We start from the raw sequence: 57,077 nt of genomic DNA, 5'->3' as shown, positions 1-57,077 counted from the left end.
CAGCAGCGAGGGCCCGGCGAGCGCCGTGAAGACCAGGCCGACGCCGGTGAGGGCGAGGAGGTGCGTCGACGCGGAGAGACTGCCGGCCACCAGCCCGCCGAGTCCCGCGCCCGCCATGCCGCCCAGGCTGAACGCGGCGTGGAAGCTCGACATCACGGGACGGCGCATCGCGGCGACGAGATCGACGGCCGCGCTGTTCATCGAGACGTTGAGCGAGCCGTACGCGGCGCCAAAAGCGAGCAGCACCAGGCCCAGCGTCAGCGCCGAGTGCGTCTGCGCGGGAAGCGCGATGCTCAGCGCCAGCAGCAGCGAGCTGACCACGGTCACCGGGTGACTGCCGAACCTCCTGCACATCCGCCCCGTGAACATCATCGTCACCACGGCACCGGCGGAGACCCCGAGGAGGGCCAGACCGAGGTCGCTCGCCGACGCGCCGGTCTGCTCCTTGATGGCGGGGATACGGACGACCCAGCCGGCGAAGAGGAAGCCGTCCAGGGCGAAGAACAAGGTCAGAGTGGTACGGAGGCGTGTGAGCCCGGCCCGTGAGGGGTCGGTGGCGGGATCTCCGCGACGACCTCCCGACAGGACCGTACGGAGTTTGTTTAGAATCGGCACAAAAGAAGGATAGGGGCTCCGGACCGATCCGTACAAGGCGACGGTTCACGGGCGGGATCATGGGAGACTCACCCATATGAACGGCAAGGCAACGACGACCCGCACACGACTGGAGAGAGGCCGCGGCGCGCTGGGCCCCGCACTCGAACTGGTGCACACAGGCCGCGCGCCCACCCGGGCCGTGCTCACGTCGGAACTGGGCGTCACCCGCGCGACGGCCGGCGCCGTCGCCGCCGAACTGGAAGCGCTCGGGCTGATCCGGGTCGACTCCCGCCCCGGCGCGGCGGCCGGCTCCCAGGGCCGCCCCTCGCACCGCCTCGCCGTCGACGACACCGGCCCCGTCGTCCTCGCGGCCCAGGTCCACGCCGACGGCTTCCGCGCCGCCCTGGTCGCACTCGGCGGCCGTACCGTCGCCACGGCACCCGGCTGTGTCACGGTCTCGTCCGACCCCGCCCAGGTGCTCGGCGAGGTCGTCGCCGAGGGCGCCGCGCTGCTGCGCGAGAGCGGCCGGCGCTGTGTCGGCGCCGGACTCGCAGTCCCCTCGGCCGTCGCCGAACCGGAGGGCACCGCGCTCAACCCGCTCCATATCGCCTGGCCGGCGGGCGCCCCCGTACGGGACCTCTTCGTCGAGCAGGTACGCGCCGCCGGCATCGAGGGCCCCGCCTTCACTGGCAACGACGTCAACCTGGCGGCCCTCGCCGAACACCGGCACGGCGCGGGGCGCGGGGCCACCCAACTCCTCTGCGTCGCCACCGGACATCGCGGCGTCGGCGGCGCGCTCGTCGTGGACGGCCGGCTGCACACGGGCAGTTCGGGACTGGCTCTCGAAGTCGGCCATCTGACCGTGAACCCCGAGGGCAGGCCCTGCCACTGCGGCAGCCGGGGCTGTCTCGACGTCGAGACCGACCCGCTGGCGTTCCTCGACGCGGCCGGCCGGGACCCCGGCCCCGAGGTGTCGCTGCTGGAGCAGTCGCGGGACCTGCTCCGTACGGAGTACGCCGACCGCTCCGTACGGGCGGCGGCCGAGGAACTGATCGACCGGCTCGGACTCGGTCTCGCCGGACTCGTCAACATCCTCAACCCGGACCGCGTCATCCTCGGCGGTCTGCACCGTGAACTGCTCGACGCCGACCCCGCCCGGCTGCGCGCCGTCGTCGCCGACCGCAGTCTGTGGGGGCGCAGCGGAAGCGTCCCGATCCTCGCGTGCGCGCTCGACCACAACAGCCTGGTCGGCGCCGCCGAACTGGCCTGGCAGCCGGTCCTGGACGACCCTCTGGCCGCACTGACCTGACCCGGGGCCCGCCTGCCCCGACCGCGCCCCCGGCTCCGGCCCGGCGACGACCCGGCGCACCCGCCACCCGTCCGGCCGCACCACCGACGGTTCACCACCCCATCGCGGGTAGGTCACCACCCATGACCGAGAAGCCGTCCGGTGCGGAAAGCCCTCCGCCGCCCCCGCCGCGCTGGTTCCGGCGCCTCGACCGGTGGCTGCGGGCCTCGCCGCTCGGGCTCGCCTGGAGCCGTGGGCGCGACATGGAGCTGATGCACCGGTCCATGGGTTTCGCGGCGCTCGGCTTCCTCACGCTCGTCCCGGTGCTGGTCCTCGTCGCTGCGGCCGAACCCGCCAGCGGCCAGGGCTTCGCGCGCTGGCTCGGCCAGGCGATCGGTGTCAGCCAGGAGTCGCAGACGCAGGTCGAGCGGCTGTTCGGGGTACCGGACACGGCGCTCCAGCGCACCACCGCGTTCGGTCTCGCCGCGCTCGCCGTCTTCGGTCTGACCTTCGGCTCAGCCGTACAGACCGGCTACGAGAAGGTCTGGGACCTGCCCACCGCGCGCTGGCACACCTTGTGGCGCCATGTCATCTTCCTCGCCCTGCTGGTCCTCGCACTGCTCGGCTTCACCAACACCCCCAGCCCCGACGAGCCCGTCATCGGACCCCTCGTGGTCATCGTGCTGGACGTCATCGGCACGTTCCTGTTCTTCTGGATCTCCCAGCGCCTGCTGCTGGGCGGGCGCGTCCGCTGGATCGCGCTGCTGCCCGGCGCCGCGGCCACCGCGATCGGCATGCTCGGCCTGCGGGGCTTCTCGCAGATCGTCTTCTCGCCGCTGATCGCCTCCAGCGCCGTCACGTACGGCCCTTTCGGTACCGTCCTGGTCCTCCAGTCCTGGCTCGTCGGCGTCGGAGTCGTCGTCTACGGAGGCGCGCTCGTCGGCCGCCTCGCCCACGAGGGCCGGGTCTTCCGCCGGCTGAAGGACCTCGACGAGGACTGAACGCGCCAGGGCCGGACCTGGGCCCGGCCGCCCCGTCGGCAGCGCCCTCGGGAGCAGCGCCGCCGGGCCCGCGTACTCCCCGGGAGGTACCCGTACTGCCGCTGGCCGTACGACGACCCGGACCCCCTCCCGGCACGACTCTCGGAAGCGACACAGAAGTCGTGGGATCACGAGATCCACGAATTTCACGAGAGTCGCGAACCGAGGAGTCGATCAGGATGAACCCCCTTGCGCACAGTGGCGGACCCGGCCCCTGGATCCTGCTGTTCCCGCTCGTCTGGGCAGCCGTGATCGTCGGCGGCGTCACCCTCCTGCGCCGCACCACCCGGCAGGGGCGCCGGGGCGGACCCCCGTGGCGGTCCGGCGACTTCGGCCGGGACGCACGGGACGCACGGGACACACGAGACCCCCGCGATCCGTCCGACCCGCAGTCGCCGATCGCGATGCTGGGCCGGCGGTTCGCCTCCGGTGAGATCGAGGAGGACGAGTACTGGCGTCGGCTCTCCGTCCTGGACGAGCAGTTCGGCCGTACGGGCAATGGCGGTGCGGCGTGACCACCACGACCACGGCGGCCACCACCACCGCCAACGCCGCCCGCGTCGTCGACGCCGTGAAGGTCTACGGCAGGGGCGACACGGAGGTGAGGGCCCTGGACGGGGTGAGCGTCGATTTCCCGGTCGGCCGCTTCGTCGCGATCATGGGGCCCTCGGGCTCCGGCAAGTCCACGCTCATGCACTGCGCCGCCGGACTCGACACCCTCACCTCCGGCTCCGCGCTCATCGGCGACACCGACCTGAGCACGCTCGACGACCGCCGGCTCACCCTGCTGCGCCGCGAGCGCGTGGGCTTCGTCTTCCAGGCCTTCAACCTCATACCGACCCTCACCGTCGCCGAGAACATCACCCTCCCGACGGACCTCGCGGGAGCCGCGCGGGACGAGGAGTGGTACGACGCCCTCGTCGACGTCGTCGGTCTGCGTGACCGCCTGCACCACCGGCCCGGCGAGCTCTCCGGCGGCCAGCAGCAGCGCGTCGCGGTGGCCCGCGCCTTCGCGGGCAGCCCCGACGTCGTCTTCGCGGACGAGCCCACCGGCAATCTCGACTCCCGCTCGGGCGAGGAGGTCCTGCGGCTGCTGGGCGGCACGGTGCGCCGTACGCGTCGCACCGTCGTGATGGTCACGCACGACCCGGTCGCCGCCGCCCACGCGGACGAGGTCGTCTTCCTGGCGGACGGACGCCTGGTGGACCGGATGCCGGACCCGACGGCCGAGCGGGTGCTCGACCGGCTGAAGGACTTCGACAGCAGGACGTTCGGCGCGCCCGCAGGAGGTACGTCCACGGTCGGCGCGTCCTCGGGCGGTACGTCCGCGAGCGGCGCTTCCCCGGGCGGTACGTCCGCAGGAGGTACGTCCGCGAGTGGCGGCCCGAGTGGCGGCGCCGGCGGTACGGCGGCCGGCCCGGTGGTGCGCTCATGAGCGGGACCCGCGCCTCGTTGCGTATCAGCGTCTCCTCCCTCCGCGCGCACAAGCGCCGCTTCGCCGGCACCTTCACCGCCGTCCTGCTCGGCGTCGCCTTCCTGACGGGCACCCTCGTCATGGGCGACACCCTGCGCGGCAGCTTCGACACCATGTTCGGCGAGGCGGCGGGCGGCACCGACGCCGTCGTCCGCGGCGCGAACGTCGTGACCGTGCCCGGCGACTCGCTCGGCACCCGTGAGCCGGTCGACACCGCCCTGATCGAGAGGATCGAGCGGGTCCCCGGTGTCGCGGCCGTCGCACCCAAGATCGAAGGTGCCGGACAGCTCGTCGGCTCCGACGGCGAGCCCGTCGGCGGCCAGGGCCCGCCCACCGTCGCCGGCAACTGGATCGACGACGACCAGCTCAACCCGTACCGGCTCGCCGACGGCCGGCTGCCCGCGAGGACCGGCGAGGTCGTGCTCAACCGCGGTGCCGCCGAGGCCGGCAAGCTGAGGATCGGCGACACCACCGTGCTGCGCACGCCCGATCCCGTACGGGTGACGATCGTCGGCCTCGCGACCTTCGGCGGCGAGGACGGCATGGCGCAGGTCACCTACACGGGCATGACCAGGGCCGACGCGGAGAAGTACCTCACCCCGAAACCGGGCGAGGCGGCGAGCATCCAGGTGCGCGCCGGCCCCGGCACCGGCCAGGAGGAACTGGTGGAGTCCCTCGGCGCGGTCCTGCCGTCCGGCGTGGAGGCGATCACCGGACAGGAGTCCGCCGACGAGAACCAGGAGATGATCTCCGGTCAGTTCCTGAGCCTGTTCACCACGCTGCTCCTCGTCTTCTCCGGCATCGTGCTGCTCGTCGCCGTCTTCTCCATCCACAACACCTTCGCCATCGTGGTGGCCCAGCGCACCCGTGAGAACGCCCTGCTGCGGGCCCTCGGCGCCTCCCGCCGCCAGGTCGTGGGCGCCACGCTCGCCGAGGCGAGCGTCGTCGCGCTGGTCGCGTCGGCCGCGGGCCTGCTCGGCGGCATCGGTATCGCCGCCGGGCTCGGTGCCCTCTTCCCGGTCATCGGATTCCCCTTCCCGGAGGGGCCGTTGGTGATCAGCGCGCTCTCCATGCTGCTGCCGCTCGCCGTCGGCGTGGTCGTCTGTCTCGGCTCGGCCCTCCTGCCCGCCGTACGCGCCGGGCGCACGGCACCGCTGGCGGCGCTGCGCGAGACGGCCGTGGACGACTCGGGCGCCTCCAGGACCAGGGCCGTCGTCGGTACGGTGCTGGGCCTGGCCGGCCTCGGCACCATCCTGGTCGGCGTCCTCGCCGCCCCCTCCGTCCTCCTCGCGGGAGCGGGAGCCGTCCTCGCCCTCGCCGCGTTCGTGGTGCTCGGGCCGGTGGCCGCCTCGGCCGCCGTACGGCTCCTGGGCGGGCCCCTGGACCGGCTGCGCGGCATCTCGGGCGCCCTGGCCAAGCGCAACGCCCTGCGCAGCCCCAAGCGCACGGCGGCGACCGCCACCGCGCTGATGATCGGTGTCGCCGTGGTGTCCCTCTTCACCGTCTTCGGCGCCTCGCTGAAGGCGACGATGGACCAGACGGTGTCACGTTCCTTCGCGGGAGACCTCGCCATCAGCGTGCCCGCGTTCGGCGGCGGAGGCAGCGGGCTGAGCCCCAGGCTCACGCCCGCCCTGGCCGAACTCCCCGAAGTGGGCTCGGCCGTGGGGCTCGGCAGGGGAGTGGCCGAGGTCGACGGGGACGGCCGTCAGCTGACCGTCACCGATCCGGCCGCGCTCGCCAAGGGCTTCGATCTCGGGCCGGTGGACGGCTCGTTCGACGGATTCGGCAGCAAGGACATCGCCGTGTCGCGGGCGGGGGCCGACGACCGGAAGCTGCGCACGGGCGGTACGACCCAACTCACCTTCACCGACGGCCGGAAGGAGACTTTCACGGTCAAGACGGTCTACGAGCGGTCCGAACTCGCGGGCGACTACGTCATCACCCGCGCGGCCTGGGCCCCGCACCGTACCCAGGACGCCGACACGCTCGTCTCCGTCACCTTCGCGGACGGCGTGCCCACCGCCGACGCGACGGCCGCCGTGGAGAAGGCGGCGGCGCCGTTCGGGAATCCGGAGGTGCAGACGCGCGACGAGTACGCGGAGACCTCCGCGGGAGCCATCGACATGATGCTCACGCTGATCTACGCGCTGCTCGCCCTCGCCGTCGTCATCGCGCTCCTGGGCATCGCCAACACCCTCACCCTCGCCGTCCACGAACGCACGCGGGAACTGGGCCTGTTGCGCGCGGTCGGCCAGACCAGGGCGCAACTGCGGGCCATGGTCCGCTGGGAGTCCGTACTGGTGGCCGCCTTCGGTACGGCGGGCGGACTGGCGCTCGGCGGGCTGCTCGGCTGGGTCGTCGTCAAGGCGTCGGAGGGCGCGGGAGACACCGCGTTCGCCTTCGCCGTGCCGCCGGCGCAGCTGGTGCTCGTCGGGGTGGTCGGGCTGACGGCCGGCGCGATCGCCGGCTGGCGGCCCGCGCGCAGGGCGGCACGGCTGGACGTACTGCGCGCCATCGCCACCGAGTGACACGGTCCCCCGGGCCGTGGCGGACCCCCGCCCGGTCAGCCGACGACGGCTGACCGGGCGGCGGTGTGGTCGCGCTTCCCGGCCACGGTCCGGATGCCGGCGAAGGGGCTGTCCGCGAAGGAGGACCCCAGGAAGGAAGCGCCGGGGAACGGCCCGTCGGTCGTCGCGCCGTACAGCGGGTTCCGGGGCGGAGCGTCGCCCGCCGGGGCGGGCAGGGTGAACCAGATGACCTTCCCCGCGTCACCCTCCGCGCGCACACCCCAGCTCTCGCTGACCGCCTCGATCAGGGCGAGCCCGCGCCCGCACACATCGAGCGGATCGGCCTCCTTGATGGTCGGCAGGCGTGGGTCGTGGTCGTGGACCGCGACCGTCAGCCGGTCGAGCAGCAGTCGGATGTCGACGGTGCACATCTTGTCCGGCTGTGCGTGCCGGTGGACGTTGGTCAGCAGCTCGGTCACGCCGAGCGCGGCTTGGTCGATGAGTGGGTCGAGCTGCCAGTAGCGCAGTTGCGCAGAAACGATTCTGCGGACCTGGCGGATCCGCGACGGCAGGGCCTGGAGCTCCACCGTGCACTGCCTGTTCGGCTGGCTGATCACGGCTGCGACTCCCCGATTGAGGTCCGGAGGAAGGCATGGGATCACATCCAGCAGCTCACTCGCGAGGCTCGCTGCTGTCGTGCCCGGTGGGGCTGGATCGCAGCGTCACCACCGGTTCACCCTGAGTGATGTACACCAGAGTGAACCATGTGGTACGGGACCGCAACTCGCGGCTCCCGGCGTCAGGTCTTCGCCGCGCCCGCCCTCCGCACGGCCTCCAGGAACCGCCCGGCCAGCAGCCGTCCCTCCGGCCTGCGGCCGGCCCTGCCCATGGTCAGCCGGTAGCGGGTGCCGTTCACCGTCGCCACCGTGCTGTCGTCGCCGCGGAACCACGGCTTCTCCGCCTGTACCGCCCGTAGCGGCGCGCTGTCGATGACCCGCCCGTAACTGGTCAGAAGCGCCAGTCTGCCGTCCTGGATGAGGACCCGGCCCGCTTTGGTGAGCGAGCGCGGCCAGCGCTCTATCTCGACGCCGCTGGCACTGAACTCCGGTTCCGCCATGGCTGATCCGCCCCCTTCGTGCTACTCCCTGTAGGAAGTCTGCACAACTCGTCGCGTGGACGCCAGAGCGACTTCCCCGGAGATCTCCGAAGACGCGTCGACAGCCCGTCCGCGGCGCGTCCGGGGTGCCTCCGAAACCGCGCCCGGCCCCCGCCCGGCCCTTGCCCCAAGGCGTGGCTATGGATACCCAAAGGCATGGTTTGCGCAGGTCGAGGGCTTATCGTGGCGCGGGACCGGAGCGGGCGGGCGTACGCGGACCCGGCCAGAGGCGGGACGAAGGGCGGCGCGCATGACGGAGCGGCAGCAGACCATCGACGTAGACCGCGGGGACCCCGCGTACCGCGCCTGGCTCAAGGAGGCCGTACGCAAGGTACAGGCCGATGCCAACCGCTCGGCCGACACCCACCTCCTGCTCTTCCCGCTGCCCGAGCGGTGGGGCATCGACCTGTACATGAAGGACGAGTCCACCCACCCGACCGGGAGCCTCAAGCACCGCCTCGCCCGCTCGCTGTTCCTGTACGGGCTCTGCAACGGCTGGATCCGCCCCGGTAAGCCCGTCATCGAGGCGTCCAGCGGGTCGACCGCGGTGTCGGAGGCGTACTTCGCGAAGCTGATCGGCGTCCCGTTCATCGCCGTCATGCCGCGCACCACCAGTCCCGAGAAGTGCCGGCTCATCGAATTCCACGGCGGGCGCTGCCACTTCGTGGACGACTCGCGCAGGATGTACGAGGAGTCGGCCGGCCTCGCCGCGGAGACCGGCGGGCACTACATGGACCAGTTCACCTACGCGGAGCGGGCCACCGACTGGCGGGGCAACAACAACATCGCCGAATCGATGTACCAGCAGCTGCGGTTGGAGCGCTACCCGGAACCCGCGTGGATCGTGGCGACCGCCGGCACCGGCGGTACGTCGGCGACCATCGCCCGCTATGTGCGCTACATGCAGTACGACACCATGATCTGCGTCCCGGACCCGGAGAACTCCTGTTTCTTCGACGGCTGGACCCGCCAGGATCCCCAGGCGTCCGGTGACCGCGGTTCCCGGATCGAGGGCATCGGCAGACCCCGGATGGAACCGAGCTTCGTGACCGGCGCCATCGACCGGATGATGAAGGTCCCGGACGCGGCGAGCATCGCCGCCGTACGCGTGCTGGAGCACAACATCGGCCGGAAGGCGGGCGGTTCGACCGGCACCGGGCTGTGGAGCGCGCTGAAGATCGTCTCCGAGATGGTCGCCGAGGGCCGCAGGGGCAGTGTGGTGACCCTGATCTGCGACCCGGGCGAGCGCTATCTCGACAAGTACTACTCCGACGACTGGCTGGCCGCGCAGGGCATCGACATCGCGCCCTACACCGGAACGATCGAGCGCTTCCTGCGGAGCGGGGACTGGCAGAGCTGACGAGCGTCGTCCCCGCCCCCGGCTCGGATCAGCGGGCCGACGGCGCGGCCAGCCGACGGTCCAGCCGGCGCATGGACACGGTGAACGTGCGCGCCAGTCCCGGGCGGGACGCCTTGAGCAGGAGCAGGAAGGGCCTGCTGCCGTCCGCCGCGAACGTCCAGCTCACGCGGGTGCCGCCGCCGGCCGGCGTCAGCCGCCAGTCCTCGACCCCGGCCAGCGGCCCGGGCGTGGTCGAGGTGTCGACGCGGTAGGTGTAGCGGGTGTCCGGCTCGGCGCGGAGGATCGTCTCGGTGAACCTCCCGCCCATCCGCAGACGGACCTCACGACCGCCGGGCGTCGGCCGTGCCGCGCTCACGGCGGTGAACCAACGGGGCCAGGCCTCGGTCTCGTCGGCCAGCGCCCGGTAGACGGCCCCGGGCGGCGCGGCCAGCTCGCCGCTGAACACCAGGCGCACGGGCGCGGACTCGGCGAACCCGGCGTCGACGGGACGCAGCTGACGGACGGTCATGAACATCACGTCCCAAGGAGGCTGACGGAGAGTCGTAACGGCGGAGCATACTCGCCGACCGAATCGGCGCTGCCTCCGGCCCCGGGTCGGCGCACTCACGACGCGAGCGGTGCCTCCGGCCCGGAGTCAGCTCTCCCGGACGCGCAGAAGCCCGTCCACCACCCGGCCGAAGACGACACGTCCCGCCCGTGCGACCACACCGTCGAGGAAGCGGGGGAGGAAGGCGACACGCAGCTCCTCCGACCAGCGGACCAGCGTCCGATCGCCGTCCTCAGGGCCCGTCCGCGCCACCTCGATCTCGGCCCAGCCCGTGATCACCCTGCCGCGCTTCTCCAGCCGGCAGTGGCCGGGGCGCCCCTCCGCGGGCGGCTCCCAGCGCACGACCTCCATCGGGTCGTCGAACCGCAGCCGCCCCACGCCCGTTCGCGCCACGAACACCGTCCCCGTCCCGGTCGGACCCGGCGTCTCCACCAGTATCCGCGTCAACGGGACCCGGCGGCCGTGCGCCGGCCAGTCGGTGACCCGTCGCCAGGCCTCCTCGGGCGGCAGCGGCGTACGGCGGGCGAGGGAGAAGACGGTCACCGGTCACCCGATTCCCCGGCGACCACCAGACCGGGAAGGTGTTCGATGATCTCCTCGCGCACCTCGGGCGACAGCCCCGCGTCCGTGACCAGGGTGTCGACCTGGTCCAGCGTCGCGAACGAACTCAGGCCCACCGTCCCCCACTTGGTGTGGTCCGCCACGACCACCACCCGGCGCGCCGACCGCACGAAACGGCGGTTGGTCTCCGCCTCGGCCAGATTCGGAGTGGAGAGACCGGCCTCGGCGGAGATCCCGTGCACCCCGAGGAACAGCACGTCGAAGTGGAGCGAGCGGATCGCCTGGTCGGCGACCGGGCCGACCAGCGAGTCCGACGGTGTACGGACACCGCCCGTGAGCACGACGGTGGCGGCGCCCGCGCGCTGACCGCCCGACGTACCGGCGGGCTGCGCGGCGTGGAACACGTCGGCGACCCGCACCGAGTTCGTCACCACCGTCAGATCGGGCACGTCCAGCAGATGGTGCGCCAGCGCGTACGTGGTCGTCCCGCCCGACAGGGCGATCGCCCGGCCGGGCACCGCCATGGCCGCCGCGGTCCGCGCGATGTCCTCCTTGGCGCTCAGCTCCAGCTCCGACTTGGCCTCGAAGCCCGGTTCGTGGGTGCTCGCCTCGACCACGGGGACGGCGCCGCCGTGCACCTTCTCGATGACGCCGAGCCGGGCGAGCGCGTCGAGGTCCCTGCGGACCGTCATGTCGGAGACGTTGAGCTTGCGCGTCAGTTCGTTGACGCGGATACCGCCGCGCCGGCGTACCTCGTCGAGGATCAGGGCTCGGCGCTGTTCCGCGAGGAGGTTCTGGTTGTCGCTCACCACCGGGGCCTGTCCTTCCACGTCGGCGTCGTGCGCGGCCGCCGTACACAGCTGATCATCAGGGTTCCTCATCCTCCCACGCTGTTGGGCCCCGTACGCAGGTGTCGGCCCGCCCCGGCCCGGGGAGAGTCGCTGGGGGCGGACACCGCCCGACGGCGTGTGCCGGGCGCGACCACCCCACACGCCCTGGACGCCGGCTGAGAGCGAGTCATCGACGTGTCCCCTGAGCCCACCGCCGACCGCGGCGGAGGCGCCGCGCTCGAACTGCTGGTCCACGGAGTGGGCGGCGCCACCCCGCAGGCGATGCTGGCCGATCCGTACACCGTCCGGATCACCGGCGACGAGACGGCGGCCATCCACCGGCGTCCCGACGACGTGGACGCCGAGGCACACCCCGAGCGGTACGAGGACGGGCCGGTGCCCGAGGCGTACTGCTGGTCCAACCTCACCTCCGGCAACGCAGGCCGGGCCCTGTGGCTGCTGCTGCTTCCCTTCATGGTCGTCAACCTCGCGCACTGGATGCGCCCGGCGACCAACGGACTCGCCCGGACCCAGCGGCTCTACGGGCTGCTCGTGCGGCTGCTCGCCCTCACGCTCACGGTGCTGCTGACCGCCGCCGTCTGCGAGGTCGCCCTCGATCTGGTGGCCTGGCAGTGCGCGGGCTCCGCCGGCTGCGCGGACGACCGGTCCTGGCTGGGCTTCCTGTCGGCCACGGGCGACGGCTGGTGGACCCAGCCCGGCCGTAGGCTCGCGCTCGCCGCACTCGTACCGGCCGCGCTGGTGGGCCTCCTGTGGTATCTCTCCAACCGGACCTGGAGCGCCTACGAGGCCCAGCGCCCGCCGACCGACGGCGCCCCGGGCGGTCTCCGCCCCGAGCCCGGCGCCGACGCCCCGACGGCCACCAGTGCGGACGCCGCCCCCGCGACGGACCCCTACCGCCCCGCACTCGCCAGGCCCGGCTTCTGGTACGGCCGCAGGCTCGTCGCGCGCCTGCGCGCCGCGCACACCGCCGCCGGATTCCTCACCGTCGCGGCCGCCGTCACCGGCGCCGCCGCCCGCTACGACCGGGGCGCCCCGAGCGCCACCCGGGAGATCGTCGGCTGGCTGCTCCAGGCAACTCTGGCCACCGGCGCGCTCGTTGTGATCTGGGTGGTGTGCAGCAGAGGGCGCAGCGAACGCAAGAGCGACGGCACGCTCGACAGGGCGCTCATCACCCGGCTGCCGTCCGTCTCGCTGGCCCTGGTCGGGGTCTCGGTGGTGTACGCCGCCTGGTCCCGCCCCGACTGGGTCTCCTCCGGCACCCTGCCCGGCTCCGTCACCTTCCCCGTGCTGGTGATAGCCCAGGCCGTTCTCGTCGTCGCTCTCGCGGCGGCGGCGTTCGCCCTGCACCGCCGCGCCCCGCACGAGCGGATCGTGCTCCAGGGCCTCGGCGGCCCCGCCGTCGCCATGCTGGCCTGCGCCCTCGGCGGCGTGATGACCGGTGGCGTGGCCCAGCGTGTCGCCGACTGGCTCGACGGACCCGGCACGCCGGGCATGGGGGAGGGGGTCATCGCCGGACCGCCGGTGCTGCTGAGCTGGCAGGCCGCCGTCATCCCCGTCCTGCTGGTGCTGCTGGTGATCCCCGTCGTCGTCCTGGCCGTCCGCACCGTGCGCACCGGCCGCCGTCTGGCGCCCCTCGTGGAGGCGGAGTACGCGCCCCGGGGGTCGAAGGTCACCCCGGACCCCGCCCGCAGCCGGCAGATCGCCGGGGCCCGCGCCCGCGCCCGGCTCACCGACGCGGTGCCCTGGCTGGTCGGACTCGTCTCCGGCGCCACACTCGTGCTCGGCGCAGGCGCCGTCGTCGGCGCCTGGCTGAGCGGGGACGTGCCCGGCCGGGCCGCCGAGGGCGGACCCGCGCCGATCCAGTCGATCGCCGACACCGCGCAGGCGCTCGGCTCCTGGCTGATCGGCTTCGGCTTCATACTCTTCGTCACCTGGGGCCGGCGCGCCTACCGCGACGCCTCCGCCCGGCGCACCATCGGCATCCTCTGGGACGTCGGCACCTTCTGGCCACGCGCCTCGCACCCCTTCGCGCCGCCCTGCTACGCGGAACGCGCCGTACCGGACCTCACCTGGCGCATGGCCTCCTGGACCGCCCGCACCGGCGGACGCCTCGTCATCTCCGGCCATTCGCAGGGCAGCGTGCTGGCCGCCGCCGCGGTCTGGCAGCTGCCCGAGAGCACCCGCCACCAAGTGGCGCTGCTGACCTACGGATCACCGCTGGAGCGGCTGTACGGCCGCTGGTTCCCCGCCTACTTCGGCGCCGCGCCGCTCCGTGACCTGGACAGGGAGGTGCACTGCTGGCGCAATCTGTGGCGCGCCACCGACCCGATCGGCGGCCCGGTGCGGCTCGACGCCGGAGACGGACCGGCCGTGGACCAGGAGCCCCTCAAGGACCCGCTCGCCTACGGCCGTACGGCGCGCCATCCGCTGCCCGAAGCGATCCTCGGCCACTCCAAGTACCAGGACGATCCCGTCTTCGCCGAGGAACGCGCCGCACTGCTCGACCGGTTGCCGCCCGCACTGCCGGCGCAGCGCCACGGCGGCACCTCGGACGGGATGGGCGGGCCGCGCGGAGAGGCGGCGGATCAGGGGAGTTCGGGCAGATCGTCCGCGTAGAGCAGCGTCAGGTCGTCCGTGCTGGTCTCCGGCAGCTGGGCGACCCTGCTCGCGTGCTGTTCCACCATCGACTCGAACGTCTGACGCGCGGTACGGCCGTTGCCGAACGCCGGCCCCTTGGGCAGCACGGCGAAGTACTTGAGCAGGGCCTCGGCCGTGCCCGCGCCCAGCCGGTACTCGTGCTCCTCGGCCTGCTGCTCCACGATCCGCAGCAGCTCGTCCGCCTCGTAGTCGTCGAAGGTGATGGTGCGTGAGAAACGGGACGCCACACCGGGGTTGACGGCCAGGAACCGCTCCATCTCCACCGTGTACCCGGCGACGATCACCACCACCGCCTCCCGGTGGTCCTCCATCAGCTTCACCAGCGTGTCGATGGCCTCACGGCCGAAGTCGCGCCCCGAGTCCTCGGGCGACAGCGCGTACGCCTCGTCGATGAACAGCACACCGCCGCGCGCCCGGTCGAAGGCCTCCTGCGTACGGATCGCGGTGGAGCCGATGTGCTCGCCCACCAGATCCACCCGGGAGACCTCCACGAGATGACCGCGCTCCAGCACCCCGAGCGAGGCCAGGATCTCGCCGTAGAGCCTGGCCACCGTCGTCTTGCCGGTGCCGGGGGAGCCGGTGAAGACCAGATGGCGGCGGGCGGAGGCGGCCTTGAGCCCGGCCTGCTGCCTGCGCCTGCCGACCTCGATCATGTTGGTGAGGGCCCGGACCTCGCGCTTGACGCTCTCCAGCCCGACCAGCGCGTCCAGTTCACCGAGGACCTTGCCCGGCTCCCGTACCGGCTTGGCCGGCGGCGCCTCCGGCACGGCCGTGGCGCCCTGGGCCGGGACCGCGCCCAGCAGCCCGGTCGTCTGGGTGGCGGTCAGCGCGGCCGTCGGCTGCGGGGGCGCGACCAGCACACCGCTCTCGTCGCTGGTGCAGTCCTCCACGGTCGGCCCGGGGCCTTCGGCGCCCGACGTGCCGCCCTCGGGGAACTCGTACCCCCCGCGCGCGCAACGCTCGGTGCGGCAGCGCGTCAGTGTCGTACGGCAGCCGTCCATCACATGGAAGCCGTAACCGCCGCTGCCCGTCACCCGGCAGTCGTGGAAGGTGCCCCGGCCCTCGGCGGAGACGTAGAAACCGGCCTCGGCGGGCGAGGTGATCGTGCAGCGCTCGATGGTGGGGTCGGCGCCCTTGGTGACGATGACACCGGTCTGCACACCGTCGATGGTGCAGGAGTTGAGCGTGCCGCCGCTCCCGTGGTCCCGGAACCAGGCGCCGGTCGCGGCCTCCCGGATACGGCAGTCGTCGAGCTGCGCGGTGGCGCCGTCGCTCACCGACACGGCGGTGTTGCGGACCTGGGAGAGATCGCTGTCCACGACGTCCGCGCGCGATCCCCGGTCGAGGACGAACAGCGCGTCCGGCACGTCGTGCACGCGGCACGAGTCGAGGACCACCGTCGCCCCGTCGCTCACCCAGACCGCCGGGTAGTCGCCCGTACTGTCATGTATCTCGCACTGGTTGGCGTCCACCCGGGTGCCCGGGTCCCAGACCGACAGCCCGTTACGGCCGAAGCGCCGCACCGTGGAGCGGGTCAGCGTCAGCACGGAACGGGAGCGCAGATCGACCGCGTTCTCCGGGATGTCGTGGATGTCGCAGTCGGAGAGCGTCAGCACCGCGTCGGTGTCGAGCGTGATGCCGTCCGCCGATGTGCGGTGCACGCTGGAGTCGGTGAGATGGGCCGCCGCGCGTGAGGCGATCTGCACGCCGGTGCCCTTGATCTCGTACACCTCGCAGCCGACGGCCTCCAGACCGCTGCCCTCGCCGGTGACGGTCAGTCCACCGCCCGACGCGTGGTGGATCCGGCACCGTTCGAGCCGGGGATGCGCCCCGCCGCGTACGGAGACGCCCGACTGCCCGGCCGCGACCACCTCGCAGTCCTCGAAGACCCCGCCGGCGCCGTCGAGTACGGCCACACCGACCCCGGCCGGGTTGTCGACGGTGCAGCGGCGGACGGTGGGACGCGCGGCGCCGCGCACCTCGATCCCGGCGGCCGAGCGGGTGACGATCCGCAGATCCGTCAGCTCCGGGGTGCCGTCCTCCACGAGCAGCGCGGGGGCGGTGCTGTCCTGGCCCTCCACATGCAGGTCATGGACGGTCGCGGAGGCGCGCACCGTGAGCGGCACGCCGTCCGGCGGAGCGATCCGCACCGAGCCCGACGAACCCTCGGGCCCGCGCAGCGTGACGGCGCGCGTGACGACGAGGTTCTCCCGGTAGGTCCCCGGCGCGACGGTGAGTATGTCGCCGTCGCCCGCGGCCTCCAGGGCCGCGCCGAGGGAGGCGTACTCGCCGGTACGGCGGCGCCAACGCGAGGTGCCGGTGTGCGTCACCTGGACGGTGCCCTGTGCCATGGTGTTGTTCTGTCCCCACCTCGTGCGCCTGCGCGTCTGTGCCGACCGGACCCGCTGAGGGGCCAACTCAAGGAAGTCCCGGTCGTCACAGAGAACCGGGTCGCACCACCGTAGCGCGCGCGGCACCGCGGAGTTGACCCAAGAGCCGTTCCCGGTGCTTCCGGCCGCCGGGAGAAGCGCCGCCCGCCCGCTGCCGCTCAGCTGCCCGCGCCCGTACGGCCCCAGTCCGGACCGGCCTTGGCCCAGGCCAGGTCGAGCCGCGCGTACCGCCGCCGCTGGAGTCTCCACACGATCAGCCGCCGGCCGGCCTCGATCAGACCGGCGGCCACGGCGGCCACCCCGATCCCCGCCAGCACGGCGTGCGTACGGGCCGTGGTGAGATCCACCGGACGCCTGGCGAGCCGCCCCTCGGCGTCCGTCCAGACCGGGAAGGTCTCGCCCGGCCGGATACGCGGCGGCGCCGACCGGACGACCCCCGTCCGCCGACTTCCGTCCGGGGCCGTCCATCCGGCGATCACCGGCCGGCCGGCGTCGCGCGCGGCCGAGGTCTCGGGGTCGAACGTCACCCGGGCCGTCGCCGTGGCATGACGGACCACCAGGGCCTGTGTGCGGTGGCGTTCCTCGTGCTGCGCCTGGATCGTCCGGCGGAACGCCCCGTCGGTCAGGGCGCCCGAGATCCAGCCAATCGCCGGCACACCGAGGATCATCAGGAGCAGGGCGCCGAGCGCGACCCATGCCTCGACGAGATCGGTCTTTCTGCGCAGCGGGTTGTGCCGCCAGCGCCGGAGTCCCACGACCGCTCGCATCGCGCCGCACCCCTTCCGGTTTCGATCCGTTCCCCAGTCCGTGATAGCCCCGAGGAAGGCGCGGCACGCGCGAAAGGGCCGAAGGGAGAGCGAAATCACCCCTCCGTCCGACGGGCCGGATCCGGCTCCCGCTACGCGGTGAGCACCTTCACCGCGTCTCCGACCTGCACCGTTCCGGTGTTCTCCGGTACCAGATTCTGCCCGAAGATCAGCCGGCCGCCGAACCGGCGGTGCCGGGCCAGGGTGCGCAGGGGCTCCTTGCCGCGCTCGGCCGTCCGCTGGTCGGTCGTGGTGATCACACAGCGCCCGCAGGGCTTGGCGACCCGGAACGTGACCTCGCCGACGGTGACCCGGACCCACTCGTCCTCGGCCCAGGGAGCCGTCCCCGCGACGACGAGATTCGGCCGGAAGCGGTTCAGCGGCAGCGGGCCCTCGTCCGCGTGGTCGCCCTGCGCGATCAGGGAGTTGAGGGCGTCGAGCGAGGAGAGGGAGACGGCGAGGAGGGGGTAGCCGTCGGCGAAGCTGACGGTCTCGCCGGGAAGGCCGTAGCGGGGATCGATCGGCCGGGCGCCCACCGGGTCGCTCAGATGTACCAGCCGGACCTCCACCCCGAGATGGCGGCTGAACCACTCGTGCGCCCGGGCGTCGACGAGTGAGGCGTCAACTCTCGTACCGAAAACGTCCACCACGATGTCATTCGTATGAGCGTCCACCGGGGTGACACCAACGCCCGTTTCCGCTCCGTCTGTTCGCGGGTCGCCCGTACGTACGGCGTTTACTCCCGCACCACTTCTCCCCTGGCCGCCCCTCCGTCGGCCGTCCGCGGGCAACGCGTCCCCTCCGGGGGGCGCCACCTCAAGCCGTTCCCGGCCGGGCGCGTACAGCACGAGACCGCCGCCCGGCAGCAGTTCGGCGCGGGCGAGCGCGAGTCGTGGCTGCTCGCGCTGCGTCACCACGCTGCCCGACTCGTCCACCAGCGTCCATCGGCGGTCGCCCGCCAGACCCCAGGGCTCCACGACCGCGCTGTCGGCCGAGAAACCTCCCACCGATTTCACCGGATGAACGCGCAGCGCACGCAGGACTGGAGAGGACGGCTGAGGCATACGGCCATCCTGCCAGCAGCCCCGGCCTCCCCGGCCGCCTCCTCCCGTCCCGGATTCCCCGGCGCCTACGGCCCTCCAGGGCCGCCCGGTGTCAGTAACCCCGGCTCTGGTAGGGCCGGTTGTAGGGGTCGTCGTACTGCACCGGCGCGGGCGCCGGACGCGGTGCGGCGGGTCGCATCGCCTCGTACCCCGTCGGCGACGCCGGCCGCTGCTGCTGCGGCGGCCTGGGCTGCTGGGGACGCGGCTGCTGAGGCTGCTGCTGGGCCGGGTAGGGCTGGGCGCCCTGGTAGCCGCGGGGCTGCGGGGCCTGCTGCGGGATGTAGGGCGCCGGGGCGTTCTGGAGCGGCACCGGGTGCTGCGCCGGCTGCGGCTGGTACCCGCCGTAGGACGGCGTGGGCTGCGAAGGAGCCGCCGGAAGCGCGGGAAGCGCCGAAGGCAGCGCCGGCAGATAGCTGTTGCTCTGGTAGCTGCTGCCGGTGTCGTAGGCGGAAGGCACTCGGATCGGGGCGATCTGAGGCGTGCCCCGCTCCGCGACCAGTGAGTCGTAGATAGGGGTGTCCGGGAACGACGGCGCGGTGTAGTAACCGCCGCCGTAGGTGGCGCGGGGGGAGGTCATGGAACATAAGTTAAGCCCACGATGTGCTGTCTGGGGAGTCCGATTAGGGGGTTCTTTCGGGAGCTCTGGGCGACTTCGGATCCCCAATGCGAGCGAACTTGGGAAAATCGGTCGTCCGGCGGCGTAGTGATCGTGTAAAGGGCAAGCTCCAAGGGGGTTACCCGTCGGTCCGCCCGGGCGCGACGGCCGCGTCAGCGATTAGGTTTGGCGCAACGGAAAACTCTGGGTCACCTGACTCTCGATGGGGGCGAGCATGTCCATGCTTAAAGGAGCCAATGTTCCGGTGTCGGCACCGAGCGTGCGTGTCGAATTGGGATGGCGTTCAGCGCCCGGGACGCCGGACGTCGACGCGTCGGCGCTCCTGCTGAAGGCGGACAAGGTCCGTTCGGACGCGGACTTCGTTTTCTACAACCAGCCGTCGCACGCGTCCGGCGCGGTCCGGTACGACGGAAAGGGCACAGGCCCCGGCACGGTGACCAACACCCTGTCCGTCGATCTGACCCGGGTGGAGGCCGACATCGAGCGCATCGTCGTCGCCGCGTCGGCGGACGGCGGCAACTTCGGCCGGGTGCCCGGTCTCTACGTACGGGTCGTCGACGCCGCGACCGGCGCCGAGATCGCGCGGTACGACAGCCAGGACGCGACCGTCGAGACGGCGTTCGTCCTCGGCGAGCTCTACCGCCGGCAGGGCGCCTGGAAGTTCCGCTCGGTCGGCCAGGGCTACAGCAGCGGACTGGAGGGCCTGGCAACGGACTTCGGCATCAGCGTCGACGAGCCGCAGCAGGCCGCGCCCGTGCCCCCCGCGCGGCCCGCCCCGGTCGCGGCCCCCACCCCGCCGACGTACACCCCGCCCGCCCCGCCGGCGCCGCCCGCGCCCCCCGTGGCGGCCCCGACGCCCGTGCGGCTCAGCAAGGTCACGCTGACCAAGGACGCGCCGTCGGTCTCCCTGTCGAAGCAGGGCGGCAACTCCGGCGAGATGCGCGTCAATCTCAGCTGGCAGATGCGCAAGCAGTTCAAGGGATGGGGCGCGAAGCTGGGCCGGGCCGTCGCGATGCACGGCGACCTCGACCTCGACCTGTGCGCTCTCTATGAACTCACCGACGGCCGCAAAGGCGTCGTCCAGGCACTCGGTAATGCCTTCGGGGCCCTTCACCAGCCGCCGTTCATCCATCTCGACGGTGACGACCGCACCGGAGGTTCGGCGAACGGCGAGAATCTCAGCATCAACCTCGATCACAAGCACCAACTGCGCCGCGTGGTCATCTTCGTGACGATCTACGAAGGGGCGCGCAGCTTCGCCGATCTCGACGCCACGGTCACACTCCAGCCGCAGAACGGCGCCGCGATCGACTTCTCGCTCGGTGAGTGCACAGTTCCCTCCACGGTCTGCTCGCTGGCATTGATCACCAATACCGGTTCCGATCTCGTGGTCCAGCGCGAAGCGCGTTTCCTCGTACCGGAACGGGGCGTCAGCCCGCAGCGCACCATCGACTACGCCTACGGCTGGGGCATGAACTGGACGCCCGGCCGTAAGTGACCCGGCCCCTCGCGGCCATGCGTCTCAGCGCTCCGGTGCGGCCTCAGGGCGGGCGTACGTACGCCCCTTCCAGGCCGCACCGCGGCCCCGGTAGTGCCGCACGGCCGAGTCGACGGTCATCAGGAGGTAGAGCAGGGCGGTGAAGGGCAGCAGGGGGGCGAGCCAGAGCGACTGCCGGTAGTACCGCAGCATCGGTACGTACGTCCCGGCCATCACCGCCCACGCCCCGCCGCCCAGCAGACCGGCCGGAGCGTCGCCCCCCGACAGGCCCGCGTACACCCCGACCGGCGGCGCCAGATAGACGACCGCGAGCCCGGCCACCGTGCCGACCAGCAGCAGCGGGTTGTGCAGGAGCTGGGCGTACGCGCTCCGCGCCACCATCCGCCACAGATCGGCCAGCCGGGGATAGGGGCGCACGCTGTCCACCCGATCCGCGAGGCCGAGCCAGATCCGGCCCCCGGCCCTTCGCACCGTGCGCGCCAGCGACACGTCGTCGATCACGGCCTGCCGGATGGAGTCGGGGATACGCGCCCGCTCCGCGATCTCCGTCCGCAGGAGCACACAGCCGCCGGCCGCAGCGGCGGTCCTGGCGCCCGGCCTGTTGACCCGGCGGAACGGATACAGCTGCGAGAAGAAGTAGACGAAGGCGGGCACGATCAGCCGCTCCCACGGGCTCGCCACCCGGAGCCTGGCCATCTGCGAGACCAGGTCGAGCCCGTTCGTCCGCGCGGCGGCCACCAGTTCACGCAGACTGTCCGGCTCGTGCGCGATGTCGGCATCCGTAAGGAGGAGGTAGTCCGGGGCTTCCGCGCGTGCCTGTTCGATGCCGTGCCGCAGCGCCCACAGCTTTCCCGTCCAGCCGGGCGCGGGCTCCGGCGGGGAGAGCACCGTCAGCGGAAGCCCGCCCAGCCGGTCGGCCAACTCCCGGGCCAGCGCGCCTGTGCCGTCCGTGCTGGAGTCGTCCACGAGGAAGATCTCCGCCCGCCCCGGATAGTCCTGGGCCAGCAGCGACGGCAGACTCACCGGCAGCATCTCCGCCTCGTCGCGCGCCGGTACGACCACGGCGACCGACGGCCACGTGGACGGAGCCACCCGGGTGGACGGGGCCTCACGCGGCGGCAGCCGCTGATCCGTACGCCAGAAGAACCCCTGACCCAGCAGCAGAAATCCCCACGCGGCGAGCGAGGCCGCGGCGATCCAGGCGATGGTGCTCATTCGCCGCAGTCTGCCCCACATCGGCGGTACCGCAAGGGCGGTCGTCTATGGTGACCGGGTGAAGATCGCGCTGATGGACTCCGGTCTCGGGCTGCTCGCAGCGGCCGCCGCCATGCGCCGGCTGCGGCCGGACGCCGGTCTCGTGCTCTCCTCGGACCCCGGCAGCATGCCCTGGGGACCCCGCACACCGGAGGACGTCGTCGGGCGCGCGCTCACGGTCGCCCGTGCCGCCGCCGCGCACCGTCCCGACGCGCTGATCGTCGCCTGCAACACCGCGTCCGTGCACGCCCTGCCCGCGCTGCGCGCCGCCCTGGAGCCCGGACTTCCCGTCATCGGCACGGTCCCGGCGATCAAGCCGGCGGCGGCCGGGGGAGGGCCGGTCGCGATCTGGGCCACCCCGGCCACCACGGGCAGCCCCTACCAGCGTGACCTCATCGTCACGTTCGCCGCCTCGGTCGACGTCACCGAGGTGCCGTGTCCGGGTCTCGCGGACGCGGTGGAGCACGCCGACGAGGAGGGCATCGCCCGCGCCGTCGCGGCGGCGGCGGCCCGCACTCCGCGTGAGGTAAAAACCGTCGTCCTGGGCTGCACCCATTACGAGCTGGTGGGTGAGCGCATCCGGGAGGCCCTGCGGCACCCCGGTCTGCCGGAGGTGACCCTGCACGGCTCCGCCGGCGCCGTCGCCGCGCAGGCGCTGCGCCGCCTCGGAGCCACCGCCACGCCCGGGACCACGGCCGCCATCGCCGAAGAGCCCGGCGAGCTGACCGTCCTGCTCGGCGGGCAGCGCGCCTCGCTGCCGGACGCGGCCCTCACCTACGCGGAGGGCAGGCTGCTCGCCGAGGCCACGCGCGTGCATCAGTAGGAGACCTCCACCGCGGAAGCGCCGACGGACAACGGCGCGGTTCACCCGGGTGGACCGTTTGCGGGCCTCACGCGCGGATCGTCACGGCGGGGCGGGAAGGGGGCGCCGTCGTGACGGCGCAAGGCGAACATCCCCTCCGCGTCCCCACTCCGGTTACCGCCGCAGCGGTGCCCGCCCGGCGGATCGTGAGTACGCTGCAACCATGACGGAGCACCCCCGGCGAGGGGGGCCTGGCACAGTGCCCCTCCCCGAAGTCTGGACCGGTAGAGCGCACAACCGCATTCAGTGGCTGTTCGCCGTGGTGGGCGTCGCCTGCCTCGCCCTCGGCATCGAGCTGGCTGTCCAGTCCTCCTGGGAGACCGGCATCATCGCGCTGGCCGCGTCGGTGGTCGGCTGTGTCGCCGCCGGGCTGCTGATCCTCTTCGGCACGCTCGCCTTCGTACACGTCGCGGTCAAGGTCGACCACGAGCACCTGGAGGTGCGCTGCGGCCACGCCGGGCTGCCACGCCGCCGTATCCCGCTCGCCCATGTGACCGGCGCCGACTTCGAACCCAGCGTCACACCACGGCAGTGGGGCGGCTGGGGCTACCGCTGGCGGCCCGAGCAGGGCACCGCCGTGGTCGTACGGCGCGGCGAGGGACTGGTGCTGAGCCTCGGCGACGGCAGGACGTTCACGGTGACCGTCGACAACGCGGAGGCGGCCGTCCGCGTCATCCGCGACCGGCTCCGCACGGCGGCCACCGGCAAGGTGACACTCGGCAAGCAGCACCGCGGCACGACGCGGCAGGGCGGAACAGCGCTGGGCGGGTCCGCCGAGTCCTGACCCGAGAGCTCCGTCCCCGTCCCTTGGCGTTGGCGCCGCTTCCGTTCCCGACATCAGACCGGTTCCCGCTCCGGCGACACCTCGTCGGGTGTGCGCGCCGTCGCCAGCCCCGCGAGGAGCCCCGCGCCCGCCGTCACCGGTGTGAAACTCAGGGCGTTGCCCACCGTCGCCACAGCGGCCAGCGCCGTCAGCGCGGCTCCGGCGGTCAGAACGACGGGAGTGGCGCGGGGCGAGCGCCACAGGGCGTACAGAAGCCAGCCGAAGGCCGCCCCCAGCAGCAGTACCCCCGCGACCCCCTGCTCCGCCGCCAGTTGGAACAGCGCCGAGTGCGGCTTGCCGTCCGAGTCCAGCGACTCCATCGCGGTCGGGCTCAGATCGCCGAACCGGTCGGGGCCCGCGCCCAGCAGCGGATTCGCCTGTACGAGATCCACCGCGTCCTCCCACAGAAGAACCCGGTGCGCCGTGAGCTGCCCCTCCAGCGCGGACGCCAGCCCCACGGGCAGCGCCTGTACGGCCACCGCCCAGAAGACGCCGGCCATCAGACACGTCGCGCCCGCGAAACCCGCCAGCCCCAGCAATCGGTGGCGCATCCTCGCCGCGGCGAGTGAGCACAGCAGCACGCCGACGGCCGCCGCCATCCCCGCGACGGAACCGAGCACGGGACCACTGAGGGCGCCCGCGCCCGCGAGTACCAGCAGCGTGTTCCGCCGTCTCGTCGTCCCCGCGGCGGCCGCCGCGCAGCAGGCGGCGCCCACGGCCAGGATCAGCAGCGCCGCGACCGCTCCCGTGTCCCCCGGCGGGGCCGCGCTCTCGGCGGTGTCGCCCGCCGCCAGTTGAAGGCGAGCAGCGCGTCGGCGGACAGGAACGACGGCAGATCCGAACCGCCCTGGTCGGCCGGTCCGCCCCCGCGCGTGTCGCCCTCCGCTCCGGTGGTCCCGTCCGGCGTGTCGCCCGGCGGGCCGATGACGGCGCGCGCCGTCAGCTTGCGCGCCAGCGCCTTCGGCCAGTGCACCTGAACTCCGGTGGCGGCCAGTGCCCGCGACGCCTCCCCGAGCAGTTCGGTGACCTCCTCGTCGGCGAGGTCGATGGCGTCGGGCACCGTGGCGGACAGGAGCGGGGTGAGCGGTGGCCAGGCGCGCGCGGCGCGTCTGAGGGCCAGCAGGGCGTCCATCCGGGCCCGGGGGCCGAAGGCCTCTCCCGAGCCGTCCACGGCCTCCCTGCCGGCCCACACGTCGCCCGCGTCGGCGACGACCGCCGGGTCGCTGACGCTGTGCATCTGGAGGACGGCACGGAAGGCGGAGGCCGACACGGAGCCGTCGCCGTCCGTGGCCCCGCTGTCGGCGGCGGCTCCGGCCGCCACGGCGGCCAGACCGGGCAACTCGACCCGGAGCGACAGCCGTACGCCCGCGTCGTGCCCCGCGGCCACGTCGGCGGCCCAGCCGCGCAGTTCGGGCAGCCTGCGGGGCTCCGGCGCGGCGAACGCGGGAGACCCGGCGGCGATCGGCGCGGCGGGCGTGCGGACGAGACCGTCGGCGACCGCGTCGAGGAACTGCCGCAGCAGTCGCTCGGGTCGGGGCAGCAGCAATGGACCCGTCGTGGTCGCGTCGAGCGGCACGGCGTGCGCGCCGGGCGGCATCGAGGCGGCGAGCGCGCGGACGCGCTCCAGGTCGTCCGGCGTGAGGGGACCGGCCCGCCACGCGTCGTGACCGGTCGCCGAGAGACCGGGCAACAGCCTCCCGCGCGCCGCGAGTTGCAGGGCCAGCAGCGACGCGGCGCCCCAGAAGGCGGTGGCGGGGGAGGCGTGCGCGGTGGCCCTGGCGCGGGTCAGCACGGGCAGCGCGTCCCGTACGGGCAGCGAGAGGGCCCTGACGGTGCGCGGGAGCAGGTCGTCGCCGACCACGGTCAGGTCCCCGACGGAAGCGGCCGATGCCGCCGGCGCGGCCGGCGCGGTCTGTCGAGCGGACGTCGCCGTTCCCGTCGAGGTCGGCGTGTCCGACGCGGCGGGCCAGTCCGGCGGCGCGGCGCCGTCCGGGTCCAGGAAGGCGATCCGGCCGTCCCGGGGCGGGTCGCCGGGCAGGAACAGAGCGTCGCGGCGGGCGAGTTGGGCAATCTGGGAGGGCGTAGCCGCAGGGGGCCTGTGTACGGCGATGACACGTTCCTCAAGTTTGACTAGTGAAGGTGCAGCGGCCGAGGGTACCTCGCCCGGGCCGCGCGCGGACCGGCCCGGACGGTGACAAGAATCATGCCCGCGCCGGGGGGTGTAGGCAGCACCACCCCCTCGGTCGGGAAAAGCCCCCCATCCCCTCCGGGTGTTGGCCGCATGGCTTTGGAGGCCCAACTCCGCGTACGTTTCTCCCCGTCGGCGCGATCAAGCTCCATCCGCGCCACTCGAACGGCCCCCACAGACCTGCCAATTTCCAGCTAAACGATCTACACGATCGTCGGCCTACAGATCCGGAGACCGACATGTCCCAGGCCCCCGCAGAAGTCGCGGAGACCACCACCCCCGGCCCCACGGCCGCCCGTACAGGCGGAAGCGACTTCGCTCCCCTGCTGCGGACGGTCAGGGAGCAGGGCCTCCTCGAACGGCGGACCGCCTGGTACGCCCGCGGAATCGCCGTCAACCTGATCGAGATGGCGGCGATCGTGGTCGGGATGGTGCTGATCGGGGAGTCCTGGTGGGCGCTGCTCCTGGCTCCGGCGCTGGCGCTCGTGTCGTCCCAGATGTCGTTCATCGCGCACGACGCCGGCCACGCGCAGATATTCTCCACGCGCGGGAAGAACCGCGCCGTACAGCTTTTCCACGCCAATCTTCTGCTCGGAATGAGCCAGGACTGGTGGAACGACAAGCACAACCGGCACCACGCGAACCCGAACCATCTGGAGAAGGACCCGGACGTCGGCGCCGACATCCTCGTCTTCGCGCAGCACCAGACCGGGGACCGCACGGGCTTCCGCCGCTGGCTCACCCGCCACCAGGCCGTGATGTTCTTCCCGCTGACGACCCTGGAGGGCATCGCCCTCAAGGTGTACGGATTCCGGTCCGTCTTCTCGCGCGCCACCCAGCGCCAGACGCCGCGTGAGCGCCTCCTCGAAGGCTCGCTGCTCGTGGTGCACGTCGTCGCCTACCTCGCGCTGCTCTTCACGACGCTCACCGTCGGCCAGGCCATCGCCTTCCTGCTGATCCACCAGATGATCTACGGCCTCCACCTGGGCATGGCGTTCGCGCCGAACCACAAGGGCATGAAGATCCCGACCGAGGAGGAGTTCGCGAGCTGGGGGCATCTGCGCCGGCAGGTCCTCACCTCCCGCAACATCCGGGGCGGATTCGTCACCGACTGGTTCCTCGGCGGCCTGAACTACCAGGTCGAGCACCATCTCTTCCCGAGCATGCCCCGCCCGCACCTGAAGCTGGCCCAGCCGCTGGTCCGCGCGTACTGCGAGGAGATGGAGGTCTCCTACGTGGAGACGAGCCTGGTCGACTCCTACCGGCAGGCGCTCGGGCACCTGCACGAGGTCGGGGCCCCGCTGCGCGCCGCCGCCTGACCCCGCGATACGGAACGCCGCTCACCGGCGCATCGGACGCGCGGAGACCGCATAGTGGAACTGGCGGACGTTCGCGAGCGTTCTATCTGCAGTGAGCGGCTTCGGCCGCGAAGGAGGCGTCGAAAATGTCGAGTAGGGCAAAGATCGCTGTCGGGGGAGTGGCCGTCGGTCTTCTCCTGATCCCATTCATCGGATTCTGGATGTCGCTGCTGGTGGTGCTCGGCGTGCCCGCCGTGGCCTATCTGATGCTCGACCCTTCGCAGCGCCGTCGGCTCAAGCGCATAACGCGCAAGGAGATCGGCCGCTGACGCCTCGCTGACCTGCGGAGAAGCCCCCGTACTCACACCCCGACCCATGATGTGGTCGCGGACCGTACGGGGGCTCGTGGGCCCTGGAGCCGGTCAGGACGGGCGGAGAGCGATTCCGTCCAGCGCGTCGAGGAGCTTCGGCAGCTCCGGTCCCCGGCCGACGGGCAGCACTTCGTTCGGTTCGTCGTCCAGCAGGATGTAGGCGATGTCGTCCGTTCTGGCGACGAGCGACCAGCCGGGGCCGTCGGCCCGCAGCATCCGCGCACCGGCGGGCGCGAAGCCGGAGCGAATCCTGCCCGGTGGCGGTGATGACTCCAGGTAGCCACGCAGTTCCTTCAGGACGCGACGAACCCCGTCGTGAAGGGCTTCCGTGCCGTCCAGCCCGCCGCCGTCCCCGCCTCCGCCCCCGGCGTCGTCCGATTCGGTCTTCTTCGCGGGAGCCCCGCCCCGGTCGTCGGCGGAAGCGGCACTCGCACGCGCACCGGCCTTCGCACCGGCGTCCGCGTCGGCACGCTGCTCCGCCTCCTCGGAGTCGAACTGTTCACGCCAGGCCTCCCACTGGAGCGCGATCTCGTCCGCCCCGAGACGGCGCTGCGCCGACCCCCACCTCGTCGTGTCGGGCGGCGTGAGCGGCGGTCTCGCCCCGTCGTCCTCTCCCGGCTCCGGACCGGGATCGTGCGGGTCCGGAATGCCCGGTGCCGCGACGGCGAGGGCCACCGGCCAGCCGGGAAGCGCCGCCACCACCGTGCGCTCGTCGGGCGACAGGTCGTACTCCATCCCGCAGTCCCACGCGGCGATGGCGACGGCCACCAGTGACACGTCGTCGACGGCCACGGTCCAGCGCGCGCCGCCGCCGTCCTGGCCGAGCACCAGACCGTATCCGCGGTCGTACGGCTCCAGCCCGAGAGCCGCGCACGCCTCGGGGAAGTCGTCGCCGAGGACGCTGGGGAACTGCGCCGGTGTCAGCAGGAGGGCCGACAGTACAAACAGCGCGTCCTCATCGGCGGATTCGTCCGTACCTGTCACGGCACCTACCCATCCGAACGGTCGTGTCCGATCAGTCGTCGGCGCACCTTAGCCAGTCGGCCGCCCGGCCGTCGAGAGGTCGGAGGTCACCCACGTACGTCCGGACCGCCCCGCCGGGCCGCCGGCAGCCCGAGAAGGCTGCGCGCCACCTGGTCGGGCGTCTCGTCCCGCTCGCGCGCCAGCGCTATCACCGCACGGCAGGCAAGCTCACTGACACCGAAGGACAGCGCCTCGGGAGAGACCCAACCGGACGCCTCGTCCATCCGGTCCTGGTCGTCGTCGGCGGTCGCCGCCACGTAGGAGGCCGCCGCCTCGAACAGGTTGTGCTGCCGTGTCTTGGTACGGGGGGACGCCGCAGGCTCGGCGACCGGTGTGGCGGTGCGGCCCGGTACGAGCAGCCGACGCAGTTTGTCGAACATCGTCCGTCCACCTTTCGCCCATCCCTCGGGACCCCCGCCTCCTACCAGGGTTCGATACCCGTTCATGTGATGGTGCACTCGGCGCGTCCGTGCGTACTACCCGGCCGTCGTGGGGGCTCTCCCCGGGGCTCAGTCCTCCCGTAGGGCGAGTGCGAGGAAGCGGGCGTCCTCGTCCACGTACGAGATCAGCCGCCAGCCGGCGCCGGCGAGCAGGGGACGCAGCGTGCCCTCGGCGCGCAGATCGTCCGGTGTGATCCGCCGACCCTGCCGGGCGGCCAGCGCGGCGCGCCCGATCGGGTGGAAGAGCGCCAGCCGGCCACCGGGCCGTACGACCCGTGCCAGCTCCCGCAGATTCGTCGCCGGCTCGGGCAGGTGCGCGATCAGTCCGGCGGCGAAGACCGCGTCGAGGGAGCCCGTGCGCAGAGGCAGGCGTGCCACGTCCGCGAGCAGCAGGGCGCCGACGGCGTCACGACCGCTCCGTACGGCCGCCGTGAGCATCTCGGGCGTGAGATCGGCCCCCAGCACCCTGCCCCGGGGCCCCACGACGTCACGCAGGGCCGTCAGGGCCCTCCCGGTGCCGCACCCCGCGTCCAGGACGCTGTCACCGGGACGCAGCCCCATGCCGGCCGCCGCGGCGGCGTAGGCGGGGCCGTCGTCCGGGAAGCGCGCGTCCCAGTCCGCCGCCCGGACGCCGAAGAATTCCTGTACGTGCGCGTGGTCGTCGGCCATGGGCACATGATCCCCCGCCGGGGACCACCCGCACCCCGCCCGCCGCGTACCGCCCACGTGGGGGCGAGGCGTGCGTACGCGCGCGCCGGGTACCCGGACGGCCGCCGCGCCCGCGTTGCGGGCCCGCCCGTACCGCGCGAGTGTCGGAGAAAACCGAGTCAGAGGAGGCTTGTCCCATGCCCATCGCCACGGTCAATCCCGCCACCGGCGAGACCCTCAAGACGTTCGACGCCATGGGGTCCGACGAGATCGAGCGGCGCCTGGCCGCGGCTGCCACCGCCTTCGACCGGTACCGCCTGACGGACTTCGACGACCGGGCGGCGATGATGAACCGCGCCGCCGACCTCCTTGAGGAGGACCAGGACGAGATCGCCCGCACCATGACCACCGAGATGGGCAAGCCGATCGCCGCCGCACGCGCGGAGGCGGCGAAGTGTGCCAAGTCGATGCGCTGGTACGCGCGGCACGCGAGCCGGCTGCTCGCCGACGAGCACCCGTCGGACGCCGACGTACGGGACTCGGGGGCGGCGCGCGCGTACGTGCGCTACCGGCCGCTCGGCGTCGTGCTGGCGGTCATGCCGTGGAACTTCCCGCTCTGGCAGGTCGTCCGGTTCGCCGCGCCCGCCCTGATGGCGGGCAACGTCGGACTGCTCAAGCACGCGTCGAACGTCCCGCAGACCGCGCTGTATCTGGGCGACCTCTTCAGGAGGGCGGGCTTCCCCGAGGGCTGCTTCCAGACGCTGCTCGTAGGGTCCCGCGCGGTAGAGGCCGTCCTGCGCGACCGTCGGGTGGCGGCGGCGACCCTCACGGGCAGTGAGCCCGCCGGGCGCTCGGTCGCCGCGGTGGCCGGCGACGAGGTGAAGCGGACCGTACTCGAACTCGGCGGCAGCGACCCGTACATCGTGATGCCGTCGGCGGACATCGACCGCGCCGCGCGGGTCGCGGTGACCGCCCGCGTACAGAACAACGGGCAGTCCTGCATCGCGGCCAAGCGTTTCATCGTGCACGCCGACGTCTACGACGCGTTCGGTGAACGCTTCGTCGCCGGGATGCGGAAGCTGACGGTCGGCGACCCCATGGACGAGTCCACCGACGTCGGCCCCCTCTCCAGCGAACAGGGCCGCACGGACCTGGAGGAGCTGGTCGACGACGCGGTCAACCGCGGCGCCATGGCCCGCTGCGGCGGGCGGCGCCCCGACGGGCTCGGCGGCGGCTGGTACTACGAACCCACCGTCCTTACGGATGTCTCCGCCGACATGCGCATCCACCACGAGGAGGCGTTCGGTCCGGTCGCCACCATGTACCGCGTCGACGGTCTCGACGAGGCGGTGGGCGTCGCCAACGACACGCCGTTCGGCCTGAGTTCCAATGTGTGGACGCGCGACGACGAGGAGGTACTCCGCTTCGTACGCGACCTCCAGGCGGGCGGTGTCTTCTTCAACGGGATGACCGCCTCCCACCCCGCGCTTCCCTTCGGCGGCGTCAAGTGCTCCGGCTACGGGCGGGAGTTGTCGGACCACGGGATCCGCGAGTTCTGCAACGTCACGACCGTCTGGCACGGTGCCGAGCCCGACGGGGACAGCTGAGAAGTCCCGCCACAGCTCTCGAATGCCGGGCTGTGCCCCTGAACACCCCTTGTTTGCAGGGGGTGTTCAGGGGCACACGCAGTTCGTGCTTCGGACAGGAGGCACGTCCGTGGAGCGGCGTACCGCTCCGGGCGTCGCCCGGCGGCCGGCCGTGCGCTCCCCCGGTGACGACGGCCGCGTCGAGCGAGGAGCTGAAGAGCATCATGACCCCTCGGGTGATGGCCTACCGGGTGAGGCACGAGGATGTCCCTGACACCTCCGAGGCCTTCGAGCGGGCCGTCCGGCTGCCGGACGGGCCCGAGAGAATCCGGGAGCGCGGGGAGATCGTCTGCGCGTGGCTCCCGATGGCCGACAGGCTGGCCGGACGGTTCCGGCACCGGGGCGAGGCGCTGGAGGATCTGAGGCAGGTCGCGGCCATCGGACTCGTGAAGGCCGTGGAGCGCTACGACCCGCACCGGGGCACCGCGTTCGAGAGTTTCGCCGTGCCCACGATCACCGGGGAGCTCAAGCGGCACTTCCGTGACCGCCTCTGGTCGGTCCATGTGCCGCGGCGGGTGCAGGAGCTACGGGGCCGTGTACGGGACGCCCGGGACGAACTGGCCCAGCGGCACGGGGTCCTGGCACCGACGGTCGAGGAGATCGCCCTGCACGCGGGAATGACCGAGGACGAGGTGGTCATGGGCGTCGAGGCGATGGACTGCTTCAGCGTGCTGTCGCTCGACGCGAGTCCCGCCTCCCCGGAGGAGGGACCGACGCTCGGTGACTCCCTCGGCGCGCCGGACAAGGCGCTGGACGCGGTGATCGACCGCGAGGCGGTCAAGCCGCGGCTGCGCCGGCTTCCCGACCGCGAGAAGAAGATCCTCTATCTGAGGTTCTTCCGGGGGATGACGCAGAGCAGCATCGCCGAGGACCTCGGCATCTCGCAGATGCATGTCTCGCGGCTGATCAACGACTCCTGCGCGCGTATCCGTAGGGATGTGATGCGCGACGCCGCCTAGGTAGGAGGCGGGGGCGCGGCGGCAAGGCGCCGCGCCCGGTCCTCCGGCGCCGGACCGGCTGTCCGGCCCAGGAGGACGGACCCGCGCGCTCAGGACGGGGTCGCCCCGGCTCCGTCCTGGTGCGGAATCCCGGTCCCGGCGCCCGCCCCGTGGCCGTACTGCTCCGCCTGCATGTGGAACATCGCGGCGTATCTGCCGTTCTCCGCCAACAGGCTCTCGTGGTCGCCCTGTTCGACGAGCCGGCCCTCGTGCAGTACGTAGATGAGGTCGGCGTACCGCACGCCCGACATGCGGTGGGTGACGAGCACGACGGCCCTCCGCTCGTCGGCCAGCCCTCTGATCCGGTCGAAGGCCGCGATCTCCGCCTCCGGGTCGAGGGCCGATGTGGGCTCGTCCACCACGATCACCTGGGCGTCCCGGTAGTGCGCGCGGGCCAGGCCGAACTTCTGCCACTGCCCGCCGGACAGTTCGGAGGCGCCCCGGAACACCCGGGCCAGCAGGGTCCGGAAGCCGTTCGGCAGAGACTCGGCGACCAGGTCCGCACCCGAGTACCGGGCCGCCGCCTCCAGATCACCGTCGGCGGCGTCCGGCCGGCCGATCTCGATGTTGGCAGCCGCCGTCACCGGCCAGCGCTCGAAGTCCTGTGTGAGCAGCGCCACCCGGTCGAAGATCTGCTCGCGGTCCGCCTCGGCGATGTCGACACCGTCCCACGCCAGCCGCCCGCTGTCGGGCAGGTGAAGGCCCGCGAGCAGCTTCACGAGCGTGCTCTTGCCGGAGCCGTTCTCACCGACCAGGGCGACCACCGAGCCCACCGGGATCACCAGGGAGAGGTCCGAGAGCGCGGGCGTCTCCCGGTCCGGATACCTGAAGCAGACCCCCTCCAGGGTGATCACCTCCGTCGGTTCGGGGACCGGGAGCCCGCCCGACGGGATGGACCTGTCGGCGGCCTCCGCGAGAAACCTCTCCATGTCGCGTACGTACAGGGACTCCTCGTGCAGCGAGTTCGTGTTCATCACCAGGGCGCCCAGGCTCGCCGAGCCCGCGCGGACGGCGACCACCGCCGTGCCCGCGACGGCCAGGTCCATCCGGCCCGACATGATGAGCGCCGCCATCGCCCCGTACGTGATGAGCGAGGCCACTCCCGACAGGGCGGCGGCGAGCAGTTCGGTGACGGCCTTGTCCTTGGCCAGGCGCGTCGCCTCGGCCTCGGCGCTGTCAGCCATGTTGCGGTAGTGCCGCAGGAGGAAGGGGCCCACGGCGTGCACCCGGATCTCGTGCGCGGCCGAGCGGGACGTGAGCAGTGCGGCGATGAGGCGGCTCGCGCGAAGGTGCTCGACCCAGGACATCACCGACACGTACCGCCGCTGCGACACCCGCATCGCGCCCCAGCCGCGCGGCGCCGCGATCAGCAGGAGCATCGGCAGCAGCAGCGGGTGCAGCACGGTCAGTACGCCGCCGACGGCGAGCAGCGAGATGATCCCGTTCATGGTGGCGACGCAGGCGCCGATCATCTCCCGCGCCGAGGGCGGGCCGAACTGCGCGGTGTCGATCAGACGACGGAACTCGCCGTCCTCGATCGCCTCCAGCTCCACTCCTGCGGCGGCGCGTAAGTACTGCTCGTTCGCGGCCCGTTCGACCTTCGGCTCCAGCCGGCCGGCCGCCGATGTCGACCACGACGCCAGGAGCGCGCCCACCACCGCGACCAGCGCGCCGACGATCAGGGCGGGCAGCGCGTCGGAGACCCGGTCGGCGGCGCTTCCGCCGGCCAGCAGTGAGCCGAGCACCGAGTTGACCACCAGCAGACCGAGCGCGGCCGTAAGCCCCTGCCCGGCCTCCGCGACGCCGACGGACACCAGCGCAGGCCGGTCCGTCCGCCAGGCGAGGCGCAGAGTGCCCGCGACCATTCTCGGCATCGCGCGCACGGCGGAGAGCAGGCTGAGTTCGAGCGAGGCCCACTCGTGGTCGGCCCAGCCCTTGTCGTAGCGGAGCGGTCCGCCGAACAGTTCGCGTTCGCTGTCCGACACCACGTTCTCGGGGGGCTTGGGGCGCTTCAGCAGTCTCACGCGGCGTCACCCCGGACTTCCCCTCGGGCGTCTCGGTATTCGTCAACCGGACGCATCGGGGGTGGGGCCGAGATCAGCGGTTCTTCGAACGTGGGGTGAACGGCGAAGGGCGTGGAGACGAGCTTCATGGGTCCTCCAGGAGCGACGTCGATGTGCCGGGCGTGGGATGAACGCTGCTGATTAAGCGGTCGTAACGGGGGAGCGAGGCGAATTCTCGACGGGAAGGTCCGAGCCTGGGGCGGTGGCGGGTCGTTCTCCGGGAAAGTGGCCGTAATCCTGTGTTCGTTTAACTCATGTGTCGGCGGAGCCTCGATCGAGTGAGTGCGTTGCGGCGGTGAATTGACTTAAGGCCCGGCTCGGCGCCGGACGCTGGGGAGGGCGCGCGGTCTGTCGCCATAGGCGGGCCGAGGCGTTGCGAACGCACACGGCCGAACCGATGGTGATCGTTCCGATTGGCGGGAACGGCCGGTTCCGTGTGATGTTTCCAGGCCGCTGGACCGCTTGCCCGTGAGCATTCGGTGCGCGAGGCTGGCGACCGGCAGGGGAGATACGGGGCACAGGGCGCGGTACCTGTCTGAACGGGGAGAGTGGACATCAATGGCGTTGGAAGACGGACTTGACTGGCTTCTGGAGGATCTGACCGGTCGGGTCGAGCCGATACGGCACGCGCTTGTGCTGTCCAACGACGGGCTGGTGACAGGAGCGAGTTCCGGTCTGGAGCGCGAGGACGCGGAACATCTGGCGGCGGTCTCTTCCGGTCTGCACAGCCTCGCGCGGGGATCCGGGCGGCACTTCAACGCCGGCATGGCGCGGCAGACCATGATCGAGTTCGATGAGGCGCTGCTGTTCGTGACCGCCGCGGGGGACGGCAGTTGCCTGTGCGTGCTGAGCGACGCGGAGGCCGACGTCGGTCAGATCGCGTATGAGATGACTCTGATGGTGAACCGTGTCGGCGAGCATCTCGGCATCGCGGTACGGCAGTCGGCGCCCACGCACTCGACGGTCACGGACGCCTGAGAGACGCCGTCCTGGAGTGCTGCCCGAGATGTTCTGGAGTTGTCCTGGAGTCCGTCCGAGACCCCTGTCTAAGAGCCCTGTCCGAGAGGCTCGGGAGAGTTATCCACAGGGCATGCGGGATTCTTGACCCGGAGATACGGTTGTCACCGAGAGTAGTCAATCGCTCACGGGGGAGACCGTCGATGTCTGTCATGGAAAGCTCGGAGACACTGGCCGCCGGCCGGGCCGCTCTGGAACTGCGCCTGAAGCGGGGCGAGTTCGAGCTGGCGACCCAGTTGGGTCATGTCCGCACGGTCGGTGGGGCCGTAAGTGGCCGCCGGAGGGTGGCGCGCGGGGAGGTCGAGCGGCTTCGGCGGGCGGCGGGCTTTCCGGACGCGCTGCGCGAGCGGGTGCGGACGGTGGGCACGGCCGAGGCGGCGGAGCTGATGGAGATCAGCGTCGGCCGCTTCACCCGGCTCGCGCGTGCGGGGTATCTGGTGCCGGTGCGCTTCTATCTCAATCGCTATCGGGCCGTCGTCTGGCTCTATCTGGCCGAGGAGCTACGGGCGTTCGCGAGCGGTGAACCGGGCCTGCTGACGGGTCGGTTGCCACAGACGCAGTCGCGGACACCAATCGATCCGCCGGACGCCGACGCCGACGCGAACGCCGGGACCGGGGGTGATGGGGCGGAGTCCGGGGCGAAGGCAGGGACGGTGGAGGACTGTCGTCCACGTAACTGGCGGGGCCGCCGGATCGGTCTGCTGCTGCACGAGAGCGACGACCGGTGGGAGCGCGCGGCGATCGTCGCTTCCGTACTCGATCCGATCCAACTTGCCGAGCTTGTGCCGGATCCGTACGAGCGGGCGTGTCTGAACCGGCTCCGGCCCGATCTCGCGCCGGGCCGGCCGGGATCGGAGGCGGGGCGCGAGACCGTACGGCGGTTGCTGACCGCCGACCATCAGGACGAGATCGACTGGCACCGCTCCAGCCTGACCGCGCTGCTGGCCGACGCCCGTCGCGATCGCCAGGCGCCGCGCCCGAGCGGTACGACTCCCCTTGAGGGACGTGCCCCCGAACAGCCACGGGCCACAGAACCGCCATTCGCCGCAGATCCGCCACGGACATCCGTGCCGGAAGTGGCAACGGACCGGGACCCGGCGCCCGGGCAGACACGGACGTCCGTGCCGCTGCGGACAGTTGGACCGGTTCCGCACGGGGGTGGGCGAGGGCGTCCGCTGCTGACCCGGCTGAGGATCAGGCGAAACCGGGGAAGGGAGACCGCGGCCGGGCCCGTCGTCGCCGGAGCGGACAGGCCCTAGCCGGAGGGCCGGGCTATCAGACCCAGCCCAGCCCAGCCCGGCCCGGTCAGGACTCGGCTTCGCCGGTGACCACGGTGAGTTCGGGGGAGAAGCTGCCCCACTCCCCGTCCGGCAGCTTCGCGCGGATCTTCACCTTGTACGAGACGCCGGGCTTCTTGCCGGCGAACACGCTCTCCGTGGTCCTGCCCACCGGGGCCTTGTTGCCCCAGACCAGCGTGGTGGTCAGCTTCCCGTTGAGATGGATCTCGTACGAGGGCACCTCACCCTCGACCTTCGGCGGCAGCCAGGAGATGTCGAGGTAGTACGCGCCCTCCTGGAGGTTCTTGTGCCGTGCGGCCTTGAAGCTGATCGGGGCCGTGTCCGGGTCGTCGCCCGGGCCCTTCGGGGTGCTGATCTCCAGCGGCTTGCTGGCCGGTGAGGTGTTGTCGGCCGCGTCGCGCGCCTGGAGCGTGAACGAGTAGTCGGTGCCCGGGCGTAGCCCGGTGACCTCGGCCTCGGTCGCGTCGCCGCCGACGCTGTGGATCTTCGAGCCGCCCTGGAGGATGTCGTACGAGGTGATGCCCTCGTCCTTGGCCGGTGCGCTCCAGCTGAGCTGGGCGCCCTTCGACCCCTTGTGCTTGCCCCGCAGTTTGACCGGCCGAGTCGGCGCCTTCTTGTCCGCGGCGGTCACCGCGGGCGTGGTGACGGGCTTCTTCTGGCTGTGCGGCGAGACGTTCCCGGCCGCGTCCTTGGCCCGCACGGAGAACGAGTAGGCGGTGGACGGCTTCAGGCCCGTGATGTCGATCATCAGGGTCTCCGGCGGGACGTCCTTGACCTTGTCCTTGCCCCGGTACACCGCGTAGCCGCTGACCGCGACATTGTCCTTGGCCGCTTCCCACATGACGTGTGCGGACAGCGCGCTGCCGGCCTGGACGCTGAGACCGGTCGGCGCCGATGGCGCCTCCGAGTCCTTGTCGTCACCGCCACCGCAGGCGACGAGAGTGAGGGCGGTAGCGGTAACGAGCGCGACCTGGGTGGGGGTCCGTCGCACGATCGTCTCCTCCGTCGAAAGCAAGGGGCAATGGTCTAGACATATATGACACAGTGTCGGGTTCACTTCAAGAGGTGGTGCCTGTCGGAATTCGAAATCGACGCCCGCCGTCGGGTGGCGGAACCGCGCCGGCCGCGCCGCGCGCCGGCCCCTTGGCGCCCGCCCGCGCGCACAATGACCTTGGCCCACCGGACAGCTGAAAGGAACCGAACGTGCGGATCGACCTCACAGGCAGGACCGCTCTGGTCACCGCCTCCACCAACGGGATCGGGGCGGCGATCGCGACCGGACTCGCCCGCGCCGGCGCCCGTGTCGCGGTGAACGGGCGTTCCGAGAAGTCCGTCGCCGCCGCTCTCGAACGCCAGCGTGCCGCGTCTCCCGACGGCGAGTTCGTGGCCGCACCCGGTGACGTCTCCACCGAGGCCGGCGCGGACCAGGTCCTCGAAGCCGTGCCGGAGGTGGACATCCTCATCAACAATCTGGGCGTCTACGGCGTACGGCCCGCGATGGAGATCGACGACGACGAGTGGCGCCGCTACTTCGAGGTCAACGTCCTCTCCGCCGTCCGGCTCACGCGTGGCTGTCTCAGCGGGATGATCGAACGCGGCTGGGGGCGGGTCCAGTACATCGCCAGCGACTCGGCGATCGTCACTCCCGCCGAGATGATCCACTACGGCGTCTCCAAGACCGCGCTGCTCGGAGTCTCCCGGGGCTTCGCGAAGACGGCGTCGGGTACCGGGGTGACCGTGAACTGCGTGATCGCGGGGCCCACCCACACCGGCGGTGTGGAGGACTTCGTCTACGAGCTCGTCGACAAGTCCGTTCCCTGGGAGGAGGCCCAGCACGAGTTCATGGTGAAGCACCGGCCCCAGTCGCTGATTCAGCGGCTGATCGAGCCCGAGGAGATCGCGAACATGGTCGTGTACCTCAGTTCGCCTTTCGCGTCGGCCACGACCGGCGCGGCGGTGCGGGTCGACGGTGGTTACGTGGACTCGATCGTTCCCTGAACTCTGATTGATGACAGGATGGCTGGCTGTGCAGACCAACACACTTGTCGTCCGTCGCGCGACACCCGCCGACGCGTCCGACATCTCCGGACTGTGGCTCAGATCCTTTGCCGCTGCCCTCCCGAGTGTCACCCGGCCCCACAGCGAGCAGCAGGTGCACGCGTGGATCCGGGACATCGTCCTGCCGACCCAGGAGACCTGGGTGGCGACCACCGGGGACATGGTCGTCGGCATGATGGTGATCGAGGGAGGGGACGTCGACCAGCTGTATCTCGATCCGGACCACCGCGGCTGCGGCATCGGCGCACGGCTGCTCGACCTGGCGAAGCGCCGCCGACCGGAGGGGCTGTCGCTCTGGACGTTCCAGGTCAACGGGCCGGCGCGGCGGTTCTACGAGCGCCACGGGTTCGTTCCGGTCGAGAAGACCGACGGTCGGGGCAACGAGGAGAACGAGCCGGACGTCCGCTACAGCTGGCACCCCTGACGGAGGGCGACGGCGACCGGCTCCGGGGTCGCGCACCACGGAGCCGCCCTCCGCCGGGGAGCCGGTGACTCCGCGTCGGCTGACCAAGGGCGAGATCGCGTCACATCTGAGGCGCGGTCGGGCTTCGCGCGGCCTCGGGCCGTCGCGAGTTGCCGGGTACGACCCCCCGGCGTCCGCGCGAGGCGCGACGGACAAGTCCTGCTCATCCCTGTCGAGAGCCGCCACGCGCCGGCCGATCCGGGGGTGAGGGGTCGAAACTGGCCAGTTGGTCTAGACCTTGACAGGTAATGAGGATTCCGGTTTGGTTCCCTCACCCCCATGGCGGCCGTCGCTCACCGACGGCCGCGAAGAAGGAGTGAGTCGTTTGCGTCAGCGAATCCTTGCACTGTTCACCGCCCTGGTCTCGGCCATGGCCCTGGCGGTTCTCCTGCCCGCCTCGACCTCGGCGGCGGCCACCTCGGCCGCCGCGTGCGCCACCGGCTGGAACGCGTCCACCGTCTACTGGGGCGGCGACACCGCGTCGTACAACGGCCGCAACTACACCGCCAAGTGGTGGACCCAGAACGAAAGACCCGGCACGGTCGACGTATGGGCCGACAACGGCGCCTGTGGTGGCGGCGGGACGGACCCCAGTGGCTTCGTGGTCAGCGAGTCGCAGTTCAACCAGATGTTCCCGAGCCGGAATTCCTTCTACACCTACAACGGTCTCAAGGCCGCGCTGAGCGCCTACCCGGCCTTCGCGAACACCGGCAGCGACACCATCAAGCGCCAGGAGGCCGCGGCCTTCCTCGCCAACGTGAGCCACGAGACCGGCGGTCTCGTCCACATCGTCGAGCAGAACACGGCCAACTACCCGCACTACTGCGACACCTCGCAGTCGTACGGCTGTCCGGCCGGCCAGGCCGCGTACTACGGCCGCGGTCCGATCCAGCTCAGCTGGAACTTCAACTACAAGGCCGCCGGTGACGCGCTCGGCATCGACCTGCTGCGCAACCCCTGGCTCGTCCAGAACGACGCGGCCGTCGCCTGGAAGACCGGTCTCTGGTACTGGAACACCCAGAACGGTCCCGGCACCATGACCCCGCACAACGCGATGGTCAACAGCCGTGGCTTCGGTGAGACCATCCGCAGCATCAACGGCAGTCTCGAATGCAACGGCGGCAACCCCGGCCAGGTCCAGAGCCGGATCGCCAAGTACCAGGCGTTCGTCCAGATCCTGGGCACCACGCCCGGTGGCAACCTCAGCTGCTGACCCCCCGGCTTCACTACGACAATCGGATGTAGTTCAGAGAACCCTTCTGCGACCTCCTCGTTGACTGGTTCGGGGCAGAGAGCCATCTGCCCCGAACCGATCAGTGTCCGTACCCCGCCGCATCCGTGCGGCGGGGTACGGCCGACGAGTGGAGGCTCGCCATGGCAGGCGGTACCAAGCTGGAGCCGGGGCCCGACCTCGGGGCACGGCCCACGGAGGCTCTGGCCCTTGTGCCACCTCGGTCGCACCGGCCCCCCGAACCCCCCGGCGCCGGGACCGACGCCGTCGCGTCCACCGGAGTGACCACCCCTCCGCCCGCGCCGTCACCGTCACCTACGTCACTCCCCGCGGAACCAACGCCCGGCCGCACCCGACGTCTCTTCCTGCGCGCGATGTTCGCCCTCGGGGTGATCGGCGGTACGGCGGCGGCTCTGACGCCCATTCTTCGGACCGGCCCCCGCAAGCCGGCCCCGCCCGGCGCGGGTGCGGACGCGGCGGGCCCGCCGGCGGCGGAGCTCTTCGACGAGATGTACGGGGGCCGGCACATCAAGGGAACGGAAGCCGGAGTCACTATCGACGGTCGGCCCCTGCACATGATGCGTCGCGCCGACGGGAGTTACGTCAGTGTCGTCAACCATTTCGAGTCGTTCCCGACCGCCCTCGCGACCGCCCGCGCGGCGGTGGACGACCTCGGCGCCACCCGCCTCGCGCTCGCCGGCCCGGCACTTCACTGACGCAGGGGAGGACCCTCCACGGTGCACATCAGAAAGAATCAGCGGAATCTCACCAGCGCGGAGAAGAAGCGCTTCGTCACCACGCTCCTGGAGCTCAAACGCCAGGGCGGTTACGACGAGTTCGTCCGTCAGCATGTCCGGTACTACCGGGCCGACGGAGACGACGGACCGAGGACCGGCCACATGGCGCCGTCGTTCCTGCCGTGGCACCGCAAGTATCTGCTGGAGTTCGAGCGGGCGCTCCAGCGCATCGACCCCAAGGTGACGGTGCCGTACTGGGACTGGACCACCGACAACACGCCGGCCGCCTCCCTCTGGTCGGAGGACTTCCTCGGCGGTGACGGCCGTTCGGCCGACGGGCAGGTCATGACGGGGGCGTTCGCCTACGAGGCGGGCAACTGGACCATCAACGACGGGGTGCTGGAGCGCAAGTTCCTCGTCCGCGCCTTCGGCCGCCCCACCTCCCCGATCGCGCTGCCCACGAAGGACGAACTGGCCTGGGCGATGAACGAGTCCGTCTACGACGCCGCTCCCTGGGACTCCACGGTCACCCGCGGTTTCCGTAACCGCCTCGAAGGCTGGACGGCCGGCAGCGACAAGACACGGTGGCGCAATCACAACCGTGTCCATCGCTGGGTCGGCGGTCAGATGCTGGGCGCGACCGCGCCCCACGACCCGGTCTTCTGGCTCCACCACGCCTTCGTCGACCTGCTCTGGGACCGCTGGCAGCACAAGCACCCCAAGGCGACCTATCTGCCGCGCCGGAAGCTGGACGCAGACGATCCGCAGTCGGGCCGGGCCATCAGCCTGGACGAGCCGATGCCGCCGTGGCGGACGAAGCCGTCGGAGCTGCTCGGCCACAAGAGTCTGTACCGCTACGAATCCTGAGCCGTGCCACTCGGCGCGGCCCGGGGACTCACGCTTGACCTCGACCCCACGCGCAACGGCCTCCCGCATCGTATGCGGGAGGCCGTTGTCCCATGCCTCAGTCAAGAACCCGCGTCAGGGACGCGCGTCGACGACGTACATCCCGGTGCCGGAGGCTCAGCGGCCGTAGCCGCCGCCGTGGTGCTTGCCGTCGGCGTTGACGCAGGTGTTGCCGAACGCCGGGTTGAGCAGACCGATCACGTCGACGGTGTTGCCGCAGAGGTTGACCGGGATGTGCACGGGCACCTGGATCAGGTTGCCGGAAAGGACTCCGGGCGAACCGACGGCCGCCGCCTCGGCGCCGGCGTCGGCAGCGGCCATACCGGCACCGCCGGCCAGCACGGCGCCCGTGCCGGCGAGAACAGCAGCTGCCTTCGCGATACGCGACATCAAGTTTCTCCTTGAACGTTTCGAGCCCAGCCGCACGATGCGCGGCCTTCACGCACGTTCAACGCGCAAACTCACCCTCGGTAACGAAATTGATCCAATTGGTGAGAGACGGGCATGTGACAAAGGGGTGCACGCGTGTTTACCCTCGGGGTGAACGCTTGTGCACCCCCCATCGGCGGATCCACGGAGAGCAGATGCCCGCAGCGCACATACCGGGGCCGACCCCGGAGCTGGCCCCGGAGTCAGCCCCGGACCCGGCCCCGGAGTCAGGTTCGCGATCAAGGTCGGGGAGCAGCCGCTTCCTCGTCGCCGTCCTGGCCTTCTGCGGTGTCGTGGTCGCCGTGATGCAGACGCTCGTCGTGCCCCTGCTCCCGCACGTCCCCTCCCTGACCGGCAGCACCCCGGCGGCGGCGAGCTGGCTCGTCACGATCACCCTGCTGACGGGTGCGGTCTTCACGCCCGTACTCGGCCGCGTCGGCGACATGTACGGGAAGCGGAGAGTCCTCGTCGCCTCGCTCGGTGTGCTCGTCGTCGGTTCGGTCATGTGCGCCCTCAGCTCCCAGATCGGTGTGCTGATCGCGGGAAGGGCGCTCCAGGGCGCGGCGCTCGCCGTCGTACCGCTCGGCATCAGCATCATGCGCGACGAACTCCCGCCCGCGCGGCTGCTGTCCTCCGTCGCCCTGATGAGCTCGACCCTCGGGATCGGCGCGGCCGTCGGACTGCCGGTGGCCGCACTCGTCGTCCAGAACTTCGACTGGCACACCATGTTCTGGGCCTCCGGTGTCCTCGGGCTGATCGACATCCTGCTCGTCCTGTGGTTCGTCCCGGAGTCGCCCCTCCGCTCCCGAGGCCGGTTCGACGCCGTCGGCACGCTCGGTCTCTCCGTCACGCTCGTCAGCCTGCTGCTCGCCGTCACCCAGGGGGCGGGCTGGGGCTGGACCTCCCCACGCACCCTCGGCCTGCTCGTGCTCGCGCTCGTCGTCGGTCTGCTCTGGGGCGCGTACGAGCTGCGCACCACGTCCCCGATGGTCGATCTGCGGGTGTCCGCGCGCCCCGCCGTGCTGCTGACGAACATCGCCGCCCTGCTCATCGGCTTCGCCTTCTACGCGAACTCCCTGGTGACCGCCCAGATGGTGCAGGAGCCCACCAGCACCGGCTACGGACTGGGCGCGTCGATAGTCGTGGGCGGGCTCTGCCTGCTGCCCGGCGGGCTGGCGATGGTGGCGCTGTCGCCGGTGTCCGCGAGGATCTCCGCGAAGTACGGCCCCAGGACGGCCCTGGCGCTCGCCGCCGCCGTGATGGCCGTCGGGTACGTGGTGCGCTTCTTCACCAGTCACAGTCTGTGGCCGATCATCGGCGGCGCGACCGTCGTGGCGGCCGGTACCGCCATCGCCTACTCGGCCCTGCCGGCCCTGGTCATGCGCTCGGTGCCCCCGGGCGAGACCGGTGCGGCCAACGGCCTCAACACCCTGATGCGCTCCGTCGGACAGGCCTTCTGCAGCGCGGTGGTCGCCGCCGTCCTCGCCAACATCACCTTCCGGGCCGGGGGCCGTACCGCACCCACCCTCCACGCGTATCTGCTGGTCTTCCTCATCGCCGCGGGCGCGGCGCTGCTCGCTTTGGCGGTCACCCTGTGCCTGCCGGGCCGTGCCTCGGCGGCCAAGGCGGGTACGGTCGGGAAGGAGCAGGCCGCACGCCGCAGATTCGCCGAGGAGGGCGCATGACGACCGGACATGCCGCCGCGGCCGACGAGGCGACGGACGAGGCGACGGACGCGACGACGGGCGAGGTGCCGGACGAGGTCTCGGGCGAGGTCTCGGACGAGGCGAGCCGCGAAGCCGCCGACGAGGCGAGCGACGCGGACACCGCCCCCGGTGCCGCCCAGGACACAGCCCCCCGCGCCGAATCCGGCGCCGACCCCGGCACCGGTCGTTTCGCGATTCTGCGGGCCGCCCGCCGCGCGTTCACCCAGCGCCCGTACGCCGAGGTGACCATGCGCGGCATCGCCGCCGACGCCGGTGTCAGCGCCTCGCTCATCGTCAAACGCTTCGGCACCAAGGAGCGGCTCTTCAACACCGTCGCCGACTTCGGCCCGGCCGCCGACAGACTCTTCGCCGTGCCGCCCGAGGACCTCGGCCGCCACCTCGTGCTGACCGTCGTCCGGCTGCGCCGCGAGAACCTCTCCGACCCCCTGCTCCGCGTCGTCTTCTCCCTCGGCAACATGGACGAGCGGACCCTGCTGCGGGAGCGCTTCCGCGAGCAGGTCACCGCCCGGCTGGCCGGTCTCGTCGAGGGGCCGCAGAAGGAGCTGCGGGCGGAGCTGATCACCGGCCAGCTCCTGGGACTCGGCGCGACACTCAGCCTCCACCGCCCCGGCGGCGCCGGCGAGCTCGCCACCGCCGAACAGCTCGCGGACCTCTACGCCCCCGCTCTCCAGCTGTTGATCACCGGGCATCCCGACCACTCCGACGGCGCCCGGCCCGCCGCGGAGCCCGGGGAAGCGGATCGCTGAGCGGTCGCGGAACCTCGCGGTGCCTCGTACCGTTTCGTACCGACCCCCACAGTCCGCTTGCGGTTCATATGGGTGATGCGCGCACAATTGATACCAGAAGCCGCAGAACGCAGCCGACCCGCCGACCCCGCGACTGGGAATGAGGGGCCCGTGAGTGCCGATCAGCCGCCCGGCCCTCCTCCTCCCGGGTCCACCGACCCGTCCGAACCGGACTGGCCGGCCGACCCGGGTCTCACCCTCGCGATCAACCGCATGGGCAGCTTCGACATCGACCTGCACAGCAGGGCGATGCATCTGGACCCCGGTGCGCTGGAGGTGTTCGACCTGCGCCCCGACGAGTACGACGGCGACATGGCCGTCGCCAACCGGGTGCCCCCCGAGGAGCTGGAGCGCCTGGACACGCTGATCGCTCCGTCACTGAGGGGCGGCAAGGACGTCTACGGGGCGTACTTCCAGATCCACTGCCGCGACGGCACGCCCCGCTGGCTGCATACGCAGGGCCATGTCCTGCGCAACGCGGATCGGGTCGCGTACCGGGTCATCGGCATAGTGCGCGATGCCACCAGGGAGCTGGACGACGCCGCGAAGCGCATCGAGCTGGTCGAGACCCGTCGCCGCCTCACCGGAATGGTCCGCCGGGTCACCGCCCTGCTGGCGCGCGCGACGACCGTCAGCGACGTCACCGACGCGCTGAAGGACAGCGAGGCGCTCAGCAATCTCGGTGCGGTCAGCGTGACGCTCGGCATCGTCGACAAGGGGCGCGTCCATCTCGTCAGCGAGGGGCGCATCGGACTGTACGTCCCGGAGCTCCAGTACACGCGGGTCGACGGACAGTTCCCGATGAGCGAGGCGGTCCGTACGCTGCGTCCGCGCTACATCACCTCGCGCGACGAGTTCAAGCGCGACTTCCCTCCGCTCTGGGAGCACATCGAGCACCTTCCGGTTGCCTCGGGCGCCTACCTCCCGCTGATCGTCCAGGGCAGACCCATCGGCGTGCTCGGCATGCTCTACTCCCGGCACGGGGGCTTCACCGGCGAGGAGCGCAACCTTCTCATCACGCTGAGCAGCAGCATCGCCCAGAGTCTCCAGCGCGCGATGCTCTTCGAGCAGGAGCACGACCTCGCCGAGACCCTTCAGCAGGCCATGCTGCCGCACCACATCCCCGAGGTCCCCGGCTCGCGGATCGCGGTCCGGTACCGCGCGGCCAGGGCCGGGCGTGACGTCGGCGGGGACTGGTACGACGTGATCCCGCTGCCCGGCGACCGGGTGGGCCTGATGATCGGTGACGTCCAGGGCCACGACACGGACGCGGCGGCCGTGATGGGCCAGCTCAGGATCGTGCTCTGGGCGTACATCACCGAGCAGCACTCGCCCGCCACCGCGATGGCCCGCGCCTCCACCTTCCTCCACGAGCTGGACACCGAGCGCTTCGCGACCTGTACGTACGTGGAGGTCGACCTGTCGACAGGAACACTCCAGATCGTCCGGGCCGGACACCTGGAACCGATGGTGCGCCTCGGCGACGGCAGGTGCGTCACCCTCGACACCAAGGGAGGTCTGCCTCTCGGGGTCGCCGACGGTGCCGGCAGGCGCGGGGCGGCCGACTACCCGGTCACGCGGGCGAGCCTCCATCCCGGAGAAACCTTCCTCATCTACACCGACGGTCTGGTCGAGCGGCCCCCGGCCGCGCTCGACACGGGCCTCGACCGGCTGGCGCGGGCCGTGCGGGACGGACCGGACGACATCGAGGAACTGGCCGACCACCTGGGCGACATGGTGGGGGAGCACGGCGGCGGTGACGACATGGCCCTGCTGCTCATGAGCTGGACCCCGCGGGGAACGGCGTACGACCAGAAGGCGACGAGCGCACCGTAGGGGACCGCCGGACGCGCGACACGTGAGGGCCCGCCATGACATCAGGGCGGCCCTCGCACTCTTCTGACGCATCATCAATTACGTGAGTGGGCACGCCCGCACCCCCGAGGGCGGCCCCATGTCACTTCCACGGTGCCCCGTGTTCGCCCCGACGTGTCCGCGAACCTCTGGCGAACCGGGGCACACACGGCGATGCTGGGCGGCTGACAGCGCTTACCACCAGCGCCAACCCCCCGTACAACAGGAGAACTTGTGGGTCCAGGCACTGCCCGCCGATCCGTCGTGCTGCTCGCGGCGGTCACCGCGCTGACGACGGGAGCCATCACCCCGTCCGTCGCCGACTCCACCCCCGATCCTCGTCCCCGCAACGCCGCCGAGGTACTGCGACCCGTCGCGCCACCACCGGCCAGCAGACCCGCGGGCGCACCCAGATCCGTCGTCGACGGCGACGGCATCGAGACGGCGCGCAGCTCCCGGCCCGTCGCGCCGGGCGTCAGCCTCACCTCGTACGACCGTCTCGAATCCGACAAGTGGCTGCGCGTCGACTCGCTCTCGGTCGACCTCGACGGCGGCGGCGTCCGGGCCGACTACCTCTCGTCGGGCAAGGTCGCCGACCGCCGCAGCGTCTCCGAACTGGCCGCCCGGCACGACCCCGGCAAGGGCCGCCGTACCGTCGCCGCCATCAACGCCGACTTCTTCGACATCAACGAGACCGGCGCGCCGCAGGGCCCCGGCATCAAGGACGGCGCGCTCACCCAGTCGCCCGCCGCCGGCGCCAACCGTGCCATCGGTATCGGCCCCGAGAACGCCGGGCGTGTCCTGGAGCTCTACTTCGACGGCACCCTGACGCTGCCGAGCGGCACGCGGCCCCTCGCCGCGTACAACGCCGCGAACGTACCCGCCGGCGGCGTCGGCGCCTACAACGCCGCCTGGGGCCAGGCCAACCGCGCCCTCACCGTGGACACCGCGACACCGGTCGCCGAGGTGGCGGTACGGGACGGCAAGGTCGTCACCGTCTCCGACAAGCCGGGCACCGGCCCGATCGAGCCCGGCACCACCGTCCTGGTCGGCCGGGAGGCCGGCGCCGTACAGCTGGCGGCGCTGCGCCCCGGCGACCCGGTGACCATGGAGTACAGCCCGCGCACCAACGGCGGCCCCGTGCCGCGCACCGCGGTCGGCGGACGTGAACTCCTCGTCGTCGACGGAGTGGCGCGGAACCACGAGGGCCAGGGCAACAACACCGCCGCTCCCCGCACCGCCGTCGGCTTCTCCAAGGACGGCGGCGAGATGCGCGTGATCACCGTCGACGGCCGGCAGGCCGACAGCGGCGGCGTCACCCTCACCGAGCTGGCCGTGATGATGAAGGAGGCCGGCGCGTACAACGCGCTCAACCTCGACGGCGGCGGCTCCTCCACGCTCGTCGCCCGCGAACCGGGCAGCGACGCCCTCCAGGTGGAGAACGCCCCGTCGGACGGCAGCGAGCGCACCGTCCCCAACGGCCTCGCCCTCACCGCGCCCGACGGCAGCGGACGCCTCGACGGTTTCTGGGTCGAGACCCGTACGCCCGCCGGAGCGGCGCCCGGCGACGACCCCGTCAAGGGCGGCCACCCCGAACGCGTCTTCCCCGGACTGACCCGCGCCCTCACCGCCGCGGGACACGACGAGACGTACGGCCCAGCCAAGGGCGAGCCGCGCTGGCGGACCGAACGCCCCTCGGTCGGCCGGGTCGACGACGACGGGCTGTTCACCGCCCGCCGCAGCGGCACGACCGAGGTCCACGCGGAACGCGGACGCGCCGACGGCTCCGTCGAGTTGACGGTCCTCGACGACCTCGCGCGGATCACGCCGACCACCACACGCGTCGGCCTCGCCGACTCCGAGGCGACCGGCACCTTCGGCATCGTCGGCTCCGACGAGCACGGCGCCACCGCCCCCGTCGAGCCGCGCGACGTGACACTCACCTACGACCGCGCCCTCTTCGCCATCGCCGACGACGGCAAGGGCTCCTTCTCCGTGACCTCGAAGACCGGGAGCGGCGGCGGACTCGTCACGGCGAAGGCCGGTGGCGTCACCACCGCGCTCGCGGTGAGCGTCGGGCTTCAGGAGCAGCCGGTCTCGGCCTTCGACGACGCGGCGAACTGGAAGTTCAGCCACGCCCGCGCCGCAGGTTCGGTCGCGGCGACACCCGAGGGCCAGAGCGGAACCGGTCTGACGCTCACGTACGACTTCGGACTCTCGACCGCGACCCGCGCCGCGTACGCGAGCCCGCCGCAGCCGATCCCCGTGCCGGGCCAGCCCCAGTCCTTCACTCTCTGGATCAAGGGCGACGGCAAGGGGTCCTGGCCGACGCTGCACCTCAAGGACGCCGCGGGATCGGACCAGTTGCTCCGCGGACCGTACGTCACCTGGACCGGCTGGCGGCAGGTGACCTTCGCGGTCCCGCAGGGCGCCGCGATGCCGCTGTCCGTCTTCCGCTTCTATCTCGCGGAGACCGCCGCCGACAAGCAGTACACCGGTGAGATCGTCATCGACGGACTGACGGCACAGGTGCCGCCCACCGTCGACGTGCCCGAACAGCGCCCCGCCGCCGACCCGTTGATCGACTCCGCCGCCGAGACCGAGGGCCGGGACTGGCAGTTCGCCGTCATGTCCGACGCCCAGTTCGTGGCGCGCGAGCCGGACAGCGCGATCGTGCGGCAGGCCCGGCGCACGCTGCGCGAGATCAAGGCGGCGGAGCCCGACTTCCTGATCGTCAACGGCGACCTGGTCGACGAGGGTTCGCCCGCGGACCTCGCCTTCGCGCGGACTGTGCTCACCGAGGAGCTGGGTGACGAACTGCCCTGGTACTACGTGCCGGGCAACCACGAGGTGATGGGCGGGAAGATCGACAACTTCGTCGGTGAATTCGGCCCCGCGCAGAGGGTGTTCGACCACGGCGGAACGCGCTTCGTCACCCTCGACACCTCCAGCCTCTCCCTGCGCGGCGGCGGCCACGCCCAGATCAAGGCCCTGCGCGCCCAGTTGGACGCGGCGGCCGACGACGCGCGCGTCGGCTCCGTGATGGTCGTCGAGCACGTACCGCCGCGCGACCCCACCGTGCAGAAGGGCAGCCAGCTCGGCGACCGCAAGGAGGCCGCGCTGCTGGAGAGTTGGCTCGGCGACTTCCGCCGTACGACCGGCAAGGGCGCGGGCTTCATCGGCAGCCACGTCGGGGTCTTCCACGCCTCGCGCGTCGACGGCGTGCCGTATCTGATCAACGGCAACTCCGGCAAGAACCCGTCGGCCCCGGTCGACGAGGGCGGGTTCACCGGCTGGTCGCTCGTCGGCGTGGACAAGGTCTCGCGGAGCGAGCAGTCCGAGGCCCGGCGCGAGCCGTGGGAGGGCGGGCCGGACTGGATCTCCGTACAGACGCGTGCGCACACCGACTCGCTGGCGCTCGACGCGCCCGGGACGCTGGCGCCCGGGGACGAGGCGGCGGCCCGGGCGACGGTCACCCAGGGGACCAGGAAGGTGCCCGTCGGCTTCCCGATGAGCGCGGACTGGGCGGGCTCGCCGAACGTCCACATCGGTGACCCGGACCAGGCGAACCGCCGCGACGTGGCGGCGTTCGACCCGGCCACCGGGACGCTCACGGCACTGCGGCGGGGCTCGGCCACGCTCGCGGTGACGGTCGACGGCGTCATGGAGCGCGCCGAGATCCGGATCGCGGCCGGCGGGGCGGCGGCCGTCAGGCCCGCCGCGTAGTACCCCATGAAGCGGGGCCCGCATCCGGCGCTGGGTGCGGGCCCTTCCTCGTTGCCGGGGCCCGGCACCCCCGGATCGTGCGCGCCGCGCCCGACCGCCCGTACCGCGCTCGACCGCCTCTGCCGGGTCCGACCGCCTGTACCGCGCTCGACCGCCTGTGCCGGGTCCGACCGCCTGTACCGCGCTCGACCGCCTGTACCGCGCTCGACCGCCTGTGCCGGGTCCGACCGCCTGTACCGCGCTCGACCGCCTGTGCCGGGTCCCGCGACCGGCAGCGACCATCTACCGGTCGCCGCCGGGATCACCGGAATCGGAGCGGGCCATCCGGCCGACCCGTACCGCGCTCGGCCGCCCGTGCCGGGTCCGACCGCCCGTACCGCGTCCGGACGCCCGTACCGCGGCCGTCCGCGTCAGCCGGGGAGAAACCCGCGTCAGCCCGGGAGCGCGCGGCTGCGTCCGCGGAACTCGGCCAGCACGTCGTCCCCGCGCGTCACCGTGACGTCGTAGATCCCGCCGCGCCCGAGCCTGGACCGCTCCCGCGCCGTCGCCGTCAGGACGTCACCCTCGTGGGCCGGCCGTACGAAGTCGATGTCGGCGCCCGCCGCGACGGTCACCGGGCCATGGCTGTTGCACGCGCACGCGAAGGCGCTGTCGGCGAGGAGGAAGAGATAGCCGCCGTGGGCCGTGCCGTGCCCGTTCACCATGTCCCCGCGCACGCTCATCCGCACAGTCGCCCTGCCCGGACCGGTGTCCACGAGAGCGATGCCGAGAGACCGCGTGGTCGGATCGGCGGCGAAGTACTCCCGGCCCGATCCGGCGGCGGGGGCCGCGTCGCGACCCGGGCGCTCACCTGCGATGTCCATGCGCCCGATCGTACTGCCGGGCCCCGGACGGTCCACCGGGCCCGAGCCCGCCCGCCGGTATGGACCCGGCCGCCGCTCAGGCGCTCCGCAGCGTCGCGCGCACCGGCCCTCCCGGCTGGAGCGTGAGCCCCGTCTTGGGGTGGATCTCACCCGGATCCAGGTCGAGACGGAACCGCTGCGCCAGCGTGGCCAGCACCAGCACGGCCTCCACGGTCGCGAAGCGGGCGCCGAGACAGGCGCGGGCACCGCCCCCGAACGGGAACCACGCGTGGTCCGGCACCGGCGTCGCGTCCTCGTCCCACCGCTCGGGACGGAACGCGTCCGGCTCGGAGAACCACCGCTCGTCCCGCTGCGCGCTCCACTGGCTCGCGTACAGCACCGTCCCCGCCGGGACCCGCCGCCCGCCCAGCGTCGAGCCCTCCTTCGCGATCCCGGTCATCAGCCACACGGGAGGGTAGAGCCGCAGCGTCTCGCGGATGATCTGCTCCGTCCACCGGAGCTCCTTGAAGTCGTCGAAGCCGGGCGTACGGCCCTTCAGGACCTCGTTCAGCTCCTCGGCGAGCCGGTCCCGCGCCCCGGGGTTGCGTGAGAGCAGGTACCAGGCCCAGGTCAACGTCGTACCCGTCGTCTCGTGCCCCCCGATGTACAGCGTGACGGCCTCGTCCCGGATCTCCTTGTCGGTCAGCCGGTCGCCCTGTTCGTCACGGGCGGCGAGCAGTCTGCTCACGAGGTCGTCGCGGTCCGCTCCGTTGCGGTGCCGCTCCTCGGTGACCCGGTTCACCTCGCTGTCGATGACGGCGACGGCCTTTTTGAGCCGCTGCCGTCCCGGCGTCGGGATCCACGGCGGCAGGAACAGCGTGAGGCCCCGGAACTCGTCGCCGATCGCCGCCTGCGCGATGTCCATGGCCGGGCCGATCGTGTCCTCCCGCCCCGCCGTGTCCGTGCCGAAGAGGGTCCGTACGGCGATGCGCTGCGTCAGGCCCAGCATGTCCCGCCGTACGTCGACGCGCCGGCCCGGCTCCCAGGTGTCGGCCAGCGATGTCGCGCAGTCCGTCATGGTGCTCGCGTACGCGCGGACCTGGCGGGGCCGGACCACGGGCTGGACCAGCGCGCGCTTACGGCGCCACGCGGAGCCCTCGGAGGTGACCACGCCCTCGCCGAGCACCAGCTTGAAGGCCCAGCCGAGCTCCGGGTGGCGGTAGTCCGTCTCGATCCCGGTGAGCAGCTCCCCGATGTGCTCCGGCCGGGAGAGGAACAGCGCGCGCTGCGGGCCCATCCGCCAGGAGACGACATCGCCATGGCCGCGCAGCGTGCGGAAGAAGCCGAGGGGGTCGCGCGAGAAGGCCGGCAGATTGCCGATCAGCGGCAGTTGCCTGGGGCCGGGGACCGGCGTGACGGGAAGGTGCGGTGCGGGCGTGTCATGGCCGGTCGGGGAAGACGTACCGGTGCTCATCTGAAGTCCTTGGAACTGGGGGGAGGCGCACTGATGTCCGTACGGCTGTCAGCCAAGCCGCCACGGGCGGCGGGCGCCAGACGACATTCGGCCCAGTGATCGCGCGGTCACCGGGCCGAACGCGGTGAGGGCAGCCGTTCCGCGCGCCACCGGACGGTGACGCGCGGAACGACTGCCCTCGGACGGTTCCTCCGGACTCAGCTCACGGGGGTCGGCGACGGCTTGTCGCCGTCCGCCACGGCCTGCCTGGCCTCCTCGGCGAGCCGTTCCATACCGCTGGTCGTCTTCAGCGGCTTCTCCTTGATGAACACCACGACCACCAGGGCGAGCGCGGCGAACGGGGCGGCCACCAGGAACAGGTCCGCGGTCGCCAGACCGTACGCGTGCTCCACGATCTCCCGCATCGGCGCGGGGAGCTTCGTCACATCCGGGACGGAATCGCTCGATCCGCCGGACGCGGCACCCTCCGTACCCAGACTCTTGGCCAGCTCCGAGGCCACCCGATTGGCGAGAATCGCGCCCAGGACGCTGGTGCCGATCGTGCCGCCCATGCTGCGGAAGAACGACAGCACGGAGGTGGCGGCGCCCAACTCGGAGGCGGGGACGTCGTTCTGGGCCGCGAGGACCAGGTTCTGCATCAGCAGACCGACACCGATACCGAGAACGGTCATGTAGAGGCTGAGCAGCCCGAAGCCGGTGTTGGCGTCGATGGTCGACAGCAGGGCGAGTCCGGCGGTCATGGTGACGCCGCCCGCGATCAGATACACCTTCCATCGGCCGGTGGCGCTGATGATCTGGCCCGCGACGGTGGACGACACGAGCAGACCCAGGATCATCGGCAGCCCCATCAGCCCCGCGACGGTGGGCGACTTGCCGAGGGCGATCTGGAAGTACTGCGAGAGGAAGACGGTGCCGCCGAACATCGCGACACCGACGAGCAGGCTCGCCACGGTGGTCAGCGTGACGGTGCGGTTGCGGAAGATGGTGAGCGGGATGATCGGTTCCGGCACCCGCGCCTCCACATAGACCGCGGCGACGAGCAGCAGCACACCACCGCCGGTCAGCGCGGCCGTCTGCCAGGACGCCCAGTCGAACTGGTTGCCCGCCAGAGAGGTCCAGATGAGGATCGCCGACACACCGGAGACGATCAGGAACGCGCCCAGGTAGTCGATCTTCACGTCCCTGCGGACGGTGGGCAGGTGCAGCGTGCGCTGGAGCAGCGCGATCGCGATCAGCGCGAACGGCACCCCGATGAAGAAGCACCAGCGCCAGCCGAGCCACGACGTGTCGACCATGACGCCGCCGACGAGCGGTCCGGCGACGGTGCCGACCGCGAACACCGCGCCGAACATGCCGGCGTACTTGCCCAGCCGGCGCGGCGGGATGACCGCCGCCATCACGACCTGCGCGAGCGCGGTCAGACCACCGGCGCCGATGCCCTGCATCACACGGCTGAAGATGAGCAGCTCGACGCCCTGCGAGAAGCCGGCCAGCAGCGAGCCGACGACGAACATGCCGAGCGAGAGCTGGAGCAGCAGCTTCTGGTTGTAGAGGTCGGAGAGCTTGCCCCACAGAGGCACCGTCGCGGTCATCGCGAGCAGTTCGGACGTGATGACCCAGGTGTACGCGGACTGGCTCGCGCCCAGGTCGGCGACGATGCGCGGCAGCGCGTTGGCCACCACGGTGCCCGCCAGGATGGCGACGAACATGCCGGCCATAAGCCCCGACATGGCCTGGAGTATCTGTCGGTTGGTCATGGAGGTGGGCGCCTGGTCGGGCGCCTCGATTGCGGTCAAGGTGGCCTTCTTACGATTCCGTGGAACGGCCGCCGGACGGACGGTCGTCGGTCTCTGCGGGCGGCTGGGGCAGCCCGGCGGACAGGTGGGTGAAGACGTCCCGGAAGATGTCCGGGAACGTCATCGGCGGGGAGTGGGCGTACCAGTGCTCGATGGCGACGCGTACGGCCGTGCCGGCGACGGCCGCGAGCAGCCGGGGGTACAGCTCGATGTCGGCGTCGTCACAGGGCTTGCCGTCGGCGCCCGCGTCGTCGCCCGCCGCGTCTTCCGCCCCGGCCCCGGTTTCGGCCCCGGCCCCGGCTTCGGTACGGGCGTCGGCCCCCGCCACGGTCCGCGTACCGGTCCTGGTATCCCGGCCCTCCTCCGGCCCGGTGCGGGAGGCGAGCCGGCAGGCGATCGTCCGGGCCAGACCGCGCTCCTCGGCCATGTGCAGGCCGAGGCCCCGGGCCAGCAGGTGCGGGGACTTCTGGAGCACCTTGGCGCGCAGGCTCCACAGCTCGTGCTGCCGCTCGACGTCGGCCAGCTCGCCGGCCATGGCCTCGCGTACCGCCTCCAGGGGAGGCAGCTCGGCGGGCGCGTCCCGGATCGCGCGCCGGATCCGCTCCCCGACCTCGGGGTCGGTCATGACGAAGGCGTCGTCGTGGGTGTCGAAGTAGTTGAAGAACGTTCGCGGGGAGACACCGGCGGCCTTGCTGATGGCCTCGACGGTGACGTTCTCCGCCCCGTGCTCGGCGGCAAGGCGTACGGCGGCCTCGGCCAGCGCCGCACGCGTGGCCTGTTTCTTGCGCTCCCGGAGACCCGCTCCGGCGCCCTTGCTCATCACACTTTGCATGGTATGCAAATATGCAGACCCTGCAAAATTATTACCCGCCGGGTCGCACGGGGTATTCGTCGCAGCCGTGTCCGCGCTGTTCAGAAAGTGTTTGCGGTCACTTGTTCGTGCGGTGTATGAAGCGCAATTCGCGCGCAGGCTACACTTACCCTCAGGAGGCCCCAGCCCCTGACTACCCGCTGCCCCATGAGTGTGGGCAGCAGCACTGGTCCTCGGTGAGGATGTCAGCGGCATTCGCAGCGGCCATACCCAGTTGTCGCATCGCCGGAGTGGTCCACTTCCGACCCGCACGCAGCCATCGGGCTGTGTGCCGCAGTTGCCCACCCGTCCACGACCGGCAGCGACGTCCCCCTGGGCTCGTGTTCCTCACCAGCCACCCTGCCTGCCGAGCCGTCATACACCGGCACACGGTCGTGACACATTCGAAAGGCGTGGCCGCATGTCAGTCAACACCGCCAGTACCGTGGAGGATTCCGCGGTACTGGAACCGGGCGCCGATTTCGCGGGTGAGGCCGCGGATCAGGCGTGCAGGGAGACGGGCAGTGATTTCGCCCGGCTCTCCAAGAAGATCACGGCGGCCGGGCTGATGCGCCGCCGCCCCCTGTACTACACCGTGCGTATGGGCATCATCGCCGCCCTGTTCGCGGGCGGTTGGGTCGCTTTCGCGCTCGTCGGCGACAGCTGGTGGACGCTCGCCGTCGCCGCTTTCCTCGCCGTGGTATTCGGCCAAGTCGCCCTCGTCGCCCACGATGTGGGTCACCGTCAGGTGTTCCGGCTGCGCCAGGCCAGTGTGCGCGCCGGCAAGATCGCCGGGAATCTGGCCATCGGCATGGGTTACGGCTGGTGGCAGGACAAGCACTCACGGCACCACGCCAACCCGAACCACGTCGAGTTGGACCCGGATGTCGTCCCCGACATCCTCGTATGGACGCAGGCGCAGGCCAAGGAGGCCAAGGGGCTTCCCCGCCTCATCGGCCGTTCGCAGGCCTACCTGTTCTTCCCGCTGCTCACGCTCGAGGGCTTCAATCTGCATGTCGCCGGTGTACGCGCGCTGGCCAACCGCTCGCTGAAGCAGCGGACTTCGGAGGGCATCCTGCTCTTCACGCACTTCGCGGTCTACCTCGGCGCCCTGTTCGTGGTCCTGCCGCCGGGCAAGGCGATCGCCTTCCTCGCCGTGCACCAGTGCCTGTTCGGTCTCTACCTGGGCTCGATCTTCGCGCCGAACCACAAGGGAATGCCCACCCTGTCCGGCGACGACCGCCCGGACTTCCTGCGGCGCCAGGTCCTCACCTCCCGCAATGTGCGCGGCGGTTGGTTCACCGACACCGCGCTCGGCGGGCTCAACTACCAGATCGAGCACCACCTCTTCCCGAACATGCCGTCCCCGCATCTGCGCCACGCGCAGCCGATCGTCCGGCAGCACTGCGAGGAACTGGGCGTCAGCTATCTGGAGACCAGCCTGATCACCTCGTACAGCCAGGCCCTGCGGAGCCTGCACGACGCGGGCGCCCCGATCAGGGCGACGGCGACGACCGAGGCGCGGCCGGAGTCCGAGGCCGGGCCCGAGTCGGAGATGAAGGCCGACGCGAAGGCCGACGTCAAGGTGGAGGCCTAGGCCCTCGGGTCCGGACCTGTCGTGAGATGCGCGACGTTGGACTGCTCGCCGTAGACGAAGGCGCGCACGCGGTACAACGCCCGCTTCTCCTCCGGCAGGGTGATCAGCCCGAACGAGTTGATGTCGGGATCCAGTAGTGGGGGGGGGGGGGGGGCCGGGGTGCCCGGGGGGGGGCCCAGGCACCCGCAAGACAGCGAGCGCGAGCGGCCCGCCCACCCCGA

Annotated in this window: 47 protein-coding genes and 2 pseudogenes (1 of these 49 running past the window's edge); 26 read left to right on the top strand and 23 right to left on the bottom strand. The window is 71.8% G+C overall.

Annotated elements, in window-relative coordinates; all coding sequences use genetic code 11:
• On the bottom strand, positions 1–615 hold the start of the coding sequence (locus ACFWU9_RS29230; protein ID WP_384323659.1) for an MFS transporter. Its footprint begins 804 nt before the window's first position; the window shows 615 of its 1,419 coding nt (coding positions 1–615); it begins with the start codon at positions 613–615; the stop codon falls past the left edge of the window.
• Positions 616–691: 76 nt separating this feature from the next.
• Between ACFWU9_RS29230 and ACFWU9_RS29225 the strand changes: the two genes are divergently transcribed.
• From ACFWU9_RS29225 to ACFWU9_RS29205, 5 genes and pseudogenes are all read left to right on the top strand, one after another.
• Positions 692–1,906, top strand: a complete 1,215-nt coding sequence (locus ACFWU9_RS29225; RefSeq protein ID WP_384323657.1) for an ROK family protein — start codon at positions 692–694, stop codon at positions 1,904–1,906.
• Between the two features lie 122 nt (positions 1,907–2,028).
• Positions 2,029–2,886: a YhjD/YihY/BrkB family envelope integrity protein gene (locus ACFWU9_RS29220; RefSeq protein WP_384323655.1), complete on the top strand. Its 858-nt coding sequence runs from the start codon at positions 2,029–2,031 to the stop codon at positions 2,884–2,886.
• 218 nt (positions 2,887–3,104) lie between these two features.
• Positions 3,105–3,440, top strand: coding sequence for an SHOCT domain-containing protein (locus ACFWU9_RS29215; RefSeq protein ID WP_384323654.1), 336 nt, complete (start codon positions 3,105–3,107; stop codon positions 3,438–3,440).
• A pseudogene (locus ACFWU9_RS29210) lies at positions 3,437–4,186 on the top strand (ABC transporter ATP-binding protein); the annotation flags it as partial. The gene ACFWU9_RS29215 and the pseudogene ACFWU9_RS29210, both read left to right, overlap by 4 nt.
• 170 nt (positions 4,187–4,356) lie before the next feature.
• Positions 4,357–6,927 carry an ABC transporter permease gene (locus tag ACFWU9_RS29205; RefSeq protein ID WP_384323652.1) on the top strand — a complete coding sequence of 857 codons (2,571 nt, stop codon included), beginning with the start codon at positions 4,357–4,359 and terminating at the stop codon, positions 6,925–6,927.
• Between the two features lie 35 nt (positions 6,928–6,962).
• On the opposite strand, the gene ACFWU9_RS29200 is transcribed toward ACFWU9_RS29205, so the two are convergent.
• Entirely contained in the window at positions 6,963–7,523 is a 561-nt protein-coding gene (locus ACFWU9_RS29200; protein ID WP_384323650.1) for an ATP-binding protein, read from the bottom strand.
• A 182-nt stretch (positions 7,524–7,705) separates the two neighbouring features.
• Positions 7,706–8,023 (bottom strand): hypothetical protein, encoded by a 318-nt coding sequence (locus tag ACFWU9_RS29195; RefSeq protein ID WP_384323648.1) that lies wholly within the window; start codon positions 8,021–8,023, stop codon positions 7,706–7,708.
• A gap of 289 nt (positions 8,024–8,312) precedes the next feature.
• On the opposite strand from ACFWU9_RS29195, the gene ACFWU9_RS29190 reads away from it, so the two are divergent.
• Positions 8,313–9,422: a PLP-dependent cysteine synthase family protein gene (locus ACFWU9_RS29190; RefSeq protein ID WP_384323646.1), complete on the top strand. Its 1,110-nt coding sequence runs from the start codon at positions 8,313–8,315 to the stop codon at positions 9,420–9,422.
• Between the two features lie 28 nt (positions 9,423–9,450).
• On the opposite strand, the gene ACFWU9_RS29185 is transcribed toward ACFWU9_RS29190, so the two are convergent.
• The 3 genes from ACFWU9_RS29185 to ACFWU9_RS29175 all read right to left on the bottom strand — a co-directional run bounded on the left by ACFWU9_RS29185 (position 9,451) and on the right by ACFWU9_RS29175 (position 11,339).
• Complete coding sequence (locus tag ACFWU9_RS29185) at positions 9,451–9,930, bottom strand: SRPBCC family protein (RefSeq protein WP_384323644.1); 480 nt, start codon at positions 9,928–9,930, stop codon at positions 9,451–9,453.
• A 126-nt stretch (positions 9,931–10,056) separates the two neighbouring features.
• Positions 10,057–10,512 carry an SRPBCC family protein gene (locus ACFWU9_RS29180; protein WP_384323641.1) on the bottom strand — a complete coding sequence of 152 codons (456 nt, stop codon included), beginning with the start codon at positions 10,510–10,512 and terminating at the stop codon, positions 10,057–10,059.
• Positions 10,509–11,339, bottom strand: a complete 831-nt coding sequence (locus ACFWU9_RS29175; protein WP_384323705.1) for a DeoR/GlpR family DNA-binding transcription regulator — start codon at positions 11,337–11,339, stop codon at positions 10,509–10,511. The genes ACFWU9_RS29180 and ACFWU9_RS29175 overlap by 4 nt, the downstream gene beginning before the upstream one ends.
• A 216-nt stretch (positions 11,340–11,555) precedes the next feature.
• Here ACFWU9_RS29175 and ACFWU9_RS29170 point away from each other — a divergent pair, with 216 nt between their 5' ends.
• Positions 11,556–13,997 carry a hypothetical protein gene (locus ACFWU9_RS29170; RefSeq protein ID WP_384323639.1) on the top strand — a complete coding sequence of 814 codons (2,442 nt, stop codon included), beginning with the start codon at positions 11,556–11,558 and terminating at the stop codon, positions 13,995–13,997.
• Here ACFWU9_RS29170 and ACFWU9_RS29165 read toward each other — a convergent pair.
• From ACFWU9_RS29165 to ACFWU9_RS29150, 4 genes are all read right to left on the bottom strand, one after another.
• Positions 13,967–16,390: a right-handed parallel beta-helix repeat-containing protein gene (locus ACFWU9_RS29165; protein WP_384323637.1), complete on the bottom strand. Its 2,424-nt coding sequence runs from the start codon at positions 16,388–16,390 to the stop codon at positions 13,967–13,969. The two genes, ACFWU9_RS29170 and ACFWU9_RS29165, sit on opposite strands and share 31 nt — an antisense overlap.
• Before the next feature lie 197 nt (positions 16,391–16,587).
• Entirely contained in the window at positions 16,588–17,196 is a 609-nt protein-coding gene (locus ACFWU9_RS29160; RefSeq protein WP_384323635.1) for a hypothetical protein, read from the bottom strand.
• Between the two features lie 131 nt (positions 17,197–17,327).
• On the bottom strand, positions 17,328–18,299 hold the full coding sequence (locus ACFWU9_RS29155) for an MOSC domain-containing protein (RefSeq protein WP_384323633.1): 972 nt from the start codon (positions 18,297–18,299) through the stop codon (positions 17,328–17,330).
• 91 nt (positions 18,300–18,390) lie between these two features.
• On the bottom strand, positions 18,391–18,915 hold the full coding sequence (locus ACFWU9_RS29150) for a DUF6643 family protein (protein ID WP_384323630.1): 525 nt from the start codon (positions 18,913–18,915) through the stop codon (positions 18,391–18,393).
• Between the two features lie 253 nt (positions 18,916–19,168).
• Here ACFWU9_RS29150 and ACFWU9_RS29145 point away from each other — a divergent pair, with 253 nt between their 5' ends.
• Positions 19,169–20,452: a TerD family protein gene (locus ACFWU9_RS29145; protein ID WP_384323628.1), complete on the top strand. Its 1,284-nt coding sequence runs from the start codon at positions 19,169–19,171 to the stop codon at positions 20,450–20,452.
• 24 nt (positions 20,453–20,476) lie between these two features.
• Here the strand turns inward: ACFWU9_RS29145 and ACFWU9_RS29140 are convergent, their stop codons facing one another.
• Complete coding sequence (locus ACFWU9_RS29140; protein ID WP_384323626.1) at positions 20,477–21,667, bottom strand: glycosyltransferase; 1,191 nt, start codon at positions 21,665–21,667, stop codon at positions 20,477–20,479.
• A 58-nt stretch (positions 21,668–21,725) separates the two neighbouring features.
• Between ACFWU9_RS29140 and ACFWU9_RS29135 the strand changes: the two genes are divergently transcribed.
• Both ACFWU9_RS29135 and ACFWU9_RS29130 read left to right on the top strand, forming a co-directional pair.
• Complete coding sequence (locus ACFWU9_RS29135; RefSeq protein ID WP_384323624.1) at positions 21,726–22,529, top strand: glutamate racemase; 804 nt, start codon at positions 21,726–21,728, stop codon at positions 22,527–22,529.
• Positions 22,530–22,731: 202 nt separating this feature from the next.
• Positions 22,732–23,352 carry a hypothetical protein gene (locus ACFWU9_RS29130; RefSeq protein WP_384323621.1) on the top strand — a complete coding sequence of 207 codons (621 nt, stop codon included), beginning with the start codon at positions 22,732–22,734 and terminating at the stop codon, positions 23,350–23,352.
• A gap of 53 nt (positions 23,353–23,405) precedes the next feature.
• On the opposite strand, the gene ACFWU9_RS29125 is transcribed toward ACFWU9_RS29130, so the two are convergent.
• On the bottom strand, positions 23,406–24,107 hold the full coding sequence (locus ACFWU9_RS29125; RefSeq protein ID WP_384323619.1) for an O-antigen ligase family protein: 702 nt from the start codon (positions 24,105–24,107) through the stop codon (positions 23,406–23,408).
• A 65-nt stretch (positions 24,108–24,172) separates the two neighbouring features.
• Positions 24,173–25,501 (bottom strand): annotated as a pseudogene (locus ACFWU9_RS29120) (SNF2 helicase-associated domain-containing protein); the annotation flags it as partial.
• A 317-nt stretch (positions 25,502–25,818) separates the two neighbouring features.
• Here ACFWU9_RS29120 and ACFWU9_RS29115 point away from each other — a divergent pair.
• Positions 25,819–26,898, top strand: coding sequence for a fatty acid desaturase family protein (locus ACFWU9_RS29115; protein ID WP_384323617.1), 1,080 nt, complete (start codon positions 25,819–25,821; stop codon positions 26,896–26,898).
• 125 nt (positions 26,899–27,023) lie between these two features.
• Positions 27,024–27,206, top strand: coding sequence for a hypothetical protein (locus ACFWU9_RS29110; protein ID WP_189107215.1), 183 nt, complete (start codon positions 27,024–27,026; stop codon positions 27,204–27,206).
• Between the two features lie 93 nt (positions 27,207–27,299).
• On the opposite strand, the gene ACFWU9_RS29105 is transcribed toward ACFWU9_RS29110, so the two are convergent.
• The 3 genes from ACFWU9_RS29105 to ACFWU9_RS29095 form a co-directional block, all read right to left on the bottom strand.
• Entirely contained in the window at positions 27,300–28,232 is a 933-nt protein-coding gene (locus ACFWU9_RS29105; protein ID WP_384323615.1) for a hypothetical protein, read from the bottom strand.
• Positions 28,233–28,318: 86 nt separating this feature from the next.
• Positions 28,319–28,651 carry a hypothetical protein gene (locus tag ACFWU9_RS29100; RefSeq protein WP_384323612.1) on the bottom strand — a complete coding sequence of 111 codons (333 nt, stop codon included), beginning with the start codon at positions 28,649–28,651 and terminating at the stop codon, positions 28,319–28,321.
• 129 nt (positions 28,652–28,780) lie between these two features.
• Positions 28,781–29,380, bottom strand: a complete 600-nt coding sequence (locus ACFWU9_RS29095) for a class I SAM-dependent methyltransferase (RefSeq protein WP_384323609.1) — start codon at positions 29,378–29,380, stop codon at positions 28,781–28,783.
• Between the two features lie 176 nt (positions 29,381–29,556).
• Here ACFWU9_RS29095 and ACFWU9_RS29090 point away from each other — a divergent pair, with 176 nt between their 5' ends.
• The gene (locus ACFWU9_RS29090) at positions 29,557–30,966 is read left to right on the top strand and encodes an NADP-dependent succinic semialdehyde dehydrogenase (RefSeq protein ID WP_384323607.1); all 1,410 of its coding nucleotides are present in this window, start codon (positions 29,557–29,559) and stop codon (positions 30,964–30,966) included.
• 203 nt (positions 30,967–31,169) lie between these two features.
• Positions 31,170–31,964 (top strand): SigB/SigF/SigG family RNA polymerase sigma factor, encoded by a 795-nt coding sequence (locus ACFWU9_RS29085; protein WP_384323702.1) that lies wholly within the window; start codon positions 31,170–31,172, stop codon positions 31,962–31,964.
• Between the two features lie 89 nt (positions 31,965–32,053).
• Here the strand turns inward: ACFWU9_RS29085 and ACFWU9_RS29080 are convergent, their stop codons facing one another.
• On the bottom strand, positions 32,054–34,027 hold the full coding sequence (locus tag ACFWU9_RS29080; RefSeq protein ID WP_384323605.1) for an ABC transporter ATP-binding protein: 1,974 nt from the start codon (positions 34,025–34,027) through the stop codon (positions 32,054–32,056).
• 597 nt (positions 34,028–34,624) lie between these two features.
• Here ACFWU9_RS29080 and ACFWU9_RS29075 point away from each other — a divergent pair.
• Positions 34,625–35,044: a roadblock/LC7 domain-containing protein gene (locus ACFWU9_RS29075; protein ID WP_384323603.1), complete on the top strand. Its 420-nt coding sequence runs from the start codon at positions 34,625–34,627 to the stop codon at positions 35,042–35,044.
• Between the two features lie 182 nt (positions 35,045–35,226).
• Positions 35,227–36,342, top strand: coding sequence for a DUF6397 family protein (locus tag ACFWU9_RS29070; protein ID WP_384323602.1), 1,116 nt, complete (start codon positions 35,227–35,229; stop codon positions 36,340–36,342).
• Between the two features lie 46 nt (positions 36,343–36,388).
• On the opposite strand, the gene ACFWU9_RS29065 is transcribed toward ACFWU9_RS29070, so the two are convergent.
• On the bottom strand, positions 36,389–37,372 hold the full coding sequence (locus tag ACFWU9_RS29065) for a fibronectin type III domain-containing protein (RefSeq protein WP_384323600.1): 984 nt from the start codon (positions 37,370–37,372) through the stop codon (positions 36,389–36,391).
• Positions 37,373–37,584: 212 nt separating this feature from the next.
• On the opposite strand from ACFWU9_RS29065, the gene ACFWU9_RS29060 reads away from it, so the two are divergent.
• The 5 genes from ACFWU9_RS29060 (at position 37,585) to ACFWU9_RS29040 (ending at position 41,737) form a co-directional block, all read left to right on the top strand.
• On the top strand, positions 37,585–38,379 hold the full coding sequence (locus ACFWU9_RS29060) for an SDR family NAD(P)-dependent oxidoreductase (RefSeq protein WP_384323598.1): 795 nt from the start codon (positions 37,585–37,587) through the stop codon (positions 38,377–38,379).
• Positions 38,380–38,407: 28 nt separating this feature from the next.
• Positions 38,408–38,863: a GNAT family N-acetyltransferase gene (locus ACFWU9_RS29055; protein WP_384323595.1), complete on the top strand. Its 456-nt coding sequence runs from the start codon at positions 38,408–38,410 to the stop codon at positions 38,861–38,863.
• A 409-nt stretch (positions 38,864–39,272) separates the two neighbouring features.
• The gene (locus ACFWU9_RS29050) at positions 39,273–40,115 is read left to right on the top strand and encodes a glycoside hydrolase family 19 protein (protein WP_384323700.1); all 843 of its coding nucleotides are present in this window, start codon (positions 39,273–39,275) and stop codon (positions 40,113–40,115) included.
• A 161-nt stretch (positions 40,116–40,276) separates the two neighbouring features.
• Positions 40,277–40,849, top strand: coding sequence for a tyrosinase family oxidase copper chaperone (locus tag ACFWU9_RS29045; protein WP_384323593.1), 573 nt, complete (start codon positions 40,277–40,279; stop codon positions 40,847–40,849).
• 21 nt (positions 40,850–40,870) lie between these two features.
• Entirely contained in the window at positions 40,871–41,737 is an 867-nt protein-coding gene (locus tag ACFWU9_RS29040) for a tyrosinase family protein (RefSeq protein ID WP_384323591.1), read from the top strand.
• 156 nt (positions 41,738–41,893) lie between these two features.
• On the opposite strand, the gene ACFWU9_RS29035 is transcribed toward ACFWU9_RS29040, so the two are convergent.
• Entirely contained in the window at positions 41,894–42,166 is a 273-nt protein-coding gene (locus ACFWU9_RS29035; RefSeq protein ID WP_384323589.1) for a chaplin, read from the bottom strand.
• 194 nt (positions 42,167–42,360) lie between these two features.
• Between ACFWU9_RS29035 and ACFWU9_RS29030 the strand changes: the two genes are divergently transcribed.
• From ACFWU9_RS29030 to ACFWU9_RS29015, 4 genes are all read left to right on the top strand, one after another.
• Positions 42,361–43,890 (top strand): MFS transporter, encoded by a 1,530-nt coding sequence (locus ACFWU9_RS29030; protein ID WP_384323587.1) that lies wholly within the window; start codon positions 42,361–42,363, stop codon positions 43,888–43,890.
• Entirely contained in the window at positions 43,887–44,678 is a 792-nt protein-coding gene (locus ACFWU9_RS29025; protein WP_384323585.1) for a TetR family transcriptional regulator, read from the top strand. Before ACFWU9_RS29030 ends, ACFWU9_RS29025 begins: the two co-directional genes overlap by 4 nt.
• A 150-nt stretch (positions 44,679–44,828) precedes the next feature.
• Complete coding sequence (locus ACFWU9_RS29020) at positions 44,829–46,553, top strand: SpoIIE family protein phosphatase (protein ID WP_384323583.1); 1,725 nt, start codon at positions 44,829–44,831, stop codon at positions 46,551–46,553.
• 252 nt (positions 46,554–46,805) lie between these two features.
• A complete protein-coding gene (locus tag ACFWU9_RS29015) occupies positions 46,806–50,297 on the top strand; it encodes a phosphodiester glycosidase family protein (protein WP_384323580.1) in 3,492 nt (1,163 codons plus the stop codon).
• Between the two features lie 431 nt (positions 50,298–50,728).
• Here ACFWU9_RS29015 and paaI read toward each other — a convergent pair whose 3' ends face one another.
• From paaI to ACFWU9_RS28995, 4 genes are all read right to left on the bottom strand, one after another.
• Positions 50,729–51,160, bottom strand: coding sequence for a hydroxyphenylacetyl-CoA thioesterase PaaI (gene paaI / locus ACFWU9_RS29010; RefSeq protein WP_384323578.1), 432 nt, complete (start codon positions 51,158–51,160; stop codon positions 50,729–50,731).
• 76 nt (positions 51,161–51,236) lie between these two features.
• Positions 51,237–52,613 (bottom strand): cytochrome P450, encoded by a 1,377-nt coding sequence (locus ACFWU9_RS29005; RefSeq protein ID WP_384323576.1) that lies wholly within the window; start codon positions 52,611–52,613, stop codon positions 51,237–51,239.
• A gap of 197 nt (positions 52,614–52,810) precedes the next feature.
• A complete protein-coding gene (locus ACFWU9_RS29000) occupies positions 52,811–54,370 on the bottom strand; it encodes an MDR family MFS transporter (protein WP_384323698.1) in 1,560 nt (519 codons plus the stop codon).
• A 49-nt stretch (positions 54,371–54,419) separates the two neighbouring features.
• Entirely contained in the window at positions 54,420–55,241 is an 822-nt protein-coding gene (locus ACFWU9_RS28995) for a TetR/AcrR family transcriptional regulator (protein WP_384323574.1), read from the bottom strand.
• A 439-nt stretch (positions 55,242–55,680) separates the two neighbouring features.
• Here ACFWU9_RS28995 and ACFWU9_RS28990 point away from each other — a divergent pair, with 439 nt between their 5' ends.
• Positions 55,681–56,856, top strand: a complete 1,176-nt coding sequence (locus ACFWU9_RS28990) for a fatty acid desaturase family protein (RefSeq protein ID WP_384323571.1) — start codon at positions 55,681–55,683, stop codon at positions 56,854–56,856.
• Positions 56,857–57,077: the final 221 nt, after the last annotated feature.

It is taken from the genome of Streptomyces sp. NPDC058653 (assembly GCF_042716895.1).
Lineage (GTDB): Bacteria > Actinomycetota > Actinomycetes > Streptomycetales > Streptomycetaceae > Streptomyces.
Note: the sequence above shows the minus strand (reverse complement) of the source record. Positions and strands in the feature narration are given on the sequence as shown.

What these genes read in the sequence shown, in the direction of transcription:
- ACFWU9_RS29225 (WP_384323657.1), top strand. Translation starts at nt 692, where the DNA reads ATGAACGGCAAGGCAACGACGACCCGCACACGACTGGAGAGAGGCCGC.
- ACFWU9_RS29220 (WP_384323655.1), top strand. Translation starts at nt 2,029, where the DNA reads ATGACCGAGAAGCCGTCCGGTGCGGAAAGCCCTCCGCCGCCCCCGCCG.
- ACFWU9_RS29215 (WP_384323654.1), top strand. Translation starts at nt 3,105, where the DNA reads ATGAACCCCCTTGCGCACAGTGGCGGACCCGGCCCCTGGATCCTGCTG.
- ACFWU9_RS29205 (WP_384323652.1), top strand. Translation starts at nt 4,357, where the DNA reads ATGAGCGGGACCCGCGCCTCGTTGCGTATCAGCGTCTCCTCCCTCCGC.
- ACFWU9_RS29195 (WP_384323648.1), bottom strand. Translation starts at nt 8,023, where the DNA reads ATGGCGGAACCGGAGTTCAGTGCCAGCGGCGTCGAGATAGAGCGCTGG.
- ACFWU9_RS29190 (WP_384323646.1), top strand. Translation starts at nt 8,313, where the DNA reads ATGACGGAGCGGCAGCAGACCATCGACGTAGACCGCGGGGACCCCGCG.
- ACFWU9_RS29185 (WP_384323644.1), bottom strand. Translation starts at nt 9,930, where the DNA reads ATGACCGTCCGTCAGCTGCGTCCCGTCGACGCCGGGTTCGCCGAGTCC.
- ACFWU9_RS29165 (WP_384323637.1), bottom strand. Translation starts at nt 16,390, where the DNA reads ATGGCACAGGGCACCGTCCAGGTGACGCACACCGGCACCTCGCGTTGG.
- ACFWU9_RS29160 (WP_384323635.1), bottom strand. Translation starts at nt 17,196, where the DNA reads ATGCGAGCGGTCGTGGGACTCCGGCGCTGGCGGCACAACCCGCTGCGC.
- ACFWU9_RS29155 (WP_384323633.1), bottom strand. Translation starts at nt 18,299, where the DNA reads ATGCCTCAGCCGTCCTCTCCAGTCCTGCGTGCGCTGCGCGTTCATCCG.
- ACFWU9_RS29150 (WP_384323630.1), bottom strand. Translation starts at nt 18,915, where the DNA reads ATGACCTCCCCCCGCGCCACCTACGGCGGCGGTTACTACACCGCGCCG.
- ACFWU9_RS29145 (WP_384323628.1), top strand. Translation starts at nt 19,169, where the DNA reads ATGTCCATGCTTAAAGGAGCCAATGTTCCGGTGTCGGCACCGAGCGTG.
- ACFWU9_RS29140 (WP_384323626.1), bottom strand. Translation starts at nt 21,667, where the DNA reads ATGAGCACCATCGCCTGGATCGCCGCGGCCTCGCTCGCCGCGTGGGGA.
- ACFWU9_RS29130 (WP_384323621.1), top strand. Translation starts at nt 22,732, where the DNA reads ATGACGGAGCACCCCCGGCGAGGGGGGCCTGGCACAGTGCCCCTCCCC.
- ACFWU9_RS29115 (WP_384323617.1), top strand. Translation starts at nt 25,819, where the DNA reads ATGTCCCAGGCCCCCGCAGAAGTCGCGGAGACCACCACCCCCGGCCCC.
- ACFWU9_RS29110 (WP_189107215.1), top strand. Translation starts at nt 27,024, where the DNA reads ATGTCGAGTAGGGCAAAGATCGCTGTCGGGGGAGTGGCCGTCGGTCTT.
- ACFWU9_RS29100 (WP_384323612.1), bottom strand. Translation starts at nt 28,651, where the DNA reads ATGTTCGACAAACTGCGTCGGCTGCTCGTACCGGGCCGCACCGCCACA.
- ACFWU9_RS29095 (WP_384323609.1), bottom strand. Translation starts at nt 29,380, where the DNA reads ATGGCCGACGACCACGCGCACGTACAGGAATTCTTCGGCGTCCGGGCG.
- ACFWU9_RS29090 (WP_384323607.1), top strand. Translation starts at nt 29,557, where the DNA reads ATGCCCATCGCCACGGTCAATCCCGCCACCGGCGAGACCCTCAAGACG.
- ACFWU9_RS29085 (WP_384323702.1), top strand. Translation starts at nt 31,170, where the DNA reads ATGACCCCTCGGGTGATGGCCTACCGGGTGAGGCACGAGGATGTCCCT.
- ACFWU9_RS29075 (WP_384323603.1), top strand. Translation starts at nt 34,625, where the DNA reads ATGGCGTTGGAAGACGGACTTGACTGGCTTCTGGAGGATCTGACCGGT.
- ACFWU9_RS29070 (WP_384323602.1), top strand. Translation starts at nt 35,227, where the DNA reads ATGTCTGTCATGGAAAGCTCGGAGACACTGGCCGCCGGCCGGGCCGCT.
- ACFWU9_RS29050 (WP_384323700.1), top strand. Translation starts at nt 39,273, where the DNA reads ATGGCCCTGGCGGTTCTCCTGCCCGCCTCGACCTCGGCGGCGGCCACC.
- ACFWU9_RS29045 (WP_384323593.1), top strand. Translation starts at nt 40,277, where the DNA reads ATGGCAGGCGGTACCAAGCTGGAGCCGGGGCCCGACCTCGGGGCACGG.
- ACFWU9_RS29035 (WP_384323589.1), bottom strand. Translation starts at nt 42,166, where the DNA reads ATGTCGCGTATCGCGAAGGCAGCTGCTGTTCTCGCCGGCACGGGCGCC.
- ACFWU9_RS29030 (WP_384323587.1), top strand. Translation starts at nt 42,361, where the DNA reads ATGCCCGCAGCGCACATACCGGGGCCGACCCCGGAGCTGGCCCCGGAG.
- ACFWU9_RS29025 (WP_384323585.1), top strand. Translation starts at nt 43,887, where the DNA reads ATGACGACCGGACATGCCGCCGCGGCCGACGAGGCGACGGACGAGGCG.
- paaI (WP_384323578.1), bottom strand. Translation starts at nt 51,160, where the DNA reads ATGGACATCGCAGGTGAGCGCCCGGGTCGCGACGCGGCCCCCGCCGCC.
- ACFWU9_RS29005 (WP_384323576.1), bottom strand. Translation starts at nt 52,613, where the DNA reads ATGAGCACCGGTACGTCTTCCCCGACCGGCCATGACACGCCCGCACCG.
- ACFWU9_RS29000 (WP_384323698.1), bottom strand. Translation starts at nt 54,370, where the DNA reads ATGACCAACCGACAGATACTCCAGGCCATGTCGGGGCTTATGGCCGGC.
- ACFWU9_RS28995 (WP_384323574.1), bottom strand. Translation starts at nt 55,241, where the DNA reads ATGCAAAGTGTGATGAGCAAGGGCGCCGGAGCGGGTCTCCGGGAGCGC.
- ACFWU9_RS28990 (WP_384323571.1), top strand. Translation starts at nt 55,681, where the DNA reads ATGTCAGTCAACACCGCCAGTACCGTGGAGGATTCCGCGGTACTGGAA.